The organism is Paenibacillus gallinarum, assembly GCF_014836635.1.
Classification (GTDB): domain Bacteria; phylum Bacillota; class Bacilli; order Paenibacillales; family Paenibacillaceae; genus Paenibacillus; species Paenibacillus gallinarum.
This window is the reverse complement of sequence record NZ_JACSQL010000013.1, coordinates 57,672-115,342: the sequence shown is the minus strand read 5'-3', so window position 1 is coordinate 115,342 and position 57,671 is coordinate 57,672. Positions and strand designations below refer to the sequence as shown.

Genomic DNA, 57,671 nt, shown 5'->3' with positions numbered 1-57,671 from the left:
TATACGGTAAAGTAGATTAGAGTCTTGTTCAGCTTTTTTCGGGAGACAAGGCTTCATGGCCAGGTCTTGGATTCATTTTTATTTTACGATGAATGAACTTCGTTAGATCTGGTGTCAATTCTTCTTTCAAATGATCAATAAGCTGCTTCTCACTGATCCCTTTGGCCTTGGCAATCTCCGCTAACGACTTCCCTTGCTTCAGCTCCTGATCAAGTTGACTTGTTGTGATTCCAAGAAACTTGGCTATGGATTCTCGGTTGATCTTACTTTGTCCTTTGCCGTGGCTAGTATGTTTCTGTTTCAGCTCACTAATCGGTGTATGAATCACTTTATTTAATCTTTCGCTTATCGATTCTTTTATCGAGACCGCTTGTTCTTTGGACAAGCAGCCTGCTTTTACTGCTTCATCGACGCGTTGCTCCACAGCTGGCTTCAATTGCTCTTCAAGCTGCTGACTTGTCATGTTTTTCGATTTCGCAATCTCAGCAATTGTTTTTCCTTGCTGCATCTCTGCCGCAAGCATCTTTATATCTATCTTTAAAATCTTAGCCGTCTCTTCCATAAAATACAGGTAATGACCTGTATGTCCACAGTCCGCCGTATTCTGCTTCTCAGTCTCCGTAAGTACAACGTCAGGCTGCGCCATTACATAACTGCCTTGCCCCATAAGTAAGGATCCAAGCAATGCTGCAGATGCAATTCTAACGAGATATTTCTTCATCTGTATTGTCCACCTTCCTGGTGCTTATAATTACTTACACCTTGTTATTGTGGACGAACATACCCCTTTTTTATCCATTGCAAGAAAAATAAGTAGATGTCGCTTGCTACACTCCTGAAGGAAAGCGAATTACGGCTTCTGTTCCTACTTCTTTTTCACTGCTATATTCAATCGTGCCCTCCATCGCTTCAATAATCCGGAACGTCACCATCATACCGAGTCCTGTTCCTTTTGTTTTATTAGAAAAGTAAGGCTCACCAAGTCTCACAAGTTCCTCTTGGTTCATACCTATTCCATTATCTTGAACATGAATCACGACTTCCGTTCCTTTAAGATAAGCTTTAACCTTCACTTCTCCGCAGCCTTGCAGTGCCTCAATGCTATTCTTCATAATATTGATAAAAGCCTGTTTGAACTTGGAAGAATTGCCGCGGATCCACAAATTACTTGGGATGTCCATTATGATTATGCCTCCCTCGAGGTTCGCCATCGGGATGAGGACTCCTTCAATATGATTGAATTCTTCAGATAGATTAATAAGTGCAATATGATCAAATTCAGGCTTCGCAAAAGTTAAGAAATCATTGATGATGTCCGATGCCCTGTCCAGTTCTTCTAGTGCAATGCCTACATATTTTTTATTCTTGTCATCATCCTGCTTGCTCATTAGCTGCAAGAATCCCCGTGTGACCTGCAGCGGGTTTCGCACTTCATGAGCAACTGAGGCAGCGAGTTCGCTGATGATTTTGATTTTCTCAGAGCGCTGCAGTTCATTACTGACAGCCTCCAGTTCCTCTGTATAACGTACCACTTCTTCATATTTTCCAAGCAACCTTTGGCCTTTCACCGTCAAAATCGAGCAGACAAAAATAAAAATGGTCCATTTCGATATTTCTAACTCATACCAAGGTACGGAGTAATATAAAATCCATTCTGTTATGGTTGTGAGTGCAAATAAACCAAATCCAACGGAAAGTAAGGTTGCCCCCTGTTCACCTCTAATCGCCTCTTTGATCGTCACATATAACAAGATTAATAGTTCCAGTACATAAATCACCCCAAAAACAGGACCTGTTATAAACTTCATAAAGGGATAAGTCTCTGGAGATAGCAGACTTGCTACCGTACATAATATATAAAACAGGGTATAGGCCATAAGATATTTTCTCAGCTTGCGAATGATTCCATTTGCCGCATCAGAAGTAAATATTTGTTCAAAGCAGTAGGCAAGCACGGGCAGTTCTATAGCAAAGCAAATTAAAAAGAAATAGTAAAACAGCTGCGTCATATCCGGATAAAATGTATAAATCGTACTGGAATTCATCGAGATCGTAAATCCTAAACACCCAATCAGAACGGATATTCCAACCCATAACTTATACTTTAACTTATACATAAACGTCGAGAATGCAGTGATTACAATGGTCAACACGAGCAGCATACTCCCAAGGACCAATTCATCTATTCCGTCCCCCACATATTTCTTATTCAGATTGGCAGAAGAGCCGATCCAGATCGACGGATCGACACCCACTTTAAAATAATCACTATGGGTCCAAATATAAATCGTTCCCCCGGCATCCTGATCACTTAAGGGTATCAATAACGGGTTTCTATTAAATTGATGCTGAGTCCCTTGCTCATACAAAATCTGTCCATCTTTATAGACTCTAATCTGCTGACCATAGATACGTTCAAAAAAAATGGCCATATTGTCTTCTACATCCTCTGGCAGCTTTATTCTGATCCAGGCTGTATGCGGCGAGCTCGTTAGCTGTTGTTCTATGGAGGAATCTGCATGGATGGTTGTCCACTCATCCCTTCCAGAAACCAGCTTATCCACCGTATTATCTGCCGGGTTCTGAGGCCAAGCCATCTCCCATGTTGTCAATTTCCGGGGCTGACCTTCCTCAGCTGCATGACTGACGGTCGGTGGTAATAAGAAGAGTACCGATAGTAAACACAAGATGATAACAGCCGATACTCTAGGAACAATCTTCATTATTCGCACCTCAATAATTCAATTAGTATGATGGATTCCTATTCTTAAAAGGATTAGAATACATCCTTATTTTTCCATAGTGTCTGAGCAGGTTTTGCTCTTCTTTCTTCTCTTCTTTCTTCTCTTCTTTCTTCTTGTCTCTTTGCTCGTTCTTCCTCATATTGGTTCGTAATCATTTCTATGATTTTACGCTCCATAGGTTCTCTGTACTCTTCCCATACGAGACTCTCTTCATCTTCATATATCGTCCAAATGTCTGAGAATAAATAATCCCTGATCTCCACGACTTTGCCATTCCATATGCCACCGGTCCAATATAAACCACTTGGTGTACGGACGACCGTTCTTGAAAAACCAGGTGTCGATGCTTTTTGTCCAATTTGAATCGTTTCTAACATATTTCCAAAAGTAAACCACTCCATTGACGACTTCTTCCTTTCTCTGAACATATTCCTCTTTACTTCATTACCTGTGTTCTCCCCTGATTCAAGCTACCTCAAAGAGGTTTAAGAATGGGCAAGAACAAACTGTGGGCATAGGTTATGAGAATATAAGGAGGAGACGAAAATGAATGATTCACATCAGAATGTAGAGGTTGAACGAAGAGAAGTTCAGAAAAAATCCGATTCTAGTTTAGTAGCATCAACATTCATTAAGTATGCGGCTTACATCATTATTTTCTTTGGACTACTGTATTTCCTCGTAAAATATGTATTCCCTATGTTCTAAACGGACAGTATATAACATCAAATCAAAAGGAGAGTTCGTGATGGATAATAAACCAAGAACAAGTGAAGCGGATTTTGCTTATGATCGATATAAAACATTAAATCAAGAGTCAGAAAACATCGATATGATACCAGAAGATGATCTGGATTATGTGAATACGTATACCAAACAGACGATTAGTCTTGACGAAGATACGGAACCAGTTGATGCTGAGACAGCTCAAGAAGGGGTTATGCAGGATCTCCGCCCTGTTTCTTTGGCAGATGATACGGAAGAAGAAGATTTCAATATTCCTAACGAGGAACTTCTTCGCTCTTCCGAACCTGATCTTGCTGCTGTACCCGATGCAGATGAGATTGCAAAAGACAGCCCCATTGATCCGGTATCCCCTGATCCCGATGCCATGCATGGAACCGATCTGATTAATGGAGTAGGTAATCCTGATCAAAAATAAAACCAGAGCTCGTTTCTGAAACTTTTTTTGTAAACTATTTAAATAGTATAAACTAATACCCACATTTTGGTTACTGTTTTGTTCCTAAAATAGTAAAATGAGAGAAAAAGACCCTTTCCATATGGATAGGGTTCTTTCCTGTTTGTCCTATTTTGGGGTATGATAATCATATTCGACATGAATCAAGGAGGAGCTTGTATGTTCGTCAGATCTAAAGGTTTCAAACTTCTATTTATTGTTTCCGCCCTTCTGCTTGTACTTGCGGGTTGTGGACAAGATGAAGCGCAAAATGATGAGCTTGAATTCGGAGGCGTTGGCATTCCGAACGAAGATGCTTCTCATCCGGTGGCAACCATTGAACTGGATAATGACAAAAAGATCGTCTTAGAGTTGTATCCTGAAGTTGCACCTAATACAGTGAACAATTTTATCTCGCTGGCTAACAGCGGATTTTATGACGGTACGATCTTTCATCGTGTGATTCCGAACTTTATGATTCAAGGCGGAGATCCGGAGGGTACAGGATCTGGTGGCCCCGGCTATAGTATCAAAGGTGAATTCACAAGTAATGGAGTGAAGAACCACTTGCTGCATACCCGAGGTGTCATTTCTATGGCTCGTTCGAATGATCTGGATTCCGCAGGCTCACAGTTCTTTATTGTACAAGCCGATTCCGAGCATTTAGATAATATTTATGCTAGCTTTGGTAAAGTGACGGAAGGTATGGATGTGGTTGATGAAATCACCAATCTTAAAACAGGAGAAAAAGCTCGGCCCGTAAATCCGCCTGTTATGACAAAAGTAACAGTAGATACGCTCGGTGTAGATTATCCGGAACCGGAAAAGATTCAATAATGAAAAGACCGACAAGCATGAATGGGTTTTAGTCCCCTATTGTATGCTTGCCGGTCTTTTTTTAACCATGCCATGTATGTGTTACACGAGAAACAAATATTTTAAAACAAGATTCGAACCCAACCCATAATAGAAATCCAGAGCGGTATACTGAGAATGGTGCCCCACATTAACCCTTTCAGCAGCTGTGTATTATTCACTTCCAATATCAACGACCCCTTCACTGTTTAATTAGTCGTAGTATCGGTATTCAAAATAAGCTGTATACTCTGTCTTCTTTCTTGTTTCTATATTTTACACTATTTTAAAGAAAGCGCTATCATTATTTCTTATAACTATTCCTTTGTTCTCTTTTTTAGACTATGCTTCCGTGAAGAAAAGGTGTATATTTCATCCAAATATCAGTTTCAACACTTCATAATTCCTGTTATACTTTTTACACAACGAAATGGAGGGATCGTCATGGTGAAGAAAAAGAATGGATCAAGACCTTCACAGTCTGCACAGCGGTCTTCTGCTCATGAAGGAAGTGCAGCCACACTAAAAGATTTACTTAGTGAAGAAGTTCTCGGGAAGCTTAAGGCCCAAGCCTCCGAGATCAAAGCAGCCGAAGCTGCTCGTCAGGAAGAGGCCAAACGAATTGCAGAAGAAAAGAAAAAAGCAGAACAAAAGCGACTAGATAACGATTTTGAACACCTGCTCGAGAATAGTTCTATGGAATGGAAAAAATTTAAATAAGGCATGCCTGTATGGAAGTTCATTTACAGGTAAAGAAATACAGCCCTAATCCCTGCATGCTCTTTCTTGTAAAGAGAATGCAGGGATTTTGTATTTATTTGATTCTGATTCAAAACTCCTCTGGCCGGGGTATTTACCGTACATAAGAAAACACATTAGATCAGTACTCACATAGATTCTAAAATTAAGGGAGGAAAAAAGAATGACACTACGTCTAGAAAACAAGCTCGCAGTTGTAACTGGTGGAGGTTCCGGTATCGGTCAAGCATCAGCCATTCGATTCGCTAAAGAAGGGGCTCGTGTATTTTTACTGGACCGGACGGTAGAAAAGGCAGAGGAAACAAAACAAATAATCGAGAAAAACGGCGGCCGTGCTGACGTAGTCGAATGTGACATTTCTGAGCCCAACATGGTGGAAAGCGCAATGAAAGAAGTAGCTGAACTTGCAGGCGGCCAGATCGATATCGTTTTTGCAAATGCTGGAGTAAACGGCAAGCTTGCTCCAATTGAAACCATGGAAGTGGAAGATTGGGATCAAACGATGTGTATCAATATGCGCGGAACATTCGCAACGGTTAAATATGCAATCCCTTATATGAAAGATAACGGAGGCAGCATTATCATTAACAGTTCCATTAATGGGAACCGGGTCTTCTCGAACATCGGTTTCTCCGCATACGCTTCAACAAAAGCGGGGCAAGCTGCATTTATGAAAATGGCTGCACTGGAGCTGGCGAGATACAAAATCCGTGTAAATTCTGTTCACCCAGGTGCAATTGACACGGAGATTGACGGTAAGACGACTCGCTCTGATGACTTGGAAGAAGTTCAAATTCCTGTCGAGTATCCTGAGGGCGGGCATCCTCTCGCTGGTGAAGCCGGTAAGCCGGAACAAGTCGCAAATCTAGTATTGTTCCTTGCTTCTGATGAAGCTTCACACGTATCGGGTACGGAAGTTTATGTAGATGGAGCAGAATCACTGCTTCGAGGTTAAACTCCGGTTACCTATATTTTATATGAATCCTCCGGATCTACTGCGAATCTGCAGAGATCGGAGGTTTTTTTGTACCTACTGTTCTTCTATTGAGCCCATAATAACGATGCAGTTCCAGTATGAAATGAAACATAACAAAAGCAAGCATAGAGTAAACACACATGAGGACGATCGTAACCGCTTCTTCCGTTACAAACATGAGCGAAAGATTCGCAGCCAGATAACCAAGCCCCGTTAATGCGGCTACGGGTACCCTTGGTATTCTTCTCTCCTGCTTCTTCATTTTACGCGGTGATTTTAGCTTCCTGAGATGAGACTTGATGTAGTGGTATAATGCAAAACCGTAGGCAGCAAAAGAACCTATAGCATACATTGGTGTTTTAAAATCGAGCCCTGTGTAAGCAAACTTCTGTGTCGCAATTATGAAACCGAGCGAACTGACAATACCGAATACACCTCTGAATAAGACGTAGTTCAGCTGAAGCTTACGCGGAGCAACAATCAAAGCCAAAGCCCATATATTCATAATAGCAAGCGGCGGTAATAGGATATAGGCATATATCGGTTGATACGGTACGCCAAATACAGGGATGACCAAAAATAGATTAAGGAAAAATAGAACAAGAATCCCTGCATTCAGTCTAATCCCGCTCACGGGATACATGGTGAGGTAGTCATTATTTGTTTTTCCCCATTCCATATTTCCATCTTTCTTGTTAGAACCCAATCTCATGAACATCGTCCTCCCTGCTCTCCTCTACCCGATTCACTGCACCCCAAGGAAGATAGAAGAAAAGTAAATACAGCATAAGAAAAAGAAGAAGCGCTACTATTTCTTCCATAAAGATATAAAGCGGATATGGACCCAGTAAATCCAGGATGGATGGTGTATCCGGTTTGCGTGAGAGGAACATATAATTCGCTCCTGTCATCTGATTGATCAGCCACACGAAACCGGCCGCCACATTGAGCATGACAAAACCGATCGGTACAGATGAAAAGGATAACTTATTATTTTCGATCCACCTCATATAAAAAGCAGACAAAATAATCGCTCCATGGGCGATAAAAAATTGAATAAACCGAAAATGCGGAAAAGCATAAGCTAAGTTAGGGGTAAGCAAGGCAGCCAGCGCTCCACATATTCCCGCATAAAACACAAAAATATACAGGACTCTACTTTTTGTGATCAGCATCAAAATCGATAAAATAAGCGTAAGACTGCATAGTTCCAGCGGCAACGTATTTTTTATATCCCATAGTCCAAAAGCTTGATACCATATTTCGAGCGTGAGTTGCGATAATATTAAAATGACAGCAAGACTCCACCTTAACAGCTCTTTCAGCAGAGGTGATTGGCGTAACCGAAACCTAAATAAGAACAATAAGAATAGCAACGCTAAAGTAATTAGAAGCACAGTAACATGAGAACCTGACATATACTCAAACGTCCCGGCATGAAAGGGATCAAATATAGACGAATCACGTGAGATGAAATACACTTTGCTCCCCCGATCTTTTATTTACATTGGAATAAGTCTCTGAGAGCCAACCGAAATAACGGAACGGATCATTCGTTTGTTCACTAGAGGGAATATTACACAAATAATTAGTAAATTGGAAGAAGTTCAACCCCTTTTTCTGTATTTACGAAGTGTATAAAACTATGAATTAGGTAATTTGTTATCCTCGTCACTTTGGTAGATTCATTGCATATAATATTTATAGAGATAAAAAGACTGCGCTTTCATTTTATTTCCAACTTTAGGTCTGATTGATGTATACTATTATTGCTTGGTGGAAAGATGATATTTTACAATAAACTTATCGCGAGCTATATTTTACATCATAATAGCTTCCTACTGGAGGGAACGTTTGTGTCTGAAACCGTAAGAATTGAAAGAGATTTTATTGGTGAACTAAGTATTCCTGCGTCTGCCTACTATGGCATTCAAACGATGCGGGCGGTTGATAATTTCCCTATTACCGGAGTACCTATTGAAAAAGAACTCATATTTGCTCTCGCCGCTGTGAAGAAAGCCGCAGCGATGGCTAACATGGATATGAAAATGTTGCCGCCGAAAATCGGAGAAGTTATTATCAAGGCAGCAGAAGAAGTAATGCAAGGTCAATTTCTCGATCAGTTTATCGTTGATTCCATTCAGGGCGGTGCAGGCACCTCCATTAATATGAATATGAATGAAGTCCTTGCCAATCGAGGACTTGAGCTTCTGTCTAAAGCCAAAGGCGATTATTTTCACTGTAACCCGAACAACCATGTGAATATGTCCCAATCTACCAATGATGCAATTCCGACAGCGCTGCGGATTGCAGCCTATCGTCATGCAACGACGCTTTTACAGACGATGGAGCAGCTTCACGGCGGATTTGTCCAAAAGCAAGTAGAATTCGATGATGTAGTCAAAGTGGGAAGAACGCATCTGCAGGATGCTGTTCCGATTAAACTAGGACAAGAATTTGGTGCCTATGCGAAAGTGCTCTCTAGAGATATGGAACGGCTTCAAGAAGCGTCCAAACGCCTTCTTTCTATTAATATGGGAGCGACGGCTGTCGGTACGGGACTGAATGCAAAAGTAGAATATATCCAAAAAGTAACCGAACATCTCGGTGAGATAACAGGCTTACCTTTATATACCGCTGAAGATCTGGTAGATGCTACACAGAATACAGATGCGTATCTGGAGATGTCTGCCGCACTCAAAGTATGTGCCGTCAATATGTCCAAGATCTGTAACGACATTCGACTCATGGCATCCGGTCCAAGAGCAGGTTTCTCGGAACTTCTGCTTCCGGCAAGACAACCAGGCTCCTCCATCATGCCGGGTAAAGTAAACCCTGTAATGGTTGAAGTCATGAACCAGATTTCATTCCAGGTCATCGGCAACGATCATACGATCGCGCTGGCCTGCGGTGCAGGACAGTTTGAACTAAACGTAATGGGCCCTGTTATTGCCTTTAACCTGTTACAATCACTCAAGATTATGAATAACGGAATGGATGTATTCCACCGGTTTGCCATTAAGGAACTGGATGCGAACCGTGACCATATTAAACGAGTGCTAGATCAAAGTTTTACCATGATTACCGCTCTGAATCCGCATCTTGGGTATGATGTAGCGGCTGGAATCGTGAAAGAAGCGCTTCGTACCAAGCAGACAATTACCTCCATTATTTTAGAGCGAGGACTGCTGACAATCGAAGAACTTCAAGAAATTATGCATCCGGAACAAATGACGACACCAGGTATTGCAGGTGAACGTTTCCTTCATATGGGATAGCTCACGCTAGAATGAACATTAAGAAGCCATGTTTCCTCTTTAGAGGGCATGGCTTCTTTTTTACACTGATTAGATTAGGAATTTAGTATTTTTCAGAGACAAGTTTGGCTTGTGTGAACAAAAGTAAGTAATCCCGTCCGCCTGCTTTGGAATCTGTTCCCGACATATTAAATCCACCAAAAGGATGCACGCCTACTAATGCGCCCGTACATTTTCGGTTGAAATACAAGTTACCTGCAAAAAAGAGGGATCTGGCCTGTTCCAGATGAGTCCGGTTTCTAGAGAATACGGCACCGGTCAGTCCAAATTCCGTATTGTTCGCATAACGCAGTGCTTCTTGGAAGGATGAAGCCTTCGTAAATGCCACGATAGGACCAAAAATCTCTTCTTGCGATACACGCGAAGTAGGACTTACACCCGCAATAATCGTCGGTTCGATGAAATACCCATCATTAATCTCTGCCTTTCCTCCAAGAACAATCTCCCCTTCTGTTCTTCCGATCTTAATATAGTCTTGAATTTTTCGAAAAGCATGCGGGTCAATCACCGGTCCGACGTTTGTCTCCGGCTGCAGCGGGCTGCCTACTTTGAGTTTCCGAGTGAGCTCAATGACTTTGGAAAGCACTTCATCATATACGCTCTCATGAATGATCGCTCGTGAGCAGGCAGAACACTTCTGTCCTGCAAAACCAAATGCGGAGGCAGTAATGGCTTCTGCCGCGGCTGTGAGATCACTCCCTTCATCTACGATAATTGCATCTTTGCCGCCCATTTCCGCAATGACTCGCTTCATCCATCTCTGCCCGGGGGCTGTTTTTGCAGCCCGTTCATTGATCCGCAGCCCAACTTCTCTTGAGCCTGTGAAACTAATAAATCGGGTCAGTGGATGATCGACAAGGTAGTCACCGATTTCACTACCCGCCCCGGGTATGAAATTAACAACCCCGCTAGGTACCCCTGCTTCGATCAGGAGCTGTATGAACTTTGCGGCAATAACGGAAGTCGTACTGGCTGGTTTCAACACCACCGTATTGCCCGATACAATAGCAGCCGTGGTCATGCCTGCCATAATCGCAAGCGGGAAGTTCCAAGGGGGAATGATCACTCCTACACCCAGCGGTACGTAGTATAGCTCATTATCTTCCCCTTCAATATGAACCAGCGGCTGCGGCTGCGCTAGACGCTGTGCTTCCCTGGCGTAGAATTCCATAAAGTCGATGGCTTCTGCCGTATCTGCATCTGCCTCCCCCCACGTTTTCCCCGCCTCATACACCATCCAGGCAGAGAATTCATGCTTTCTCCGGCGAAGCAGTGTTGCTGCTTTGAATAAGTATCTCGCCCTCTCCGTGAAAGTCGTATAGCGCCAATGTTCAAATACCGCTTGGGCAGTGACAATCGCTTGCTCTGCCTGCTCCTCACCCGCCTGAGATAAACTTCCAATCACCTGATCTTTCTGGGAAGGATTTATGGAGATGGCTTTTGTTTTGGTCTCAATTTCCTTACCGCCAATAATAAGCGGATAATGCTTGCCAAGTTCGGATTCAACCATCCTCAGTGCATTTTTAAATAATGTCTGATTTCCCTCAGCACCAAAGTCAGTAAAGGGTTCATTTTGGAATGGAACGGGCATATTTGTGCCTCCTTCTAATTACTGGTCAGGCTTGTTCTCAATTTGCTAGCGTGTGAGCTCCCTGCTTTGTTGTAAGCGAAATGAGAAGAGTTCTGTATTTCATATGTATTCATCTTGACTTTCCCCCATACATATGAAACGTAGAAGGGAGAGATCATGCCCATGAAAATAGGAACTGAACTATACCGAAAAACCTTGCTCACCGTCTCCGGTAATCCCCTGGTGGAGAAGTTGACCTTACGATACGGCAAGTCCTTGGCGAGAAAATTCATTGCTGCAAGTGATTTGGAAGGAGCCATTGAAGAAGTAAAAAAACTAAACAGCAAGGGAATCATGGCCACATTAGACCATTTAGGGGAAGGAATAACAAAGCTTGATCAAGCGTTAAGCTATCGTAATGAATACATTCGGCTTATCAAAGCGATTGCGGAGTCTCGTGTAGAGGCGAATGTATCTTTGAAACCAACGCAAATGGGTCTCGCTCTAGATAAAGAGATTGGTTATGAACATATCCGTGCCGTGGTTCGGGAAGCGAAATACCACCGGAATTTTGTCCGGATTGATATGGAGGATTCGCCATACACGGATGCTACTTTAGAAATCGTATGGAAGCTCCATAAGGAACAGTTAACGAATGTAGGCACCGTGATTCAAGCTTACTTGTACCGTTCGGAACAAGATGTAGAGGATTGTATAGATCAAGGCATTCCCCTCCGGCTTGTAAAAGGAGCCTATAAGGAATCCTCTTCCATCGCCTACCAGAATACGAAGGATGTACTCTGGCAGTACAAACGAATCATCCAGATGCATCTGGATCACCATGTCTACACGGCTATCGCTTCTCATGATGACAAGATCATAAGATGGACGAAACAATATGCTCTGGAACATGATATTCCGAAGGACCGTTTTGAATTTCAAATGCTGTATGGACTTCGTATGCAGGATCAAGTGAAACTAGCAGAGGAAGGATATCGGGTGCGATGTTATGTACCTTACGGAACGATGTGGTATCCCTATTACACGAGGAGACTTGCAGAAAAGCCAGCCAATTTAATGATGGTACTAAAAAATATGGGAAGGTAAATCAATTTCACAATACCTTTCGTTGCTCTGCCCGTAAAGAAAGAACGGAATTTCCTTAGTCTCTTACGGGCTGAGCCTTTATATCCAATTTCTTTATCATAGGACTCATCTCTGTTACCTATTTTCAGAGTTTGAATAAAACTCTTTATTCAATTCAGCATTCAACTTTTCATTCATCCCTTTTATCTTGATAAGATGAGGCTTTAACTGCCCTACTACATGGGGTTTAGCAAGTTCTACAACATATATAGAATTTATAGAAGAAGTATGGCTTTCTTTAAGACTATCAAGTGTTTTCTCCAAAGAACGCAGTTCATCCGCAAGTAAACGTACATATTCACGTGAACTGTCATTTATTAATTTCGGACTGGACTTCCAGTAATCATAACTAATAGATCGTATATTCACCCATATGCCGCTATGAGCTAAAATATAAGCATCATATTGTTCCTCAGAACTCATGACCGCTTGATTCACTACCATATGTGGACTCTCATTTTCCGTAAAGTCGTCACTGAATTCAATAAGTTTCCGTAACTGCTCATCCACTTTCGTCGCCTCTGTTTTAGCGTTTTCAATAAGCTGCACCACTTTAGCAGGACTCTCATCTTTTGCTGTGCTGCCGATCGCTTCTAATGTTTCAGCCAGTGGGATGACAGAATCTACATTCTCCAATATGTACAAAAATCCAGAGTCATTTTTCATTTGGTATCTCGACTGTAGAATATCGTACTTCTCTTCAGACTCTTTATATACCATTGTAAAAACTATTGTACTCACACCCAAAAGTATAATTAAACCGATAATCGTGAATTTCGAAACCTTAGTCATCGTATGATTTCCTTTCTGCGATAAGACGATCTTGTAAAGTTATTAGATTAATCAACGATAGTGAAAGATTATTGATTATGATAATGCGTTAGTAAAGATTCATTCAATTGCTTTATTTTTATAAGATGCGGCTTTAACTTATCCAGAAGCTTAATTTTTGCACCTATCAACTGGTCTGAAAAGATTAACGATTGAGTATTGGAGCTATCTTTCAGTTCCGTGAATGTTTTGTCCAGCGATCGCAGCTCTTCCGTGAGTGAAAGTAAATATTCACGTGTATATTCATCTAGTACCTTTGGAGTTGATTTCCAATAACGATAACTTATACTGTACATTGGGTTCCAGGTCGGACCACTTACTAAGAGAAATAAGTCAATATCCTCATAATAAACATGGTTTATGATTTCTCCTTCTTCTTTTTCAGAAAAAGTATCACTAAAATTCACAAACATCATCAGCTGCTCATCAACTTCTGTGGCTTGAGCTTTGGCAGTTTCTATTAATTCTTGAACTTTAGCAGGTCTCTCGTCTTCCTCAGTTTTACTTAATGTTTCTAAGGTGTTAGCAAGTGGAAGTGGAGATACAGGATGCTTCAATAAGTATAGGAAACCGGAGTCGTTTTTCGTTTGGTACATTTGCTCCAATTTGTTGTACTCTTGGTTGTGCTTTATTTCCGCATCTTTGTATACACATGTGAAAATCATTGTGACTGCACCCAAAAGTATAGCAAATACGATAACGTATGATTCCTTTGACACCTTATCTTCCTCCCGAGGTAAATTTACCCTGTTAAGGCTAACTTATTATCAGCCAAAAACAAAGCCAATATTTTCTATATCATTACCTATTCATTCTAAGAACGAAGCACTTTTGTTTACTTAAATGCAAACAAACCGAGATAAGATAAGCTCTCGATCCCGGTTTGTGTAACGTGGATTATTTAATTTGTATTGGTTTTACAGGCACACATATTTCGCAATAATCATCTAGGATCATATGACCCTTGTATCTTTCAATCATCGGTTTGTTATCCATGTGATATCCTCCGCTCCGTATCGCAGGGAAGATTTGATTCCAAGCTTTCTGAATATCTTCCGCTGTATGTTTTAGCTTAAAAATAGCATAAACACCACCAGACAGCTCACTTTCACTAATGATATTGTTCATTTGATAATCTTGGGGAATGACAATGCAAGCATCATATCGACATTGTTCAGGAGGCGTTGTTTCGGGATTATCCTGCGAAATTCCGAACAGGACAGCAGATTCAGTGAGCAGGTTTTCTTCCTTTGCCCACTCCTTTAATCTTTGCATAATCTGGTTGTTACCAGAACCATATGGACCTATTTGTCGTACATAGGCAATGCGAACACTTGGCAGAGTCTCAATATCAAACTTCATCTCTTCTTTCCTCCTCTTTCAACTGTTATTAGGTACATTTCGAATGCTATCATGATATAAAAATTTATTCATATGTTTTTTTGAATGAATTGAATTCTCCTAAAGCCTGGGGGCTTATTATATCCACTTAAGTACATAGGTTAAATAAAAGAAGACTGTAGGCAACTAGTTTAAACTAGTTTGTCTACAGTCTTTAGCACCTCATGTAAGAGGTGCCCTGTTATTTTAATACCAGTCGGTTAATCGGGTTTGATCAAAATCAACGCCATACACAACATCATTTTCTATGATCTTCCAAGATTCCGCATGAACAACACAATGAATAAATGTAGATTTAAACGCTTCAATCGTTGCAGGTACGGCCTTGATGACTCTTTCAATTGGTGAACCTTTGCCTGAATGAAAAGCTTCTGCCGCCACTTCATTCGCTGCATTAGAAGCGAGGTCAAAGCAACCTTGTAATTCATTTATTATAAATTGATCCAAATGATTTGGAAACTTCATATATGCATAGATCGTTAGTTCAGAATCACGTCTTTTTAAACAAGGGTAAGTAAATTTCACTTTGCCAAATGGAGTTTTAAATGCATTTTTACATGCAGCAATTTTAAATTCTGGAACTTTGATGGCAAATAACCTCTTATTGATCTGTTCTATCCCCGTCAATGGCTGAAGGGCAGGAAGGACGAACTCACTCTCATTCGATACCAGATCATACTCGATTTGTTCGGGGTCTGGCGTCGTGATAAAAAATTGCGGCATCGCAGCCTGAAGTTCTTTTTGAATATCAGAAGGCAGGTCAATCAGATCAACTGCATCTCCGTGGTCTTCCACTTCCTCATAAGGAATAGGTTTATCTGATCGATAAAAATTGTAGGCCCACTGTGCTTTTATACGGTTCATGTATATCCTCCTCGTGCTTATTTCTAGGCTAATGTATGCATCCTTCCCTAGGATTGTGAATGCGTACAACTAGAAAGTCCGCTATGTTACACTTAAGGCAAAAAGGTAAAGATAGGAAGTGTATTTTTTGAACGGTGTTGTTGGATGTTTATTTATCATTGTGGGACTGGTTGCAGCTATTTCACCCTATTCTGCATGGTATTTATCCGTAGGGTGGAAATTTAAAGATGCAGAACCAAGTGATTTAGCTTTAGGTGTAGAGCGGATTGTCGGGATTGTCCTCGTGATTGCAGGATTTATTATGGTGATATCCAGCTGTTCTGCGGGAAGCGCGGATCGAAATTGGCCAGATAAATTCAAAGAGAAACTTGCTGCAGGCGAGGTTCAAGAAATATCCATTGGTTTCGTATCCCCGGTAACCCTGACAACAGAAGAAACAACCGAAGTGGTCCGTATGATGGAGGAAGCAGAACTCACACCTATGGATTCAAGTAATGTGTATGGAGCAAACAATTCAGGTTCAATGATGTTTACAGATCAGACCAGTGTAGAAATCGTATTTTTCGGTAATTCTGGCAGTATTGAGTTACACCCGAGTCGTACGGAGAAAATATATATCATCAATAGCGAAGATTTAGAAAAATGGTATAGGGTGAATTATTCAAACAAGTAACCGTGAGAAACGGCTGCAAATTTTGATTCATTGGAAAATAGAGGTACACTAGTAAAGAAATTTATTAAAGCGGATCGCAAAAAAGGAGATGGCCCGATATGGATTTTCAAACCAAGCTAAATAATTATGCAGAACTACTTGTGAAAGTCGGGGTAAATGTACAAAAAGGGCAAACTGTCGTCCTGAACATATCCATTGAATTACCTGAACTGGCTCGTGCAATCGTCAAAAAAGCATATGAAGCGGGTGCTTATCAAGTAAAAGTAAACTGGACGGACGATGTGGTATCACGCATTCAGTATGATATGGCATCTGAGGAATCCTTCCTGGAAGTACCCAAACATAGAGCAGCAGAACGCATCGAACAAGCAGAGAATGGTGCTGCTTTTATTACAATCAAGTCCGATGATCCCGATCTGCTCGCAGGCGTATCTTCTCAGAAAATTATTAATGTGAATAGAACACTCAGCACAGCACTGACACGTTTTCGTCAGCTGACTCAATCCTTTAAGGTAAGCTGGTCCCTTGGAGCTGCTCCTTCAAAAGGATGGGCTGCTAAAGTATTCCCAGACTTGCCGGAAGATCAGCAAATTGCGAAGCTGTGGGACGTTATTTTCCAAATGGTGCGTGCCGATCAGCCTGATCCTGTAGGTGCTTGGGAGAAGCATATCGCAACACTCAAAGAAAAAAGTAATTACCTGAACCAAAAACAATATAAAAAACTTCGTTACGTTGCCCCAGGTACAGATCTTACAATGGAACTTCCAGAGAATCATATCTGGCTTGGCGGTAATAAGGAAAATGAAAAAGGCGTCTGGTTCGTACCGAACCTGCCGACAGAAGAAGTCTATTCTGCTCCGCTTCGTACAGGTGTGAACGGAAAAGTATCCAGCACGAAGCCGCTCAGCTACAGCGGTAACATCATCGACAACTTTACGTTTACGTTTGAGAATGGACGCGTCGTTGATGTGACGGCAGAAAAAGGGGAAGAAACACTGAAGGGTCTCGTTAACATGGACGAAGGCGCTCATTATCTTGGCGAAGTTGCCCTTGTACCGCACCATTCTCCGATTTCAGACAGCGGTGTCCTCTTCTACAAAACGCTGTTTGATGAGAACGCAAGCTGCCATCTCGCGATCGGAAGTGCATATTCTGCATGTATCGAGGGTGGAACCGAAATGACTCCTGAGCAGCTGAATCAGCATGGTCTGAACACGAGTACAGTCCACACCGACTTCATGATTGGCTCTGCCGAACTTGATATCTATGGTGTTACTGCGGACGGAACAGAAGAACCTGTATTTAAAAAAGGAAACTGGGCGTTTTAATACACGCACATAACGAAGAAGAGGTTGTCCCTATTCACCGTATGGTGACTTCGGGCAACCTCTTTTTTATTGATACAACACCCTATACTTCAATCTTAGGGGGAATACTTTATTCAGAAAGGAATCGTTCTCAGACTCTTCCGCAATCAACGGTAAAGTGTATGATCTACACTCTGGATAGCCCCGCCTTCGTTAGAGAGATCGATGTATTTTTAAAAGATGCTCCCCCAGCCGTGTCAGCCTTGAAGTCCTCTACTCCCTCTAACATAATCAGAGGCTGAGATCGTTCTGCCATTGTACGGAGCACATACCAAAATTCCAAATCGCCCATGCCCAATTGATGAAGCGTATTGCCTACTTTACGAAATAAACCATCAGGAGAATGCTCTCCAGCAGCAATCTCTTTCATTACCTCCCGCTCCACACTCCCTATTCCATCAGGCTCTGACGACAGGCGAGAAAGGTAAGCAAGATACGCTTCTATACAGAGCTTTTGATTGCTCACCGCATGGGCCATCCCGCTGAAATGTCGCATGAGCTCCTGAAATGCTTCCGGGTCATCCTGTTGCGCCTTTATTATCCATGATTGCAAAATGTATCTCCTCTCCTGACGTCATTCTCCTGCTAGATTCTAAGCCTCTTATTAACAAAAGAAAAAAGCCGCCTTCACGGCGACTATATCTTATGCTCTGATCGCAAGTTCTTCTTTTAGGATGAGCCTAACTCCTTGTTTGAATTTTAATTCATCTAACAAATTTTCTTGTCTCGAGTGTAAATCCTGGAGCTGAGTTTCTATTGGATAGACAAAATTATTAAGCACATAGATTCTTCCCGCATCCTCTTCACAAAATAACTGAAGTGATTCCTTATATAGATCTAACATTTCCTGCTGTTTTTCAATATGCTTAGTGTTTTGAAGGATAATTTCTTCTAACTGAACTAATTGTCTTTTTAATTCATCTAATGGAGCAGCTGTTTTTATATCCATTCTTTAAACCTCCCCAAAAGATATTCCGTTAATCCACTGATCAAGATCAGCAATTACAATCATTCGATATTCTTTAATTTCGATGTATAATCCATAATCTTTAACGAATTGCTTTATCTCATTAAATGTAATGTTGGTCTTTATAATGCTGCCAACTTCGCCTAAAAAATCAATAATAAAAGAGAATCCTTCCATACTTTCTTTCACATAATAACCTATCGGAGAACCTAAATGATGCTCTACCGTTTGAATAGACATAACCACACCGCCAAAGGCATAAGCGTGATTGATTTTATCTTCTGTTCCGCCCGACAATCTCCATACCCGTATCTTTGGGGATATTAAACATTAGGATGGTTTGATTAGCCGAATTTACTATAAGAACAACGATGGTATCGGAGCGACCTCATCATTTTCTCTCTCATCAACACCTAAGGGCTTCTGTTCAGTGATTTTCTCAGTTATAAGACCGGAATCGACTGGTTGAACCCGTTCAAAATAAAAATAACCCATAGACGGATTCGTGTGGAATAGAGTCATTACAACAACATTCACAAAGAAGAATCAATCCATGAGTTACACACATCTTAGCATAATTGAACACAGTATACTAGAAGCATCATAATCAGCTGGGTCAGTCTTTCCGAGCGATTACTTGCAAATTGAACCGCCATCACTCCACACATTTATCGAGAAAACAAGAAAAATCAAAGCATGGATAGTTATCGATCAGCAGCATAAGCAAGGACATCACGAATAAAGCCAATATCAGATTACACCAGTAAACTCTTCCTGAAATATAATTACCAAAATTTTCTTGATGAATTTTATTTATGGTGTAAAATTATGGTTAAGTTTGTAATTTTAGGAGGATGGACTTGGGCATATACACTATTTCAGTTTCACTTTTAATTATCTTAGGTGTACCATTATTTGAACTAACAAGAAAAAAGGAGAGGAGGATTGACTTTTTAACATTATTTAACATTCTTTTTATAATAATTTATGGTATTGCACCAATGTATCTTTATTTTTTTGAGGAGTATACCACATGGTCAACAATAAAACATACGGATATCCACTTGACCAGTTTCTTTTTAGGTGAATTAATAGCACTTTTGTTCTATATCATTGTTGTTATCTCCTATTATTTTGCTTCACGCTTAAGAATTATAAGGCGTGCCAAAGAGTTTTCAGAAAAAGTATATGGTACAGTCAGTGATAAGCAATTTTTCAGAGTTGCCATGATTTTATACTTAGTGGGAGGAATTTCTCTCATTTTATACATTAAATCGTTAGGCGGATTCGATGAATTTATAAGATTAGGTCCTATACTTAGAGATAAAGGAAACGCTGTTGAAACAAAATGGGCATTTCTTGCTAGGCTTCACCCATTATTAACAGTTGCATCCTTTATCTTTTACGCCTTTTTTAGAACAAGTAAAGAATTTGATAGGTTTAAATATTTCTTCTTTTTTGCAACAGCATTGATTGGAGCTGGTTTAAGCGTTTTCCACAGTAGTGGGAGACTCAACGTTTTCAGTTTTATAATTACCTTCCCATTAATTGGTATTATTTTTCACAACAGAATCAAAACCAAAACAATTGTAACAACGCTTATTTTATTTTTAACAATAATCCTTTTTGGAGATAATTTACTGAATGTTAATAAAGAAAATGATTTTAGAGTACAGAAAAATTCAATAGAAGTTGCGGGAGAAGTTATACAGGAGTTTTCTTTTCCGTTTACTAATATAGGAAATACAATTATGTTGTTCCCCTCACAGTATGATTTTAGAGGTGGTATAATTGATATTGCAGTGGCTCCATTAAATTATATACCTAGTAGAATCATTAGTTTTGAATTTATGGAAAGGCAATCCGTATCACAATTCAATACAACGATCTATAATACGGTGGGACAGATACCTGTTGACATGGTAACTTTCGGTTATATGAGTTATGGTATAGCAGGTGCAATGATTATAGCCATTCTATACGGATTTATCTTACGATTTGTTGAATCTATATTTTCTTATACCAAGAGTATGATTGCTTCTGCCTTTTTTTCTAGTATTATGATATTTTTATCATTTAGATTAATGTACGGCGACCCACGACAATTTGTTTATGCAGGATTTCGCTATGTTGTTACTTTTGTTTTATTGGGTCTTTTGTTGACTTTTTTCGTCAGGAACTATCAGAAAGAGAAAATTAAGACTGTTGACAGACCCGCTTAATCTAGTACGAAGCACATCCTAAGGATAAGACATAGAAAATCGGACTGGATCCTGTTTTGGGACAGGGATCAATTCACATTTTATGATTATGTAACCAGTCGTTCATAATATATCGACGACTGGTTATTTAGTTTCGTCTGAGTGCGATTGATTTTAGTAAATAACACATAATCTCGAATTTTCTGCTTAACGATTGCCGTCATTTTACGGGTTAAACCTTCGAGATAGAACTTTTCAGACCTTAGTGGAATGGAACGATTCGAGGGGAGCGAAGGGCGTTTCTTTTGCACAGGATAATGCCTTTGCCTATTATGAATGAGACATATAGTCGCTTCCTTGTTAACAATGGAGCAGAACTGATTTAGCGTTTCTAACACAAATGAAGTTTTTGCTTCTTGACTTTGACATAATACTGTAGCCTTTCACACTGCATAATATTATTGCACTCGGTTGTGATGATTAAATCTATGCTCATTCGTAATCTTCCGATAACCATAACAAAATTCATGCTAAGTACAAATATAAATCTATTCAACTAAATCATTATTTTTTCATTCCTGCATGCGGATTTCCAACGATCATTTGTAACTCTTGAAATTCTTATCCATACACATACATGTGTTATATTGATGCCCTCTCAGTAGACTTGATCCACACTCGACTCATATCCTTGTACTTTTTTTAAAATCTAATAATTGGTTTTAAAGACTTATTCTCTCCTTTGAGGTTGTTCTAATCGAATAATTCCCCACTACTATACCATTTTAATCGTATGCCCAGTTGTTCCATAACTTCATACTAATCAATTCAATAACTTTCACCTTTACTTCGATAGGGTAACCTACTCTAGTTAAAAAAAACACCTTCAAGGTTCACTCCATATCCTATGACATGAATGTACTCTTTTGAAGGTGTTTTAATTTATCTCACGTTATGGGGTTAGCTCTTTAGGATCCGATTTGGTTTTGTGGATCGCTACACTTAATAGTAAAAAAATAAATTTAGGGCTAGTAGAATATATAAACAAACCCAAATAATTCAAGAAACGAATTGTAGAATTCTATGAGAATGGTGATCTATAGGATCAATTTGTAAAGATAAAGATTTTCTATTCGCCTTCTCAGTTTGTTATATCATACATTATCAAATATCGTGGTCATTCTTGGAAGAAGACAATTTCTATTCTGAACATAATTCGCCATATTTCTTTTTATTGTCAACCTATTATTTTACTTTAGCTACTTTTCTTAACATCTCCGATTTTTTAGCGGCTATTGCCTCTTTATACTCAGCCTCTGCTTGTAGAGCTAAATCATTATCTAGTCCATTTGCCTTGAGTTCGGCTTTCATTTGTTTTAACTGAACGTTAAATACTTCATCAATTTTTTTTTGGAGTTTATTAGCAGCACTCATATAAGTGGAAGAAAGATTAGATAAAGATCTTCCAGATTTATAATCCTTTAATGCATTTTCTGCTAGTGTGTCTAATTTAGATAGAGCAGCTGACTCCAAACTTTGAAAAGTAGTCGAGTACTTGCTTTCGATCTCCTTCTCTATATCCTTTGATTCACCATTCTGATTCTGTATTGCAACGTCAGATCCTGACTCCGGACGATTATCTTTCCCCTTATCTTTTATAGGTTTAGGATTAGTGGCGGTTTCTCCACTAGTATTTTCAGCAGATGTATTGGTCTCATCTTCAGGTGAATTTTCATCCTCTTCTTCTCCATTACTGGAAACTGGTAAGTCACTAGATCCAATTCCAAATTCGGTAAAGTCAAAGAAATCTTCATCTACCCCGATATCCTCAGCTTGCACATCTTTATGAGTAAAGAAGTGATATCCACCCCAACCACCTCCAACCAGAATTACCAATGTGATTAGAGTAATCCATAATCCTTTACGACTCTTTTTCTTTTTCTTTCTCTTTCTTCTTATTCTAACCTCAGTCATTATTATCTCCTTATGTTTTGGATTTAATAGTAGTAAGATCTATAATTACTGGTAGTTAAAGAGAGTTGCTCTACTAAAAATATTAATCTTAAATAATTTAAGACAAGAATGAGTCAGACTAATGCAGAAATTTTCTTGTTTACTTCATAGTATTCAACATACCAATCTGCAAATCGTTGTAACCCTTCTTCTATTGAGGTTGTAGGTTTAAACCCAACCGTTTCTTGTAGTAAATCGGTTGAAGCATAAGTGGCCGGGACGTCACCAGGTTTGATCGGTTCAAACTCTTTAATAAATTCTACATTTCTTCCAGTAGCGTTGCTTAATGCTTTTTCTAAGGTTTCTATAAACATCATTAACTTCTCAGGATTATTATTTCCGATATTGTAAATTTTGTGTGGTACCATCTCGACAGACGGTTTACTAATAAGACCTTCAATTCCAGTAATAATGTCATCTATATATGTAAAGTCTCGATAAAGGTCATTATCAAAATCGCCATTGTTAAATATCTTAATAGGTTCATTAGAAAAATATTTATCAGTAAAACCGAAGTAAGCCATATCTGGTCGCCCCATAGGTCCATAAACAGTAAAGAATCTTAATCCGGTTGCCGGAATTTTATACAAATGACTATAAGTATAGGCCATCAATTCGTTTGATTTCTTAGTAGATGCGTAAAGTGATACGGGATGATCTACGAAGTCTGTTTCTTCAAAAGGAACCTTTTTATTAGCTCCATAGACAGAACTTGAAGATGCGTATATAAGGTGTTCTACTGGATGATGTCTGCAAGCTTCAAGAATATTATAAAAACCAATAATATTGCTCTGTATATATACGTCAGGATTCTCAATAGAATAACGAACCCCCGCTTGCGCAGCCAAATTTATAACCACATTTGGCCGATACTCTTCAAAGGACCCAAAAACTGTCTCCTTATCAGAGATGTCTCCCTTAATAAAAGTGAAGTTATCATAAGCTTGTAACTTATCGAGACGAGCAAGTTTTAGATTAACATCGTAGTAATCATTGAGATTATCTATACCAATTACACGACATCCCTGATCCAATAATTTTTTGGATAAAAAATGACCAATGAAACCAGCTGCTCCTGTGATAAGGTATATTTTACTAGGATCTAGCGATTTGTAATTCAAGATTTTTCAGCTCCTTATCTTGGTCTCTATTTGTAGGTTTTCTTCCAATGGAGTAATATTCAACATCTTGATCCTGCATCTCTTCAACATGATAAATATTTCTTCCATCATAAACTAAAGGAGTTCTCATTAAATTTTTATAAATTTCAGGCGTTATTGCTTTTACTTGTCCCCATTCTGTAAAGATAAAACAAACATTTGCGTCTTCTAGTGCCGTTTCTATATTAGATACATACGTAATATGACCATTTCCATTCTTACCCTGAGGGTATAATCTAGCAAAGTTTTCAGCTCCAACAGGATCATATGCATAAATATCAGCACCTTGCTCCAACAACAAAGGTACATTCTCAAGAGAAGCGGCTTCTCTTAAATCGTCCGTATTGGGTTTGAAAGTCAACCCTAGCACAGCAACCTTCAGACCATTAAAGGTAATTAGTCTTTTACTAGCTTTTTTATATAACATCGTTTTTTGGTCTTTGTTTACATCTATAGCAGCTTTCACTGTTTTTAGTTCATAACCATTTTGCCTTGCCAAGTATTCTAGTGCCTTTGTATCTTTAGGAAAACAAGATCCTCCATAACCAATTCCGGCATTCAGGAATTTTCCTCCGATACGTTTATCATATCCCATCCCCTTTGCAACATCCTGAATATCTGCACCAACTAATTCGCAAAGGTTTGCAATATCATTCATATAGGAAATTTTAAGGGCAAGAAAATCATTTGATGCATACTTAATCATTTCTGCAGATCTTCTATTTACTGACACTATTGGTAATTGAAACGGTTCATAAATTTTCGTTAACAAATTTTTGGCCCATTCACTTTCAGTACCGATAATGATTCTTTCTGCGTTCAGTGTATCATGTACGGCTGACCCTTGAGCCAGAAACTCTGGGTTAGAAGCTACTTCAACTCTTACATCATTAACTAGAAAATCGTGAATGAACTGTTCGACTTTATCATTTGTCCCTACCGGAACTGTTGATTTTACAACGACTAAACAGTCCTTAGTGATTGACTCTGCAATTTGCCTTGCAACTGTTGCAATATAACTGAGATTTGCAGAACCATCAGGTTGTTCTGGAGTACCAACACCGATAAATATGGCATCTGCATCCCTATAAGCCGTTTTAAAATCTGTTGTATAATCAATTTTTCCTGCTTTGTAATTCTTCTGCATCAGCTCTTCTAACTCTGATTCGTAGATTGGAGAAACACCTTTTTTCATCTTCTCAACTTTCATTTCATCAATATCCACACAAGTTACTTTATGACCGACTTCAGCAAAACAAACACCTGCGACTAAACCAACGTATCCAGTACCTGCAACGGCTATTTTATACATAATTACTCCTCATATATATTTATTAGTTTATCGATTCACACCTTGATTTCATCATTCAAGCACTTCTTCCAAGTTTGACTCTTACTTGTGATTTCAATCCAGACAACTCTTTACGAAACTGTGGGAACAATAACAACACAAAGATATAAAATGATGCACAAATACTCATAGAGAGTAAAGTCCACCATATATTATTGTTAAGTCCTTTTAGAAGAGCGCCTAACATTCCCATAGCTAATACAGCAATAATTGGTGGTAAAACATTGTTTAACATTTTACTAATCGGTATTTTAATTGCAATTTTCATTATCAATATATGAACTATAATAAATTGAAGCCTTATTAAGGATCTAGCATATACTAGAATCCAAAACCCCATTTGAGCGGAAATTATACAAGTCGGAATTAAAACAATCAGATGTAGTATTTGAGCCATAAAAGATAGCTTAGGTCTCCCTTTTGCCCGATATACCTCGCTACTAGGATGACCAAATACTATCATAAATGCACTCGTAAGAGCCCAGATGCCTATTACTTTGCTCGCTTCACTCCATTGGTTGCCTAATAAAATTTGCGTGAAGAAATCACTGTATAGAAAAACACCAACACCCATGGGGAACACAAATACGGAAATAGTCTTTTGGAACTTAAAAAAAACTTTTCTAAACTCACTATCATTATTCTGTAAGCGCGATAATGTCGAGAATAGTACTGGTATTATAGCTGCTGTTATAATTGCGAGTAATGAATTAACCATTGTAGTAGATGTTTTATAAATACCTAAATAGTACTCATTTAAATAAAAACCAATTATTAATGCATCAATCCATGCTGTAAGCCATATTGCAATCGCTTCTATTAGGGACCAAACGCTAAAAGAGAGCATTTCCTTTAGTATCTTTATGTCATAAAAGAACTTAGGCTTCCAATTAGATTTTATTGTAAGGACTAAAGCATTAGAAAATTGAGCACAGATTGAACCTATAATTAGTGACCAATAACTCAAGCCTAAAAAAGCTAGTGGAATTGTAACAAGAAACGGTAGCAATATTGAGATAATTCGAACAGTAAAAAGGGTCTTAAAGTCAAAGTCCCTTCTAAATAATGCCATTTGTATACTTGAAAAGGAGGTTAGTGGTAATTGTATGCAAGCTATAATAATAACTATTCCCATACCAGGATTTCCAACCATAATAGCAATTTTTTCATTAAATATGGATATTATTGCCCACAAAAATAACGATATTAAAAAATTTGTCCAAAAAGCCACATTAGCATTTTGAAATTTATGATGTTTACTTTTAAATTCATGTTGCACTAAATATTTTTGAAATCCTGCATCAGTGAACATGTCTGTAAAACTAATAATCATTGTTATTGTAGCTATAACGCCAAATGCTTCTGGTGCCAATATTCTAGCTAATATCATATTAGTGATAGGGATAATTAATTTTTCAATTAACTGCGTAATTGATGACCACTTGATGGCATTTGATACTCTTTTATTAAGTTGGTTATCTTCCACTAAGATTATCCCCTCTAAATCCTTTTAGACCCTTCAGCAGCAGTTCTCTGTGAGCTTCGCATTCTATAAAATTTTGAATCGCTAATAATCTGCTTTTACTGTATTTTCTCTTCATGAGACGCCCGTTCATTATTTTTCGATCAATCCTTGAAGTCCATTTACCAACACCAGAAAGGGCTCTCAGATAACTTTCAATTTTTTCATTTGCGAATTGTTCGTATTTAGATTCAATGACTCCTTCCTGTAGCAACTCCTTAGATCTATTGTTAAATGCAGCTAATATGTCATGAGACTCACGAGCATTAGCTAAACGTATTGAATTATTGTCTGTAATAATTGGTACGTAACTCACATTTACACTTTCACCAATATTTAAATATACCAAGATACTGGTTCTCCAGTATTCATTATCATATTTGTTAAAAATAAAGTTCCCTTGCCCATAAATTATTGTGGAATTATTATATTCCTCAAAAGAACCAACGCAATGGCTATGCTGACAAATCACAACATCAGCGCCCTTCTCTACTATCTTTCTACAAACTTTCTGAAGGTAAGGCGATGGATATCGATAATGTTCTTTCCCGCCATGGTATAGAACAACAACATAATCACATTCAGACTTCAACTTATTAATATGATCTAAGCTCTCAAGCGGATCAAATGGATTAGCTCCAGGATTTCTTTCTGTGGCAATAGTAAACTCGTTTTCTGCACAAGTATAAAACCCCACAGAAATTCCATTTTTTCTAAAAATATAAGGTTTGGATGCATCAGATATATTTTTCCCAGCTCCAATAAATGGAATTTTCTCGCTTTCTAAAAGAGCAGTTGTCGAATTTAATCCATTAATACCTTGATCAAGAATATGGTTATTTGCAAGAGTAATTAGAGATGGGTTTAACTTTTTGATTCCCTTTATTGTCCTAGTCGGAGTTTTTAGATTTGGCCCACATTTCTGAATAGGAGTATTTTGATCTGTTAGAGGGACCTCTAAATTGAATATTCGCATTTCAACTGAATTCCATAGAGAATATAATTCTTCTCCCAGTAACTTCTTACTGTCTTCATCTTCAAATAAATCATAATTAGTAGAGGTTGGTACTAAATCGCCACCAATAATTACCTTCATAGTTGCCCTCCATTCTTTTTTAAGGTAATTGGATCAATTGCCCCATAAGATAGTCGTCATCTTCGTTAATAAAATTTTTAAATCCTGAATTTGGATATAGAGTAATTTCTCCAAAATATATCTTTCCATCTTGTTCATATAAATCAATTCGAGAATGAGGGATTTTTTCCGAAAGTTTTTTTGCTATATCAATCATGACACCAAGATTTTTTGGTCTAGGTAATATCATATCCGAGTTCGGAACACCTTGGCGAATATTGGTTTTTTTCCAATTAATATCATAATAGTCCTTCGTATACATCGGACCAAATCGATCAGTATGCACCTGTATATATTCAGGTTGACCATTAAAACACATGAATTTATAGTCAGTTGGCGCTTTTCCATCTGGAGTCTCAATAAATTGTTCACATATAATACGAGGGGGGATATTTTTATATGGCCATTCTCTACCATAATAAAAATAATTCTTTTTGAGATGACTATTTATAGTCTTTTTGGCTTGAAATTGATTGAATTTATTTTTATCTTCGCAGATTATTACTCCCCCTGAATCATGAGTACATTTAAGAACAAACTTATCAGGCAACTTTTCAAAATTAATTTCGTCAAAATTATTGTATACACCTATTAAAGGAATTAAATAATCATCTCCAATAACTCGTTTAATATACTTACGCACTTCAAATTTATCCACATAATTCGTATATTCGGGTTTTCTATCATATAATTTAAGATATTGAAGTTTTTCATTGAACAATTTAGGATCTTCAAAATCGAGTTTTTTTCTACAACAAGCATAAAACATTATTTTTAAATACAACTTATCTGGAATCATATTAAGCCACCCCTTGGCAGCAGCAAACTGTATAATTTTAAACGGATTGTAAAAATTCCTTCTAAATGTATACTTCAACTATATTCACCCACCCAGTATAAATAAAATATGAAATCCTGCTCTATATTCGAGTAGACACAGGATTCGCAACTCTAATATAAGAAAAAAATATTGCAAAGTGTATAAAGGTTACCTTTGAGTAATAAGTAATAGCAGCAACATCTAGTATTAAACTAATTATTATTATTACGAAAAATAGTATGGCAATTTCATTGAATCTGTAAGACAGTTTACCGAGCTTATAAAGAGAATAAGCATACATTAAATAGTATGAAATAAAGGCAATTAAGCCACCATTTACAAGCATTTCTATATAGTTGTTATGTGAATATGTTGCTCTGTCAATCCCCCCCCAATAAAATCTAAATGAGTCATAACCATATCCGATAGCAGGTTTGTCCAAGAATAACTCCCATCCAAAGCTAATCATATTCGATCTAGTCAATGAGGAGTTATCCACCGTTCCATTTCCGATTAAAAGATTATAAAATGACTCCATTCTTCCCAACACCGCATCAAACATAGGGAGATTTAAGATGAAATATAAAATCATTCCAAACGATATAATAATACTCACAGTTTTTAATATTTTTTTGGATCTATTTTTTAGAAAGATTAATAAGAATATCCCAAGCATAACTGCTACTAGTGATTTTCTTGATCCTGTAAAGGAAGATAATATCAACAAGAATAATGCGTATACATAATATAATTTCTTTTTTTTATAATAGGACATAAAAAAGCAAAACAATGTACCTATGGATAATGACACTCCTAATACGTTCTCCTGGCTAATTTGGGAACCAATTCTGTATGAAATATTCCCAGAAAATAAATTAGAAACTCCATAAATACTAGTTGTGTATATACCCAGGACTATATAGGAATAAGTGATTATCTTTATTGCACGTTCAATTTTCTCTATACTATCGAAATAGTTAAATATAACATAGGAAATTAAACAAAGTTGACCAAGTGTCAATATTTTACTATAGGTCAGTTGATAATCTGTTGCCCAAAAAAAGGTTAACGCTGCCCACAGAAAAAAAAAGGTAAGCATCCAAAAATAAGTCCCGATATATATCTTAGTTCTATTCAATATACTCAACAGGATCAAGCTCAGCATAATTAATAATAATATCTCTGAGATAAACACTAATTCTGTTCTATATGAAAATATATGGTAAGAAACCATATAGAACAGAAAAAATAACATAATTGAATTATCTAAATTAAGTGGAAATCTTTTTCTATGCTTTATTACCGTAGTAGATAAATATCTCATTATGTCTTCCTTTCAAGTCACAATCCAATGATTTCATCTAATATTTTTTTGCAATTTTGGTAGCTGAAGTCATGAGCTCTATTATATGCTTTTCTGCTGTATTTAGTCTGGATTTGATCATCTGTTAAAACATTCATGATCGCCTTCGCTAAAACCTTATCGCTGTAATCAATATTAGTACTCCAATCTTCATACTCGAGAAGAGGCGGTACTATAACACCATAATCTGCATACTCTATTTCAGTTGCACATATATTAAGTTCACTATTATCGAAAAGTATTTCTCTTGGTCCAGACCTACAATCCGTACTAATGACTGGTTTTTTACATGCCATTGCTTCTACTAGCGCATTAGGAAAACCTTCAAAGAGGGATGTCATTACATATAAATCACTATTCTTAATATATTTAAATGGATTACTCTGATATCCCAATAATAATACCGAATCGCACAACTCGTACTCATCAATTAAACTTTTGATTTTCTCTTCTTGTGGTCCTTGTCCAATAATTACTAATTTAGAACTAGGGAGATCCTCATTCACTAATTTAAATGCCTTTATTAAATGCCAATACCCCTTTTGATGACTTAACCTTCCAATGGATATAACTGTATTTTCACCTGTAAAGAAGTCCTTATATCTCGGTTCTAATTCATACTGAGATAAGCTTGAGATTTCATCTACATTGTATGGATTATAGACTACCTTTATTTTATCCCTATTAATCTTGTAGTCCTCTTGTAAACTTTGACCTAATAACTTTGAAACAGGCACTATGTAATCTGCTCTGTTGAATAGAATTTTTATCAGAAATACATAAATTTTATCAATGAGTCCATTACCTCGTTCTTTTTTTATGTAATTCCTCACTGATATCACTGTCTTTTCGTTATGTTTGGAAAGTATATTAATAATATTTGCAGTTTCCAAGAAACTAATGGAAGTATCAATCTTATATTGTTTTTTCACTTTTTTTAGTCTATATATTCTTTGTACTATTCTTAATAATTTATTTACCATATTTTTCTTTGCAGGGAGATTTAAATTAATAACTTCACCTTTACATTCATACATTTGTACTGAACCATCAAATAAAGCTATGAAAACATTATAATCTTCATTGAGTATTTCACTTATTCTTGATACAACTCTTTCAGCCCCACCTGAATCTAAATTAGGAACGGTGAGCAAAATATTCTTTTTTCTCACTATTACAATGCCCCTTCATAAATTATATTCAAAAATGATTGAACAACGTGGGTAGGATCATATTTCTTATATTCTCTCAAACAGTTTCGTTTCATTGATATTACAGAATGAGGATTATCAATTATATTTTCTAATATAGTTATCATTTCCTGAGGTTTATTCACACTATACACAAAGCCCGTAACACCATCCTTAACAATTTCACTGTTATAACGCCAATCAGACGCTATAATTGGTACCCCAGAAGCTAATGAGTCTAATAATGTCCCTGCAAATCCTTCACCGGAATAATACGTGGGAAACAATAATAAGTAATAATCTTTCAAAATTGAAACTGTGTTGTCGTAGGAAATCACACCTTTATAATTTATAGAATCGTCTACATTCTCCATAACTTTTGCGAATTCTTGCTTGTAGGATTCATCGATAGGACCATATATATCTAAAGTGTAAATTTTTTTTTTGAATTTATTATTAACAGATGTTACAGCATCAATTGCATTTTCAATTCCCTTCTCTTTAATAACTCTTGAGAAAGTACAGAGCTTGTATGGTATTTGGTGCTCATATACAAGTTGTTCTTCCGATAAATAATTTAATCTTTTGATATTAGGCATATAAAAAACATTATCAATTCCGGCTTCATTCAGTTTTCTAATCATCGAATGACTTTCTACATGGATACTTTTTATTTTTTTGATATATTTTAAAAATTTGTTGTTTTTTTGCAGGAAATCAGGCAGCCATCCACCTATTACTATATAATGCACTTCTTTTTTGAAGACTCTACTTAAAAATAAAAAGAAAGGTAAAATAACCTTCAATCCATTCTGACCTGGCAAAATCGCCACTTTCTCACACGAAAAAAATAGACTTATAGAATTAACAAGCAATAATAAGGGATTTTTCTTCCACTTATGAGTATCAAGAGTTTTAATTTGTTCATTACCTAATATTCTTCCAACTTCATTTTTAAATATATTTGTCTTTATAGATTGTCCATCAACTAAATTTTGACCAGTTCCAAAATGTCCACAAATGCCTAATTTGTACAATTCTCTTCCTCCGATACACAGATAGAATTAGATTTCATCTTGTACTCTCTGCCTTTTCCCAAAAAGGCTTTGCTTTCCCAGTTAATATATTGAAGACGCCACACCATTGTGCAAGAATGGTCACACAGTAATAATAAACTAGGTTTAAATATTTATTATTTGTCTTACTAAATAACACTAGTAAGGCTATGAGATAGAACAACACCTGAAATACAAAAACTAAGGTGTACAGTGGTGATTCAGGTATTAAAAGAAGGTTCGTTATGAAAACCAGTAAGTGAGCGATCCATAGTAAATACCTGCAGGTTCTATGTCCGAAATAAAAATAAGAGAACCATTTATACTTAAAAAGATTTAGGATCCTGATATCTGGCAAGATATGTTTTAGGATGATTCGATTCATTCTGACTTTTCTACCGAACTCATCTTCAATATTCTCTCCAGCTTTCTCGTAGGCAACTGCATCATGATTAGCAATCGCTCGTTTTCCTTGTAAAGCATACAGAGGTGGCATTGCGCTATCATGACATTGTATTGGGTCAAAGTCATAATAATCAGCTGTTCTTATTGCATATAATGCACCATTACCAGCTGTAATAGTTTGAATTCTGCCCTCAGTTTCACGGCTAGCTAAATCACTGTCCCAATAGCTGGCTTCAGCTTTACTTGTATCACTAGATTGTTGATTTATTATGGATAACTTGCCCGAAACATAAGCAATGTCATCAGATGTAAAAGCAGCCATTAGCTCTATAACCGAGTCTTTAGACATAATTGAGTTAGCATCAGTCATGATAAGATAGTCGGTTGTTACCGTCTTATGCGCCTCATTTTGTGCATTTGTCTTGCCTTTACGAGCCTTAACTTCATAAAGTCTTATTTTCAAATCTCTATGATCATTAATGAAAGATTTAACGATTTCATTAGTTTTATCTGTACTATTATCGGAGGCAATAAGAAACTCAATTTTCTCTTGTGGATAGTTCAGACTAACTATATTGTTCAACTTCTCAAGAATGACTTTCTCCTCATTATGAGCGACTACCATAATCGTTACCGTAGGTTGATGAGAGTAATCTTTTTTAAGCCTTCTATCCTTGTACTTTTTTCCAATCATTTTCAATGATATTGGATAGCCGATCATTGCCCAAAAGATAATAAAACCACTCACAAAAAAAAGAACTTTATATAACAACTCCACTTTTTTCTCCCCAGTCCATAGTTCATTTCAACCTTTTGGCCGGTATTCCAGCAAATACGCCTGCTTCAGTTATATCCTTAACAACTACTGAGCCCGCGCCAAGTATACAGTTATTATTGATTTTAATGTTATTACTAACAACGCTTCCTATCCCCAACCATGATCCATATCCAACATTAACTGAACCTGCTAAATGTACTCCTGGTGAAATATGAACGAAATCTTCGATAGAGTTGTCATGGTCTATTGTTGAACCCGTATTAATAATGCAGCCTTTACCTATTACCGAACAGCAGTTTACTACTACACCTGCCATAACTACAGTACCCATTCCTAATACAACTTGGGATCCAATTACCGCATTAGGGTGAATTAAGACAGGAATTTCTGCTCCAAATGATTCAATAAGATCATTCACTTCTTTTCGTTTCGAATTATCACCAATACCTACAATAATTTCGTATTCGTCGATATATTCGGATAAATTCTGAGTTGTTCCTAATACATGTAGTCCCATATAGGGTTTAGTATTACTGTCATCTAAAAAGCCAATACTCTTCCACTTTTCCATTTGTAAAGCTATATCAGCAATGACTCTTCCGTGACCGCCCGCTCCAATAATTAGAAGTTTATTCCTCATAACTTCATCTTTCTTTGTGTTCCGTTGAAAGGTTCTACCGTAACTGAAACGGATGAACTGATTCCTTCTCTCTGGAACACTTTTTTAATAGTTAAAAAGATGATCTTCCAATCATTAATGAAGCTTACATTGTCAACATATTCTACATCCAGTTCGAATTTTTCTTCCCAACTGATTGCATTTCTTCCATTTACCTGTGCAAGGCCAGACAATCCTGGTCTTACATCATGGCGTCTTTTTTGGCTTTCCGTATATAAGGGTAAATATTGCACCAACAGCGGTCTCGGGCCTACAATCGACATGTCACCCTTTAAAATATTAAAAAGCTCAGGTAATTCATCAAGCGATGTAGATCTTAACAACTTACCGAATTTAGTTAACCTTATGTGATCTGAAAGCAGCTCTCCGTTTTCATCTCTCTCATCTGTCATCGTTCTGAACTTATACATCATAAACACTTTCTCATTAAGACCCGGTCTGCTCTGTTTAAACAATACAGGGCTACCTAGTTTTACTCTAACTAGTAGAAAGAGTAAAGCTAATACGGGACTCAATATGATTAAAGCTATCAATGAGAGCACAATATCCATAGATCTTTTTATAAACCTTCTATATATATTGAACTTTCGCTCCTCCATTATTCCATCCACAACCCCTTTATTACCTTAGTAACCCTCTGTAAATCAGAATCAGTCATTTTCGTGTCAGAAGGAAGGCAGATACCATTCTCAAATAAACTATCTGATACTCCCTGCCCTAAATAATCAAAACGTTCAAAAAAAGGTTGCAAATGCATTGGCTTCCAGACCGGCCTAGACTCAATGTTTTCTCTTTCAAGAGCTTCGATAACATCTAGAGGTCTAACATTTCCCTTCAACAACATTGAACTTAGCCAATAGTTTGGCTGATCCCACTCATTGCTTGGCATAAACTCAACACCATCAAGTTCTTCTAATTCTCTCTTATAGAAATCGAATATATATTTTTTCTTTTCCACTCGGTAATCCAGTACTTTAAGCTGTCCTCTGCCTATACCTGCCACAACATTACTCATGCGATAATTGAAACCTAATTCGCTATGTTGGTAATGCCTTGCTTGATCTCTTGATTGCGTAGCCCAGAATCTTACTTTGTTAATTCGTTCCTCATTATTTGAGACAAGCATCCCACCGCCGGAAGTCGTAATTATTTTGTTTCCATTGAAAGAGAAAATGCCATAATCACCAAAAACCCCAGTGTGTTGCCCTTTGTAATAAGTTCCTAGTGATTCTGCAGCGTCTTCAATCACTGCCACTTTATGTCTCCTACAAATCTCCATAATTTTATCCATATCTGCCGACAAGCCATATAAGTGAACAACGATTACTGCTTTCACATGTGGATACTTAATAAAAGCTTCCTCTAATGCGGAAGGACTCATATTCCAGGTTTCATAGTCACTATCGATAAAAACAGGAATTGCATTTTGATAAATAATGGGATTGGCTGTGGCTGAGAAAGTCAGCGTCGGACAGAAAACAATATCCCCTTCTTCCACTCCTGCAGCTTTCAAAGCCAGGTGGATTGCTGCAGTACCTGAAGTCAAAGCTGCTGCAGCCTTTGAACCAACTTTGTTCGCCAATTCTCTTTCAAAGCCATTTACATTCTCTCCAAGAGGTGCAATCCAGTTCGTATCAAATGCTTCCTTAATATATTCCATCTCATATCCTTCATCACTCATATGCGGTGAAGAAAGAAAGATCTTCTCGTTAACTTTCGTTAGCTCCATTAACTGCTCTTCCTTTCGATTTCGTGAACGAATACTAAGTTTCGAATCAAGATATCACTTTAGAGTACTTACTACTTAACTCATTAATGTATTCCAGCAGCTGATCCTTTAATTCTTCATGTTGTAATGCAAAATCCAGGGTAGTCTTAATAAACCCTAATTTCTCACCAACATCATAACGAGTCCCTTCGAAATCATATGCATACATAGATTCTTGTACATTTAATACAGATAATGCATCGGTCAATTGAATCTCTCCACCAGCACCTGGCTTCTGACTACTGAGAATATTGAAGATCTGTGGAGTCAGAATATAGCGTCCCATAATTGCTAGATTAGAAGTGGCTTCTCCTTGCTTTGGCTTCTCAACGAGAGAGTGTACTTTATGCAGCCGTTCATTGTTATCATATCCATTCACAATTCCATACCTTGACGTTTCTTTCCAAGGAACACGTTGTACTCCAATAATAGAAGCTTCATGTCTGTCATATTGCTCTATCATCTGCTTTAAACAAGGCTTGTCAGCCTGTACAATATCATCACCAAGCAAGACGGCGAAGGGTTCATCACCAATAAATTTACGTGCGCACCATACCGCATGACCAAGACCGTTTGGTTCTTTCTGACGTATATAATGGATGTCTACTAATCTCGAAGTTTTCTTAACTTCCTCTAGTAATGCAAACTTCTCTTTCTCCAACAAATTCTGTTCCAGTTCAAAAGAATGATCGAAGTGATCTTCGATCGCTCTCTTCCCTTTACCTGTGACAATAATGATGTCTTCAATGCCTGACTCTATCGCTTCTTCAACAATATACTGAATCGTTGGCTTATCCACGATCGGCAGCATTTCTTTCGGCATTGCTTTTGTAGCTGGAAGGAATCTTGTACCTAGGCCAGCAGCCGGTATAATCGCTTTCCGTACCTTCATCATTACCCCATCCTTTTAGGTAGTAGCTCGCTTAACCAGCAAGCCCACTCGCTAATTGTTTTCCTGCTTCTATTTCATCGTTAAATGCCTTACGGTACTGAGTAATTATATCTGTGCTATAACCATTCGCTTTAAGCTCATCTTCAGCCTTGCCTACAATACTCTCAAATCTCTCGGTTAAGCTGTCTAATTGCTTCTGTCCCTCAGCTAACAACTTCTTCTTCGAAGCTCCATCTGTAGCTGACAAATATTCTGCTGCAAGATTCAGCAAAGTAGATTTGCTCTCCGCTTGTAGAGATTGGAGCTTTGTCTCCGTGCTGCTTGTAATCGTTTCGTAAGAAACTTTATTCGTTCCTGTCCCGCCAGAAGATGGGGGTGCAGCTGTATTTCCTGAAGGGCTCGATGATCCTGCTGTGTTGTTATCTGTTGTATTATTGCTTTGGTTATCTTGACCTTGCTGCGGTTTAGTAGCCTGCTCTTCTTTATAGGATGATGAAATACCCCTTACTGTTTTTGTTTTCCCATCCCAGATGATCTCTGAGCCCGAGGCTACTGCCATAAAACGGATAGGGACATACAACGTCCCTTTATAGATGAAGCTTTGCTGGCCAGATGGCAGCATTTTTTGCTCACCGTTAAAGACATACTTTACTTTCACCGGTGTCATCGCAAAAACTTTACCTATACCACTAACGTTTGAAGAAGTTGTCATATTCATCAGCTTTTCCTTAATAGATATCAGTTGACCAGGTGTCGGTTCACTTACGGTTACCTTTGAGCCTTTACCATCCCACTGGACATTCTTCTGTAAAGCATAGGACACGAAGCGTAGTGGAACATAAGTTGTGCCTTTATGTATAAAGGCAAACTGACCAGCAGGAGGCTGCAAGACCTTTCCATCAAAATTAAACTCAACCGCCGAAGATTTCACTTTTACGTTGTTAGCCGCACTCGTTATATTCATTGGTGAAATGCTGAGTAACAAGGCAACAATTATAACAATTACAGAATACCTCTTAATCATAAATAGAACCCTCACATTCAATTCATTTAGGTTAATCTTAAATTGTTATCTCATGAAACAACTACTTCATACATTGGAACAATCTGATCTATTACCGTTTTTATTGAACTAGAATCATCAGCAATCACTCTTTGTAATCGTTTAATTTCAAGCTCCAGCTGATGTCGATTCAGATCACTTGGTTTTCCAATGAAAATACGATTATGATGAGTAGCTGTAATATTCTCTTCATCAGTTAACAGCTCTTCGTACAGTTTCTCGCCTTCTCTGATACCCGAAAATTTAATATCGATTTCATCATATGGTTCATATCCAGACAATCGAATTAAATCTTCAGCCAAATTCAGAATTTTGACGGGTTGTCCCATATCAAGCACAAAAATTTCACCACCAGAAGCAAGGGAACCGGCTTGTAACACTAACTGTACAGCCTCTGGAATCGTCATGAAATATCGAACCATTTCTGGGTGAGTCACCGTTACAGGTCCTCCCTCAATAATCTGCTGTTTGAAATAGGGAATGACACTTCCTCGGCTGCCTAATACATTGCCAAATCGCACGGCCACAAATTTTGTTTGACTCAATGCGTTCATACTTTGAATGTACATTTCGGCAATTCGCTTTGTTGCACCCATAACACTCGTCGGATTCACTGCCTTATCAGAAGAGATAAGCACAAAACGCTCCGCGCCATATTCATCCGCACAATCAGCTACGTTTTGTGTTCCAAACACATTATTTTTCACGGCTTCTGACGGATTTCTCTCCATTAAAGGGACATGTTTATGCGCTGCTGCATGAAATACAACTTGCGGCAAAGTTTCTTCAAATACACTTCTCATTCTCTCTCTGTCCTGTATATCTGCAATGATCGTTTCTAGACTTACATCAGGGAATTTCCTTCTGAGCTCCATCTCAATGTTATAGATACTATTCTCTCCGTGACCAAGCAATAACAATTTACTAGGTTTAAAGTTGGATATTTGACGGCATAGCTCAGATCCGATAGACCCGCCTGCCCCGGTCACCATTACAGTCTTACTTTGTACATAGTTCATAATTCCATTGAGATCGGTAACAATTGGGTCTCGGCCGAGTAAATCTTCCACACTGACCTCTCTGATTCTATTTAAGGAAATTTTACCAGATATTAAATCATTTAATCTCGGCATCATTCTTAGTTTCACACCGGTATTCTTACAGATGGTTACGATTTCTGAAATCTGTTGTCTGCTTGCAGATGGCATGGCGATAATGATCTCTTTTATATCTTTCTCTTTAACGATCATTGGAATATGATCACGTGTTCCTAGCACAGGAATTCCTAATACATGCAGCTTATAATTCTTCAAATCATCATCAATAAATCCAACAATCTTCATGCCTGATGCAGAATTACGAATCTCTCTGGCAATCAGTGTTCCACAGTTACCTGCGCCTACAATTAATACATTGTTAAGAATAGGATCGGCTGCATTCCGGTTTGACCGGAGCCCCAAGATGCGAGTAAGAAAACGGTAGCCTCCTACCAGAAGCAAAACGGTTTCGAGTGAAAGAACTACAACCGAGAATGGTACGCGTTCTGGAAGGACTAACATTGCTACTACAGTAGACAACACTCCACCTATAACGACAGCTTTTAAAATTGACAATAGTTCTTCTACACTTGCATATTCCCAAGCTCTGCGATACAGCTGGAAGTAATATAAACTAATCCCGAATCCAATGGTTGAAATTCCAGCATACTGTAACATCTGCAGTTTATACTCTGCAGGAAAATCGCCATAAAACCGGAACCAGTAAGAACTCCCAATACTGAACCATACGAATAAAATATCAATAATAAATAACGCCACAATCCCTTTATTTAATCTCATTGCTTTGGCGCCTCCATAATAATAAATTTATGTAATGCATCATTACCAATTTAGAATTAAGTAAGCATTAGCTTCCATAGTAGTAATAATAGTATTCTTCACTGGCCTTACGTTTTACGTTGTTCAGGATGACACCTAGCATACGAGCATTAACACGCAGTAAATTCTCTTTCGCCTTAATTGCAATGTCTTTCTTTACCTTACCTGAATGAATAACCAGTAAGACACCATCACTGTTTGAAGCGATTAGTTGAGCATCGGTGACAGCAAGCACGGGAGGAGTATCAATTAGAATTATGTCAAATTGTTCTCGCAAAAGCTGCATCATAGACCCCATTCTTTTAGAATTCAGCATCTCTGAAGGATTAGGCGGAATGGGCCCAGCGGTTAATACATACAGATTAGACACTTCTGTTTCTTGAATGACTTCCTCCAAATCGCTCTGATGCGACAGCACCGAAGATAGACCTGCTCTATTGCTCAATTGAAACGTACGATGCCCTGTTGGCTTTCTCATATCCGCATCAATTAACAATACCTTTCGCTCATCTTGCGCGTAGGTTACTGCTAAGTTGGATATAACTGTTGACTTTCCTTCTTCTGGCCCAGCTGACGTTACCATGATTACTTGCGTTTTTTCATCTACGGAAGAAAAGTCTATGTTAGTACGCAGTGATCGGTACGCTTCTGCTATCGGAGAATGCGAATTGGTTAACACATTAAGATGGCGTTTTTTATTTTGCAATCGTGACATGATCCTTCCCTCCACTCATGGATGTTGTATAAGACTGAGATGATTCCTGTTCGTTATGATTTACTTTTGTAATCATCGCAAGCGTCGGCATCTCCAAAAACTCTTTAACATCCTCCTCTGTCTTGATGGTATCGTCAAGATATTCGAGTACAAAGCTTAATCCCACACCAGCCATTAAAGAAACTATGAATCCTATCATTAAATTAAGAGTTATATTGGGCTCTACAGGCTGTGGTCTTACTGAAGGTTCTGTCTTCGCTTCGTTTAATATCGATACGTTTTGTACATTAAATATCGTTGGTATTTCATCTTTGAACACTTTTGAAATTGCGTTTGCAATCTCTGCCGCCTTTACATAGGTTAAGTCCCGAACAACTACAGTCATTACCTGAGTGTTGTTTACAGAGTTTACGTTTACCATCCTGGATAGATCCTCAGCAGTTAACTGAAACTCGGGATAATCTTTCACAACTCGATCAAGGATTGCAGGAGTTTTGATGACCTCTTTGTATGTATTGATAAGTTGAATATTGGTATTAATTTGATTGAGGTCTAATTGATTAACTGTGGAGCTTGACGGGGTCTGGTTTACAACAATTTTTGTGGAAGCTTCAAACACCGGTTTCTTAATAAAAACACTGTAAACTCCGACAAGTGAACATATCAGCACCATAATAAGTACGATCAGCCATATTCTTTTCTGAATTATCCGGAAAATATCTCTCAAATCTAATTCACGTGACACGTAAGCTTCCCTCCAGCTATAGGTTTCATTATATTTTTTTCTTCAAATCGCCAGTATTACTAAAAGAAATATAGATTTGTCACGTTGTAAAGAACACCTTCCTCCCGTCCTCATGAGGGGAAGGTGTCCTTAAGTTCATCATTTTTTATAATTCATTGTACGGTAAATCATTACAGCTGCTTCGGCGCGTGTCGCATTTTTCTTCGGATTAAACTTACCATTACTTCCTACTACGAGTCCTTTGTCAGTCGCAAAGGCTACCGCTTGTTTGTAAGATTCTCCGATTTGATTTGCGTCCACAAACTGCTTTATGATGCTGTCCGAGTTATTCTCATCGGTTAAGTTCTGAGTAAGTTTAAGCGCACGAGCTATCATCGTAGCCATTTCAACGCGAGTGATTTTCTCGTGTGGTGCAAATTTAGTTGATGTACGGCCATTGATAATACCAAGTTCTACAGCAGCAGCCACGTACGGTGCAAACCAATCACTGTCATTCACATCAACAAAGGATTCTGTTGCATAACTATTCTCCAAGTTAAGAGCACGAATTAGCATTTTAGCAAACTCAGCACGAGTCACAGAATCTTTTGGTGCAAACACACCGGATGCTTTACCTTCAATAGCTCCTTTAGCTGCAACAACCTCAATTTGGCGTCCGGCCCATGATTGTACGCTGCGGAGATCTTTAAAGATCACTTTATTCTCAACAACGGCATAAGTGGAGAGTGTATCGCGTTTTTCTACAATAAACTTACCGTCTAATACTCCACCGTGGAACTGCAGAACACCTAAGACATCCTTAACCACACTTAAAAGTTCTTGATCCACATTCACATCGCGAAGTGGAATACGAATTGTAATAGGCTTACGGAACGAAGTTACTTGTTTACCGCCCGCTTCAAACAGAAATTCGTATACATCGGAGGCCAATTTCAGTTTGCTAGTTCCCGAGATAACAGCATCATCTTTCTTGTTAATGGACAATTTAATCGAATCATTGAATTGATTGATTGGCAGAGTAAATATCAAACCGTTAACAGCTATAGCCATATTATCAATACCAGCGGATTTCGCTGCTTCTATAATTGCTTTCGATATAGGTACATCTATTGAAGAAGCTTGCACAGTACCCAAATCAATGGAAAGTGTAATCTCACCCTTCTCATTAGCCGCTGCCACCTTGATTGCTTCAAATAATCTGAGCATGTCAGCATCATTCAGCTTAAGTGTTGCCTTGCCATTGACGATCTCAACCAATTTAGAAGCATTGAACTTCAACAACTCTTGTAGTGAACCAGAAGGTGCCGGAGTAATTACTGATCCGCCCCCCCCGCCTGTCGAGCCATCTCCTCCGCCATTGCTTGGAGGTGGTGTAGTTCCTGGACCTCCAGGCAACTGAATATTCTCAGCTCTAATATAAGCTAACCCAAGTACAAGAATCGCACTCTTCACGATTGCAGGATCCAGCTTTTTCTGTACATTAATAACCGTGGTTGCAATCATATCCTCCGTAATTCCAAGCTTATTAAGAACATTTGCTACAGATTGATTGCCAACAGATGTACTTAAAACACTGCGGTAAGCATCACGGATTAGTTTATTACGAGCTTCACTATTGTTCAGAAGATCAGTCAACTCAACCAGCGTCTTATTCTTCACAATATTTACAATTTGAGATTCGATTCCTTGGCTGCCAAACAAGAAGTTAGCTAGATCGTCTACTGTCAGATCATCTACTCCACCCGCTTCTCCGATCTTCTTAGCCGCATTGATATATTCCGGAGTAGTACGAATCTCTACTAGATTCTGATAGGTTGGGTCATAAGTTAGTGATGTTACAGCCTTAAACAAACTATAAATGGTTTCATTAGAGACACCTGCTTTACTAGTTTGTTCAAGTAATGATGCCGCACTGCTCTCAAAGGTTACCAAATCGATCTTGCTGTTGATTTCTGAACGAAGAGCTTGGAGCTTCGTCTTATCTGCTGAACTTAACTGAGCATATAAACGCTCTAGTTTGTTCTTGATGGTATCCAAATTCGAACTGGCAGCTGAAACTTCATTCGTTCCCAACTGTTTAGCCAGTCCTTGATTGCTGAGAGGCACTCCTGCTAATGTTGCTGCAGCCATGCTAACTGCGAGAGTGGATAAGGTTACCTTTTTTCTGAATGACACTTATATTCACCTCTGTTATCTATTTTTTATATTTGCCACAACTTAGTTAGTGCTGCTTACTCACTATCCAAGTCATGGTAAATAACGGATTCATTTGATCGCTCGAAACATTCCTGATAGAACCTTTGCGAGATTGTTTCCGCGGACTCTCTCTTTAGCAGCTTCATTTGTTGTAATTTCTAAATTCCCCACCAGTCTTTTTGCATTATCCTTAAAGTAATTCACCATCTCAGAACCCAACTTCTTCTCGATTACTTGATAACTGCGAGATAGCTGGAAAGGGCGGCTTACTAGATCATGAGCATCTGTTGCTATGAAATGAATGAGGCTTCTCTTGCACAAATCTAATGAAAGCCTCTGGAGCTTTCCGCCTTTCTCTCCCGTAACAGACTGAGCTGTTAATTGAGCTAATGCGCCAAATTCTATCAATCGCTCTAACCGATCAGGATTAGTAGCAATTTCTGCATTACGTTCGGGATGGGCAATAATCACTTGAATGTTCATTAACGACAATTCATAAATAACATCTTCTACAGTTGAAGGGATATTAGAAGAAGGTAATTCTAGGAGCATATATCTGGATCCATGAAGCAGTTGTATTTCTCCATCTTCCAAATGATGTAAAAGATCATCATGAATTCTAATCTCCTGTCCTGGAAAAACCGTAATATCCAGATCTAATTCTCGCAATTTAGAATTCAATAGCTCTACTATTTCGAGTACTTTGAAAGATTCATTCATATAACGTCCATTTCTGTGATGCGGCGTAGCTACTATATTTCGAATTCCATCAGCATACGCCTGCTTTGCCATGGAAATAGCCATGTTCCAATCCTTTGCACCATCATCCATGTAGGGGAGTATATGGCTATGTATATCAATCATATCGATTACTCCCTTTAGTGAATTATAAATTATGTATAATTTTGACTTATGTGACTTATTTTAACTTATAAAACAGACTTACCAATTCGTATCATCAAGAACAAAAAAAATAGTTACAACTCATAAAAACATACATTTTATATCATAAAAGGATAATTAAGTCAAAAATTCGAGTGAAATAACCACGGATTTCTCCTGTATTTCCTCGATTTATCTTAGCACGCTATAACATCATACCAATATGTAGCAAATATTGAAAGGCTTTGAATGAATTTTCACATTATTTTTTATGATAAATGCAAGTGGATCATAATAAAAATTAATTTTATAAAGAACTAGCTGTGAAAAATTAATCTGTACTCTACAAAATAGATAGTTTGGAAAAAGTCTAGTTTGTGGCAATTTTTAAACGCGAGGTCGATCTGAAGACTTGTGAGACCGCACACGATGTGAAACGCGAAGTGGAAAGGTATATGGTCTATTACAATCATTATCGTGGATAGTGGAATCTAAAAAAGATGCCGCCTGCAAAATACAGACGGGCAGCTCCTTCAAGCAGGCTTCGCTTTTTTAAATGTTCTTTACGAAGGATACAGTTTAAATTGCATGAAAACTACTATTCTATATTATTCTTCATAGTTAGACATACATAGTAAGCCAATAGTGCTCCCGCTGCGTCAATAATCATATCTAATACTCGGGCATCGCGAAAAAAGAATGGCTGTATGAGTTCGGTAAAAACCCCATATAATATTGCATAGTACAATCCCTTTTTATATTTTCCTCCACTTGTCATCAGTATAGATAATATAAAGAAACCAAAGAAATGACCTAACTTCTGAATGATATACATTTTTGAGTGAGATTTAGAGATCTTCCATAAATCATCCCACATAGGGTGGTGATTAAAGTCGAGATGAATATGAAAGTCTGTGAATACTAACGCTACATTTTCGGTACAAGTTCCAATAAACAGCACAAAACACCATAAAATAACGTTAAATATCTTCATACCTATGTACCTTTCTTACTAGAGATTCAGTTGCGTGTTTATGTATTATCCTTAAAAATTTGTCGTTTAATTTCTCCGAATTTCAGACAAGTAACGACACAATTAACTTATCGACTTGTATATAATATATTCACTTACCATAAATTTCAAGGAGTGAATAGTAATGCCTAATTATTATTTCAAAGAGATCTGGACCCCTTTAAGACTGATCAAAATACGAATTTTTAGAGATGATGAACATCAAATGTGGATTAAAGTTGGACGAAAAGCCAGAAGAAGGATTAAGAATAACAGTTAAGTTTAGTCAACCAAGATAGACCATAGCAAATGAAACAATACAGTTAATCGTGCTGTTGTGACATTTATAGAAAGAGTTAGAAACATCGTGTAGCACTAACGAATTGGAGGGGAAATACTACATACCCGCAATTATTTTATTAAGGGAGGTTAATGACTACCTATTTATTTCACCCGGAATTATATAGCATATCTTTGAAACGCATGTACCGAGCTACCGTCTACTGCTTATCCTCTCGAATAGTATTTCGAGGAATGTTCAGGTGTAACTCACCATACTCCGTATGAAGCGTGTGCTTATTATATCCCTCATTTCCGTAAATCCCATAAATCCTCCCTCAATACATTTCATAATTCTTAGTATAAGAAGAATGCCGAGCGAAATGAATTGTTACAGGTGTACTAATAGAATCAATACAAGATCATTTCGTAATTAAAACCCTACAAAAGCAGCTGAATAATGACAAAATCCGACACTTTTTTTTCGAAAGAAAAAGTATCACTAACAGATTCCTGTTTGTCTACAGTGTCGCACGGTGATTGATCACATAACGCCCTTACTAAACCCAACGTATGTAAAAGACGGCATCGTTTATTATGCTGGTGCCAAATATGCCTGATGCGGTTCCTCATACTTCTACCGTTTACAAAAAAAGAGATTGCTCTCGTAGCATTCTACGCAAACAATCTCTTATTTGTTTCTGCTATCGAATCGTTATATCCCTATTTTCACGATGACATGTGTGTCCCGGAAGCAGAAAGTTCTTCTTCTCTCATTATTGTATTGGAGTTCATCTGCATTCCCTGTTTACGATCTAGACGATGAGACACCACAGTAATCACAAGGGCAATGAACGTAAACCCGGCCGCTACCCAAGGCAATGCCCTAAGCCCGCTAATATCAATCATTAAGCCACCTACAAAAGAACCGATCGCTATCCCCAGGTTGTTTGCTACCGGCATGAGCGAGGTCGCGAAATCCTTTGCTTTTGGAACATACATGTAGGCAAGATCAATTAAATACAGCTGCGTGGAAGCATTCAGAATATAAGAAGTCAGTGCAATGAGAATCAGACTAATTAATCCGATGACCGGCAGTGCAGCCGTCAGCCCGAATAGAATAAAAATAATGGCTTGCAGGATAAATACAATCCTCAGCTTACCTACATAATCCCCGGAAGCAATTCTTCCGCCAATCAGATTACTTACAATCGTAACTAGACCATAGGCGAATAACACAGTACTAAACAAGCTGCTTGGCAGCTGCATGACCTTACCCATGATCGGTGTGATATACGTGAATACCGTAAAGATCGCTGCGGTGCCCATGGCCGGAATAAAGAACGCAAGCAGGATTCGATAGTTAGTAAGGAGAACGAACTGTTCTTTCGCCGATACATTCACGATGGGTATATCTCTCGGTATGTAGATCCAGTTCAGTAAGAGGGCACCTGCCCCAAGAATGGAAACCAGAATAAATGTGGCTGGCCAGTCAAAATGTTGACCTACAAGGGTACCAATCGGCACACCAAATACATTCGCAATCGTAAATCCGCCAAGGATATAGGAAATTGCTCGTCCGCGCCTTACTTTTTCCACGTAATCACTTGCCACCGAAATCGCGAGCGATAGAGAAAGTCCGCACAAAATGGCAGTCACTACTCTCGTCCCCATCAAGAACGCAAATGAGGTAGAGACCGCACTCAGCATATTTAGCACAATAATGAGCGTAATTCCTGTTAATAGAAGCAACCGTTTAGGCAAATGGCCTAAGACACTCAGTATAAGCGGTGTCCCAATCGCATAGGCAAGCGCAAAACCAGAGATCAAAATACCTGCTGCTGCAAGCGTTACACCAAAATCACCTGCAATTTCACTTAAAAGCCCCACAATGACATATTCTGTGGTTCCCAGAATAAATGCCATGAAAGTGAACGAAAATATCAATCCTTTTTCCTTTGGGTATGGCATGGTTTTCTCCTTTATTTATCTATATCTGTTCTTCATACAGCTTACGGCGGTAGTCTTCGATTCACAATGAAACATATTGCTCGTTTTTGTTACAATGTTATATATCTTGCTATTTTAGAGAGGAACGGATTACTAATGCCTGACATGAATGCGGGGGTAACTGGAACCTATAAAGTAAACTCGGATGATCGCCTGCTGTATACAGGACACGTGAGCAATAACCCCGACTGGCAGTTTCCAAGCCATAAGCATGATGATCTGTTTGAGATTCTGGTCATTAAAGAAGGAGAAGGCCAGTTTACCATTGGAGATATAGAGTATGATGCAGCCGAAGGTGACGTCCTTATCTATAATAAAGGGATTCTCCATGCCGAGAAGTCTTCCAAAGACAAACCCATATATATTTGCTATTGCGGCTTTCACTCCACAAAGGAATGGATCATTCCGCCGGATCGTGACCCTGTTATTCGTGCTAACAGCTATTCTGCTGAAATGATCACCCTCATGGAACTCCTGTTTGAAGAATCTACGATTCGGGATGAAGGGCATGAACAGATCTGCCAGCACTTGCTGCAATCGATCCTACTTCTTGTTTCTCGTATGCTAAGCAAGCAGACCCGCTCGCCAGACACCGGCAGACAACAAATAATCCTTGATATTAAAGAATATATAGATATGAACTATACCCAACCTCTGACTCTCAAAAAAATGGCTGACCATTTTAATATAAGTCCGTATTATTTCGCTCATCTATTTAAAAACCGTTACTCCACCTCCCCCATTCATTACATGATTCAGCGCCGGATGGGAGAAGCAACACGGCTCCTTGTACAAACAGAGATGAAAGTATGGGAGATTGCCAAATTAACAGGATACGAAAATGCAAATTATTTTTCCATACTTTTCACGAAAGTGGTAGGCATGTCCCCTCGTCAGTATCGCGATAACCATAAGAAAACTTTATCTTATCCCTCCAGAGAGTAGCCCTCTTGCTTCGCTGTAGGCAGAACAAACATCGACATAGACAAAACATACCAAAAAGACACTGGACATCATCCAGTGTCTAGTCACTACACCGCCCGCGAGCTGCAAATTTCACGAAAATTACATTCTCCGCATACTCTTCTTGACGGCATCGGTGTAAAGAAAGAGATGTCTTTGGGACGATTATAGTAATCATCTGCAAGACAGGATTTCATTTCTTCAATATATCGTAAGGTCGATGCAGATACTTTATCAATATCTTGCTGCGTAGCCTGATAGGTTTCACACTCGCCTGTAAGTAGATATTCGACTCGCATCTCGATGTGTTCGTACGGAACATTATAGTGCTCATGAACATAAAGCGCATAGAGATATAGCTGATCTGTAAAATCATTCTCTTTGCCAGTCTTCCAGTCTACAATGACAATATGCCCCTGCTCATTCCGGTACAGTACGTCCATCTTCACGTACACCCTCGTATCATGCAAAATCATATGATCCCATTTCTCGATCTCCATAATATGAGCTGCGCCGCTCTCTACTTCTTTCCATGTTCTCGTATGATACAGCTTGTCAACGACCGTTTCCATACGGGACTTAATAGAAGAAATTCGATCTTTCAGCTTGTCATCTTCATCATAATAGATTTCGGATAACATGGTTTGATATTTAGGACGAAGATGCCAGCCGGTCACATCTTGCGACTCTTTGTACGCCTGGTTAAGCAGTTCTCTCATCTTTTGGTGTAAAAAAGAAGCCTCTGGAACCTTGCGTTCCTTATCCCAGCTGCGAATCACGGACTCGCACATCTGATGAGCCAGATTCCCAAATACGAGATAGAGATTGCTGAGCTGTTTTAAACGGTAGGTCTGAACTTGGTCCGGTTCTGCCGTCTCTAATTTCCACCCATTATGAGAACCGTAATAATGGTAATAATATTTACGAAGACAATCATCAAATATGGCGGCTCTAGAACCAGAGTATGACCAAGGAGGATACGTTGTTATCATAAGCATCTTCTGCCTTTCTTTGCAATCTGTCATCGCTTTGTTGTATTGTATTTTATCATAGAATAGAAATAGAAACCTACGGCGGCCTACTCCTGTTTACACCGTTACTAAACAGAACAGGGCTCGAAATATGAAGGGGTTGTCACGTACATGGACCGTTACCCAAATCACCATTTGGAATTACCCGATTTAGAGAAAATTGATTCTCTCTTGAGTCAGGTTGATATCATCGGCAGCGATGATAATGAACTTGTGAGCATCATAAATCAAGCTGCTCGTGTACATTGTATCGGTGTTGGAACCGACGCAGCTGTATTTACGACCGAAGCGTATCCGCGATTTGCATTTAAAATATATTCTCCTGAAGCGATGGAGAAGAAGACGATTGAAAAATCAGTTTATGACCGGCTTGCCGGCTCTCCTTTTTTCGCTGCCTGTTATGGAGAAGGGGATCGTTATCTTGTGCTCAGTATGGAAGAAGGACCCACACTGGAAGATTGTCTTCTAGAGGGAATTCCCGTTCCTGAACAGATCATTCTTGATGTAAAGGAAGCCCGCGAGTATGCGGTAAGTGTAGGGCTTAACCCGAGGGACATCCACCTGAAAAATGTAGTCAATCAGAATGGTCGTGCCAAAGTACTCGATGTATCTGAATATGTAAAAGAAGGCGATGACCAGCGGTGGGATCATCTGGTCTGGGCTTATTACCACGTGTATCCACGGTTTAATCAAGTTAAGGTCCCGCAGTGGGTAATTGATACGGTTAAAAAATGGTACCATCGCCGCAATAAAGCTTCCATGAATCTAGAAGATTTCTCCGGACGGGTAACTCGCTTATACGATAAACTGTCACGCAAATAATAATGTTAAATCCCTGCACCAAAAAGACTCCCTTGGTTTGAGATCAAAGGAGTCTTTTTGGTACATGACGCGTCATGTCCTATTGGATTAAAAGCCGAAATGTAATGTCTTTCCTGTCTCTGCGAGGGTTTTAATGTCACTAAGAATCATCCACCAGTGACTCTTTGTACTTTCGTAAGAGGGATGGTTTTCACTCCACTGATCATTAATTAAAGTCAGCTTCGTGCAGTCCCCCACCGGCTCAAACAGATACGTCATTCGTGAGGCAAGCTCCTCGTGATTTTCCTTGTAAGACGGACCCGGATGTTCTAAGCAGCTAAACTTAACTCCAGGTTCATATGACAATACCTCTCCATATAGATGAACGGTCCTCTCCCCGTCCTTTCCCGGACCTACATATTGAAAAGAAGACCCGATCTCAAAAGAGGATTCAAGTGTACATCCATAGAATATTTTCTTAGTGTTTTCAGGCTGAAACAGCGTATCCCATACTTGGTCTGGACTTGCTCCAATATAAAACTCGTAATGCAAAACTTCCACTTTAAATCACTCCCTATCACATTTTTCACACAGCAGTGTCGTCCGCTTTTTGTCGTTAATTCTTTGAAGTTGTACTCCCATCTTACTCGCTTGATCTACTAAAAGTATTGTAAAAACGCGACTTCTTCGCTGGAGGAGAACCTTATGTCTCAATCAATAGATCAGCGCTCTCTCGGCCTGCTTCATCATGAATACGGCAAGCAGAACTTCACTCTGAAACGTTACCATCCTCACGAAGAACTCAGCCGGTTTATTAAACATTACTGGATTGTAGAATGGAACCTCCCTCCTGGAGAGATGTTTACTCAAGATGTCATACCTAATCCTTGTGTGAACCTGGTCATTGAGCAAGGACGCACCTTCTTTTTTGGTCCTTCATCTATGAAGTATGGTCATCAGCTAAGAGAGAAAGGCTCCGTATTTGGCATCAAATTTAAGCCGGGCGGCTTCTATCCGTGGATTCAAAAACCGATCATGGGTTTAACTCCTGCCCCTCTTCCTGCTGAGTCTCTGCTTCCACACTCTAATCAGGAGCTGGAGGCCATGTTTCTAAACAAACAGATTCCCCATAATGAACTTGTCCAGCAAATGGATCAGCTGCTCCTTCCCTTACTCCCGTCTGTCGACGAGATGGGTCTCGAAGTAGAACGTATTACGACCTATATACAAGATCATCAAGAAATCACGAAGGTAGATGATGTGTGCACTTATTTTCAAATCAATAAGCGGAAGCTGCAGCGTCTTTTTCAGCAATATGTCGGTCTGAGTCCCAAAACAGTCATACGACTCTACCGACTACAAAATGCAGCAGAAATATTAGGCCAGGGAAACGCTCTCCAACTTCTGAAGCTAAGTATGGATCTTGGCTATCACGACCAGTCTCATTTTATTAAAGACTTTAAAGCCGCTGTTGGAACGACACCCGAAGCTTATGTACGCAGAGAACAAAAGAGGATCACCCGGCCCTAGCCGGTGTGACCCTCTTTGTTGTTTCTGTTACTGCATACTTTTTGTTATATCTATTACTGCATACCTATAGTTACATTACAGTACCTGTAATCGTAGTCCCACTCTTTTGGAGTTTGTAAGAAAGGATCTCTCCGCTCCAGAAATGGAATTTCAGAATCACTTCTCCGTCTTTTACTTCATTAAAGAAATTAGGTTTCAGCGTAATTTTCCCATCCTCATAAGAAGGACTGAATGTGTATTCAAATTCTTTAAAAGAAGTCCAGTTTTGAGGACCTGCATTGCTTCCATCTGTATAAACAGCTTCCATCGTAGCAAGCAGATCGCCGTTGAATTGAACCGGAATTGCAAAATTATCCGTTGTTCCTTGTGCTTTCTGCAACTCAGGCTTACTGTTTGTGATTACACGGAACTTCCAGTCTGCGCCTTTATTGAATTCCGCAGTAATTACGGCATTCACTCCATACTCGCCTGAAGCTGTCAATTCTGCTAATTTCGATGCTTTAATGGTAAGTTTCTCGCCAGAAAGGACATACTCTTTCCCTTTTTTCAGGTTCTTTCCATTTACACTCAGTTTCGTTAAGCGATTGCCATTCAAGTTCATTTGGATCTGCTGATCTTGCCCAGCTGTGCCTTTTCTGACAAAAATCAGATCTGTTTCCGCTGTAGCCGAACGTGTCTTCCGTCCTGCTTTCATCATGTCAAAGAGGTCTTGATCTGACCATTTGAATTCCGTTCTGCTAAAGTGCTGTCCGTTATCCCACAGCATATGTGTAATGTTTTTTTCTTTTAGAACATTCGTAAGGTATTCAAAGAACTTCAGTTTTTCACCTTGTTCAATCGTATTTGTGCTTTGGTCAAAACCAAGTAGCCCGTACTCACCTAAAATTACCGGTATACCTTTGGCAACGAATGTATTGTATACGTTATCAAAAGTTTGATCGATATCATTCTGTGTATCTTTTTCAAAACGAGTATAACCGGCAATATTCACACTAAACGGCCAGAAGCCATAATAATGAACGGTTGCAATGATGTTCTCATCATTCAGTTTTGTGATTGTGCTAGACAGCGCGTCCATACGCTCTTGTGATGGAGATGCTTCAAGTGTAGACAATACGAGCGGACGAGTAGTGTTGATCCCGCCGGACTCACGAACTATTTTATGAAAAGATAAATTCAGCTCTTCGAGCATCTCTAACTGTTTCGCTTCATCCGTTGTTCCGCCGTCCGTAAAGCGAGGTTCATTCACACTTTCAAACATCACTTTGTTTGACTGATTCTTGAAGTGGTCGGCAATTTGCGTCCAGATCGCATTGTATCTAGCAAGCACTTCGTCATGTTTTTTCTCCATATGGCTGATCCAGACCCAAGAATCGTGGTGAACGTTAATCATGACGTACAGCCCTTCATCAAGAGCCCACTGGACCACTTCCTGAACACGGTTCAGATAAGCAGGTTCAATGGTATAGTCTGGTGCTGCTCCGATATGGGAATCCCAGGTGACTGGAATCCGAATACTTTTATATCCCTCATCTGCAATATTCTGAATTAATTCTTTCGTGATGCGCGGATTGCCCCAAGCCGTCTCGTCTGCACCTACGGCATCTAGGGAGTTTCCAAGGTTCCATCCTGGCTGCATATCGTTTACATAGGACTGGAGCTTAGATTTGTTGCCCTTTGCTGCTTCTGCCTCGGCAGGACGAAAGGTAGAAGAAAACAGGGAGAAAACGAGTGCAAAAGCCAGAGAAAGCGTAAGCGTAGATTTCCATTTTCGGTTCAACCTTATACATCTCCTTTGTTTGTACATACTTTTTTGAAAGCGCTTCCTGAAAAGGATAACATATCCATATTATCTCCACTACCCTGTTAATTGATGACAAATTCATATGTTAATTAGTGAAATCAATTTCATAATACCTTTAGTAATCTATTCAATTAAGCCTATGTAATTAAAAACAAAACCCTTAAATCATCGTAATTCTCATTACGTGATCTAAGGGTTTGAATAGCTATATTTTAGTAAGAAAATTCGTTAGTTCTAGTGTTCGAGGAACACGAGCTGGATGAAGAACAAAATAGCAAAAATATAGAAGATCGGATGTACATCTTTCCCTTTCCCGCGTAGCAGTTTCAGCAGAGGGTAGAAAATAAATCCTACGCCGATCCCTGTTGCAATACTGTGTGTAAGCGGAGTGAGAATAATGATGAGAAATGCTGGGAAAGCTTCCTCCACATCAGACCATTTAACCTGGCTGATTGCATTAATCATAAAGTAACCTACAATAATTAGCGCCGGAGCGGTAATTGCTGAAATGCCGGATAATACACCGATCAGCGGCGAGAAGAACAAGGTCAGCGCAAGCAGAATACTTACCACTACTGCAGTAAGACCAGTACGGCCGCCCGCTGCTACCCCTGTGCTGGATTCAATATAAGCTGATGTCGGGCTTGTACCCAGCAAAGCACCTGATGTTGTACCTACGGCATCCGCTAGAAGCGCTCCGCGTGAACGCGGGAATTTACCGTCTTTAATAAGGCCCGCCTTCTCTGCTACCCCAAGCATGGTGCCTGTTGTATCAAACAAGGTAATCAGTAAGAAAGTAAAGATAACGGTGTAAAGTCCACTGGAGAATACACCTGCGATATCAAGCTGGAAGGCGGTTGTTGACAGCCCTGTTGGCATCGATACAATGGTTTCTGGCATCTGAAGCAGTCCCATAAACCATGCAATAATGGCCGTAACCACCATCCCGATAAATAAGTACCCTTTTACGTTATATGACATAAGCACAACGGTGATGAGCAGTCCAATAATCGTAAGCATCGTCATTGGATCTGATAAATTACCTAGTGCAATTAGATTCGACTCGGAGGCAACAATAATTCCTGCATTTTGAAGTCCAACTGTAGTAATAAAAAGTCCAATCCCTGCCGTTATGGCATGTTTGAGGCTGCCCGGTATGGCATCCAGCAGCATATATCTGAAGGAAGTTAGCGACAAAATAACAAATAGCATTCCGGAAATGAATACTGCACCAAGCGCTACTTGCCAAGAAACTCCATATCCCGCTACAACACTATATGCGAAAAACGCGTTAAGCCCCATTCCTGGCGCAATGACAATCGGATAATTCGCACCAAGACCCATAATGAGTGTACCAATGATACTCGCAAGCACGGTTGCAATGAATACACCGTTAAAATCCATTCCCGTACTGCTGAGCATTCCAGGATTGACAATGACAATGTAAACCATTGTAAAGAAGGTCGTAAGCCCCGCAATGATCTCCGTCGGGACGGTCGTGCCTCGTTCTTTTAATTTAAACCATTTTTCCATCTGAAGCTGTGCCTCCATGACTTGTATTGTCATTCGAATCAAAGCAAAAAATCCTAATTCTTCATATAGGATGAGAAAATATAGGCTCCTATATTCGTAAGTAGGATATAAGTTACGAATGACTGAAGTGTAAATCATTAATGTACTGATTATTTATTCATTTATCCTGTCTACATTGTGTAAAAGGACAATAACAAGAATATTAAATATAACAAAAGAAGTCAACCATTTCACAAAAAAATCACGGTTAATTCCGAACTTTCTTAAGCCCAAATGCTTCCATTATTCGCTTTTGATGGAGGATCGGATGAAAGAAGGTGGTATTTGTTTATATTTTTTAAACGTCCGGCTAAAGTAAGAAATATCATTGTACCCTGAAGCAAGTGCCACCTCTGATATGGTCATTTCTGTATTACGAAGCAGATATTCCGATTTATTAATTCGGAACTGATTAATATATTCGGTCACTGTCTTGTTCGTCAGTTCACTAAATAAGCGGCTGAAATGAAAACGAGATAACCCTGCCTTTTGGGCCAGCAGCTCTACCGATAGTTCCTCCAGATAATGTTCCTCGATATATTTAAAGATAGGAGCAAATCTCGTTAAATTTTTGGTGCGGCTGTTATATTCAGCACTCGGCATGTACTCTGCTATATGTCTACGGAACAATAGCGTCAGCATCCGGTACATACTCGATTTAATGGCCATTTCATATCCAAGCTCTTTCCCCTGGAACTCTTGAAGAATTTGTTCAAATGCGGTGCGCAGCTCAGGATCATCAGGAATGTGATTTTTGAACATAACATTATTTTGGGTCATCGGTGTAATGAATTTTGTCCCTACCGCATCAGGCGATGGACTCTGTAATAAAGACAGGTCCGTAATCAGCGCATTATACAGTACATGGCCCGATACATTGATTCCGTGATGCAGGTCATTACTATTAAGGACGATAAGGTCCCCTTCTTTGACCCATGTTTGCTCCGAATTGCATTCGATAATGGCTTCGCCTTGTGCAAAATATAAAATTTCCATATGTTCATGAAAATGAGGATGAAATAAGATTTGCCCTTTTTCGGTCGACTCACAATAATGAAGCTTCAGTGGAAACTGCGGATCAGGCATATCCATCGGTTCCCGTAAAGCAGCGTCTCTAAGCATGGGCCATCCCTCCACTCACCGCACATTTGTTCAAATAATCAGCAACGCTCTACATGGCTTTCCCCGCGAGGTCTCTCTACAATATAAGGTAATTCTAGATGATAGAAAAAACGAGGTAATCCTTACAATTCTTTTGTCTAGTATATCCTATTCTAGAAATTGAAGGGAGCACAAATTTACATATGACGACACTTAAAATTGGAGTAATCGGTGCCGGAAGCATCTCTCAATATCATCTAACACCTTATAAAAACAATCCCCATACGGTCCTTCATGCAGTATGCGATATGAATGCCGAAAGGGCCAAACAAACCGCTGACAAATACGAAGCACCGCATGCCTATAGTGATTACAATGAACTTCTTGCTAATAAAGAAATCGATGCCGTCAGCATCTGTACGTGGAATGATACCCATGCGGAGATCGCCATTGCCGCTCTGAAAGCAGGTAAGCACGTTCTAGTAGAGAAACCGCTTTGCCGTACAGTGGAAGAAGCGTATAAGATTCAACAAGCAGTACAAGAATCGGGTAAGATTCTGCAAGTCGGCTTTGTTCGCCGTTATGATCCCAATGCACAGATGCTTCGCTCTTTTATCGATAATGGCGAATTTGGTGAAATCTATTATGCCAAAGCATCTTACATCCGTAGACTCGGCAACCCAGGCGGCTGGTTCTCTGATTCAAGACGTTCCGGCGGCGGACCGCTGATTGATATCGGTGTCCACGTGATTGACCTCTGCTGGTACATGATGGGCAGACCAAAAGTGAAATCGGTTACAGGTAATACCTACCGCAAGCTAGGAGACCGCTCCAATATCAAAAATCTTTCTTCCTATAAAGCTGCCGACTATAATCCGGAAAACCAAGATAACGACGTAGAAGATTTAGCAAACGCACTCATACGCTTTGAGAACGGAGCTACCCTAATGGTCGATGTGAGCTTCACTCTTCACGCAAAGGAAAATGAAGGTTCTGTGAAACTATACGGAGAAAAAGGCGGATTCGAGATTGATCCCGAAGTTGTTATTGTTACCGAGAAGCATGACACAATCATCAACATCAGCCCGCAAACGGACAGTAAAGGATT

At 38.9% G+C, this 57,671-nt stretch carries 54 protein-coding genes and 1 pseudogene (1 of these 55 only partly in view); 14 read left to right on the top strand and 41 right to left on the bottom strand.

Annotated features, from left to right (window positions below; all coding sequences use genetic code 11):
• Positions 1 to 28: 28 nt before the first annotated feature.
• The 3 genes from H9647_RS21345 to H9647_RS21335 all read right to left on the bottom strand — a co-directional run bounded on the left by H9647_RS21345 (position 29) and on the right by H9647_RS21335 (position 3,145).
• Positions 29 to 721: a hypothetical protein gene (locus tag H9647_RS21345; protein ID WP_191803836.1), complete on the bottom strand. Its 693-nt coding sequence runs from the start codon at positions 719 to 721 to the stop codon at positions 29 to 31.
• Positions 722 to 827: 106 nt separating this feature from the next.
• Positions 828 to 2,723, bottom strand: a complete 1,896-nt coding sequence (locus H9647_RS21340) for a sensor histidine kinase (protein ID WP_191803834.1) — start codon at positions 2,721 to 2,723, stop codon at positions 828 to 830.
• 53 nt (positions 2,724 to 2,776) lie between these two features.
• Complete coding sequence (locus tag H9647_RS21335) at positions 2,777 to 3,145, bottom strand: hypothetical protein (RefSeq protein ID WP_225229467.1); 369 nt, start codon at positions 3,143 to 3,145, stop codon at positions 2,777 to 2,779.
• Positions 3,146 to 3,290: 145 nt separating this feature from the next.
• Here H9647_RS21335 and H9647_RS21330 point away from each other — a divergent pair, with 145 nt between their 5' ends.
• From H9647_RS21330 to H9647_RS21310, 5 genes are all read left to right on the top strand, one after another.
• Positions 3,291 to 3,452 carry a hypothetical protein gene (locus tag H9647_RS21330; RefSeq protein ID WP_191803833.1) on the top strand — a complete coding sequence of 54 codons (162 nt, stop codon included), beginning with the start codon at positions 3,291 to 3,293 and terminating at the stop codon, positions 3,450 to 3,452.
• A 40-nt stretch (positions 3,453 to 3,492) separates the two neighbouring features.
• The gene (locus tag H9647_RS21325) at positions 3,493 to 3,906 is read left to right on the top strand and encodes a hypothetical protein (RefSeq protein WP_191803831.1); all 414 of its coding nucleotides are present in this window, start codon (positions 3,493 to 3,495) and stop codon (positions 3,904 to 3,906) included.
• Positions 3,907 to 4,104: 198 nt separating this feature from the next.
• Complete coding sequence (locus H9647_RS21320) at positions 4,105 to 4,761, top strand: peptidylprolyl isomerase (protein ID WP_191803829.1); 657 nt, start codon at positions 4,105 to 4,107, stop codon at positions 4,759 to 4,761.
• Between the two features lie 462 nt (positions 4,762 to 5,223).
• Positions 5,224 to 5,499 (top strand): YqkE family protein, encoded by a 276-nt coding sequence (locus H9647_RS21315; protein WP_191803827.1) that lies wholly within the window; start codon positions 5,224 to 5,226, stop codon positions 5,497 to 5,499.
• Between the two features lie 202 nt (positions 5,500 to 5,701).
• Complete coding sequence (locus tag H9647_RS21310) at positions 5,702 to 6,493, top strand: SDR family oxidoreductase (protein WP_191803825.1); 792 nt, start codon at positions 5,702 to 5,704, stop codon at positions 6,491 to 6,493.
• Between the two features lie 37 nt (positions 6,494 to 6,530).
• Here H9647_RS21310 and H9647_RS21305 read toward each other — a convergent pair whose 3' ends face one another.
• The gene (locus H9647_RS21305; protein ID WP_191803881.1) at positions 6,531 to 7,193 is read right to left on the bottom strand and encodes a hypothetical protein; all 663 of its coding nucleotides are present in this window, start codon (positions 7,191 to 7,193) and stop codon (positions 6,531 to 6,533) included.
• Between the two features lie 16 nt (positions 7,194 to 7,209).
• Complete coding sequence (locus tag H9647_RS21300; protein ID WP_318245350.1) at positions 7,210 to 7,995, bottom strand: YwaF family protein; 786 nt, start codon at positions 7,993 to 7,995, stop codon at positions 7,210 to 7,212.
• Between the two features lie 375 nt (positions 7,996 to 8,370).
• Here H9647_RS21300 and H9647_RS21295 point away from each other — a divergent pair, with 375 nt between their 5' ends.
• A complete protein-coding gene (locus H9647_RS21295) occupies positions 8,371 to 9,792 on the top strand; it encodes an aspartate ammonia-lyase (protein WP_318245349.1) in 1,422 nt (473 codons plus the stop codon).
• A gap of 82 nt (positions 9,793 to 9,874) precedes the next feature.
• On the opposite strand, the gene pruA is transcribed toward H9647_RS21295, so the two are convergent.
• The gene (gene pruA, locus H9647_RS21290; protein WP_191803821.1) at positions 9,875 to 11,422 is read right to left on the bottom strand and encodes an L-glutamate gamma-semialdehyde dehydrogenase; all 1,548 of its coding nucleotides are present in this window, start codon (positions 11,420 to 11,422) and stop codon (positions 9,875 to 9,877) included.
• A 162-nt stretch (positions 11,423 to 11,584) separates the two neighbouring features.
• Between pruA and H9647_RS21285 the strand changes: the two genes are divergently transcribed.
• Positions 11,585 to 12,508: a proline dehydrogenase family protein gene (locus H9647_RS21285; RefSeq protein WP_191803879.1), complete on the top strand. Its 924-nt coding sequence runs from the start codon at positions 11,585 to 11,587 to the stop codon at positions 12,506 to 12,508.
• 114 nt (positions 12,509 to 12,622) lie between these two features.
• Here the strand turns inward: H9647_RS21285 and H9647_RS21280 are convergent, their stop codons facing one another.
• From H9647_RS21280 to H9647_RS21265, 4 genes are all read right to left on the bottom strand, one after another.
• Positions 12,623 to 13,288, bottom strand: a complete 666-nt coding sequence (locus tag H9647_RS21280; protein WP_191803819.1) for a hypothetical protein — start codon at positions 13,286 to 13,288, stop codon at positions 12,623 to 12,625.
• Between the two features lie 119 nt (positions 13,289 to 13,407).
• The gene (locus H9647_RS21275; protein WP_191803817.1) at positions 13,408 to 14,097 is read right to left on the bottom strand and encodes a hypothetical protein; all 690 of its coding nucleotides are present in this window, start codon (positions 14,095 to 14,097) and stop codon (positions 13,408 to 13,410) included.
• A gap of 178 nt (positions 14,098 to 14,275) precedes the next feature.
• Positions 14,276 to 14,740, bottom strand: a complete 465-nt coding sequence (locus H9647_RS21270; protein WP_191803815.1) for an AraC family transcriptional regulator — start codon at positions 14,738 to 14,740, stop codon at positions 14,276 to 14,278.
• Between the two features lie 225 nt (positions 14,741 to 14,965).
• Positions 14,966 to 15,643, bottom strand: a complete 678-nt coding sequence (locus tag H9647_RS21265; protein ID WP_191803813.1) for a hypothetical protein — start codon at positions 15,641 to 15,643, stop codon at positions 14,966 to 14,968.
• Positions 15,644 to 15,770: 127 nt separating this feature from the next.
• Between H9647_RS21265 and H9647_RS21260 the strand changes: the two genes are divergently transcribed.
• Both H9647_RS21260 and H9647_RS21255 read left to right on the top strand, forming a co-directional pair.
• Entirely contained in the window at positions 15,771 to 16,316 is a 546-nt protein-coding gene (locus H9647_RS21260) for a DUF6199 family natural product biosynthesis protein (RefSeq protein ID WP_191803811.1), read from the top strand.
• A gap of 98 nt (positions 16,317 to 16,414) precedes the next feature.
• Positions 16,415 to 17,644: an aminopeptidase gene (locus H9647_RS21255; RefSeq protein WP_191803809.1), complete on the top strand. Its 1,230-nt coding sequence runs from the start codon at positions 16,415 to 16,417 to the stop codon at positions 17,642 to 17,644.
• Between the two features lie 166 nt (positions 17,645 to 17,810).
• Here H9647_RS21255 and H9647_RS21250 read toward each other — a convergent pair whose 3' ends face one another.
• The 3 genes and pseudogenes from H9647_RS21250 to H9647_RS25880 form a co-directional block, all read right to left on the bottom strand.
• Positions 17,811 to 18,236: a hypothetical protein gene (locus H9647_RS21250; protein ID WP_191803807.1), complete on the bottom strand. Its 426-nt coding sequence runs from the start codon at positions 18,234 to 18,236 to the stop codon at positions 17,811 to 17,813.
• Positions 18,237 to 18,326: 90 nt separating this feature from the next.
• Positions 18,327 to 18,632, bottom strand: a complete 306-nt coding sequence (locus tag H9647_RS21245; RefSeq protein ID WP_191803805.1) for a hypothetical protein — start codon at positions 18,630 to 18,632, stop codon at positions 18,327 to 18,329.
• A 21-nt stretch (positions 18,633 to 18,653) separates the two neighbouring features.
• Positions 18,654 to 19,067, bottom strand: a pseudogene (locus H9647_RS25880) (LCP family glycopolymer transferase); the annotation flags it as partial.
• 443 nt (positions 19,068 to 19,510) lie between these two features.
• On the opposite strand from H9647_RS25880, the gene H9647_RS21235 reads away from it, so the two are divergent.
• Positions 19,511 to 20,872: an O-antigen polymerase gene (locus H9647_RS21235; RefSeq protein ID WP_191803803.1), complete on the top strand. Its 1,362-nt coding sequence runs from the start codon at positions 19,511 to 19,513 to the stop codon at positions 20,870 to 20,872.
• An 86-nt stretch (positions 20,873 to 20,958) separates the two neighbouring features.
• Here H9647_RS21235 and H9647_RS21230 read toward each other — a convergent pair whose 3' ends face one another.
• The 23 genes from H9647_RS21230 to H9647_RS21120 all read right to left on the bottom strand — a co-directional run bounded on the left by H9647_RS21230 (position 20,959) and on the right by H9647_RS21120 (position 47,677).
• Positions 20,959 to 21,162 (bottom strand): hypothetical protein, encoded by a 204-nt coding sequence (locus H9647_RS21230; protein ID WP_191803801.1) that lies wholly within the window; start codon positions 21,160 to 21,162, stop codon positions 20,959 to 20,961.
• Between the two features lie 934 nt (positions 21,163 to 22,096).
• Entirely contained in the window at positions 22,097 to 22,825 is a 729-nt protein-coding gene (locus H9647_RS21225; RefSeq protein WP_191803799.1) for a hypothetical protein, read from the bottom strand.
• Positions 22,826 to 22,938: 113 nt separating this feature from the next.
• On the bottom strand, positions 22,939 to 23,985 hold the full coding sequence (locus H9647_RS21220; RefSeq protein ID WP_191803797.1) for a GDP-mannose 4,6-dehydratase: 1,047 nt from the start codon (positions 23,983 to 23,985) through the stop codon (positions 22,939 to 22,941).
• Positions 23,960 to 25,336 (bottom strand): UDP-glucose dehydrogenase family protein, encoded by a 1,377-nt coding sequence (locus H9647_RS21215; protein ID WP_191803795.1) that lies wholly within the window; start codon positions 25,334 to 25,336, stop codon positions 23,960 to 23,962. Before H9647_RS21215 ends, H9647_RS21220 begins: the two co-directional genes overlap by 26 nt.
• Positions 25,337 to 25,391: 55 nt before the next feature.
• Positions 25,392 to 26,861 (bottom strand): lipopolysaccharide biosynthesis protein, encoded by a 1,470-nt coding sequence (locus H9647_RS21210; protein WP_191803793.1) that lies wholly within the window; start codon positions 26,859 to 26,861, stop codon positions 25,392 to 25,394.
• The gene (locus H9647_RS21205; protein WP_191803790.1) at positions 26,851 to 27,993 is read right to left on the bottom strand and encodes a CapA family protein; all 1,143 of its coding nucleotides are present in this window, start codon (positions 27,991 to 27,993) and stop codon (positions 26,851 to 26,853) included. Before H9647_RS21205 ends, H9647_RS21210 begins: the two co-directional genes overlap by 11 nt.
• Positions 27,994 to 28,012: 19 nt before the next feature.
• Entirely contained in the window at positions 28,013 to 28,831 is an 819-nt protein-coding gene (locus H9647_RS21200; RefSeq protein ID WP_225229466.1) for an ATP-grasp fold amidoligase family protein, read from the bottom strand.
• Between the two features lie 121 nt (positions 28,832 to 28,952).
• A complete protein-coding gene (locus H9647_RS21195; RefSeq protein WP_191803788.1) occupies positions 28,953 to 29,990 on the bottom strand; it encodes an O-antigen ligase family protein in 1,038 nt (345 codons plus the stop codon).
• 203 nt (positions 29,991 to 30,193) lie between these two features.
• A complete protein-coding gene (locus tag H9647_RS21190) occupies positions 30,194 to 31,387 on the bottom strand; it encodes a glycosyltransferase (RefSeq protein ID WP_191803786.1) in 1,194 nt (397 codons plus the stop codon).
• Between the two features lie 2 nt (positions 31,388 to 31,389).
• Positions 31,390 to 32,442, bottom strand: coding sequence for a glycosyltransferase family 4 protein (locus H9647_RS21185; protein WP_191803784.1), 1,053 nt, complete (start codon positions 32,440 to 32,442; stop codon positions 31,390 to 31,392).
• A gap of 34 nt (positions 32,443 to 32,476) precedes the next feature.
• The gene (locus H9647_RS21180; protein ID WP_318245348.1) at positions 32,477 to 33,613 is read right to left on the bottom strand and encodes a glycosyltransferase family 2 protein; all 1,137 of its coding nucleotides are present in this window, start codon (positions 33,611 to 33,613) and stop codon (positions 32,477 to 32,479) included.
• Between the two features lie 52 nt (positions 33,614 to 33,665).
• Positions 33,666 to 34,283: an acetyltransferase gene (locus H9647_RS21175; protein ID WP_191803780.1), complete on the bottom strand. Its 618-nt coding sequence runs from the start codon at positions 34,281 to 34,283 to the stop codon at positions 33,666 to 33,668.
• A complete protein-coding gene (locus H9647_RS21170; RefSeq protein ID WP_225229474.1) occupies positions 34,280 to 34,921 on the bottom strand; it encodes a sugar transferase in 642 nt (213 codons plus the stop codon). The genes H9647_RS21175 and H9647_RS21170 overlap by 4 nt, the downstream gene beginning before the upstream one ends.
• The gene (locus tag H9647_RS21165; RefSeq protein WP_191803778.1) at positions 34,921 to 36,051 is read right to left on the bottom strand and encodes a DegT/DnrJ/EryC1/StrS family aminotransferase; all 1,131 of its coding nucleotides are present in this window, start codon (positions 36,049 to 36,051) and stop codon (positions 34,921 to 34,923) included. Before H9647_RS21165 ends, H9647_RS21170 begins: the two co-directional genes overlap by 1 nt.
• 46 nt (positions 36,052 to 36,097) lie before the next feature.
• On the bottom strand, positions 36,098 to 36,985 hold the full coding sequence (galU, locus tag H9647_RS21160) for a UTP--glucose-1-phosphate uridylyltransferase GalU (protein ID WP_191803775.1): 888 nt from the start codon (positions 36,983 to 36,985) through the stop codon (positions 36,098 to 36,100).
• Positions 36,986 to 37,013: 28 nt separating this feature from the next.
• Complete coding sequence (locus H9647_RS21155) at positions 37,014 to 38,006, bottom strand: stalk domain-containing protein (RefSeq protein WP_191803773.1); 993 nt, start codon at positions 38,004 to 38,006, stop codon at positions 37,014 to 37,016.
• Positions 38,007 to 38,056: 50 nt separating this feature from the next.
• The gene (locus H9647_RS21150) at positions 38,057 to 39,883 is read right to left on the bottom strand and encodes a polysaccharide biosynthesis protein (protein WP_191803771.1); all 1,827 of its coding nucleotides are present in this window, start codon (positions 39,881 to 39,883) and stop codon (positions 38,057 to 38,059) included.
• A gap of 67 nt (positions 39,884 to 39,950) precedes the next feature.
• Entirely contained in the window at positions 39,951 to 40,637 is a 687-nt protein-coding gene (locus H9647_RS21145) for a CpsD/CapB family tyrosine-protein kinase (RefSeq protein WP_191803769.1), read from the bottom strand.
• Positions 40,618 to 41,382: a YveK family protein gene (locus H9647_RS21140; RefSeq protein ID WP_191803767.1), complete on the bottom strand. Its 765-nt coding sequence runs from the start codon at positions 41,380 to 41,382 to the stop codon at positions 40,618 to 40,620. Before H9647_RS21140 ends, H9647_RS21145 begins: the two co-directional genes overlap by 20 nt.
• A gap of 138 nt (positions 41,383 to 41,520) precedes the next feature.
• Positions 41,521 to 43,557 (bottom strand): S-layer homology domain-containing protein, encoded by a 2,037-nt coding sequence (locus H9647_RS26230; RefSeq protein ID WP_191803765.1) that lies wholly within the window; start codon positions 43,555 to 43,557, stop codon positions 41,521 to 41,523.
• 90 nt (positions 43,558 to 43,647) lie between these two features.
• Complete coding sequence (locus H9647_RS21130) at positions 43,648 to 44,442, bottom strand: tyrosine-protein phosphatase (protein WP_191803763.1); 795 nt, start codon at positions 44,440 to 44,442, stop codon at positions 43,648 to 43,650.
• A 616-nt stretch (positions 44,443 to 45,058) separates the two neighbouring features.
• Positions 45,059 to 45,454 carry a VanZ family protein gene (locus H9647_RS26335; RefSeq protein WP_191803761.1) on the bottom strand — a complete coding sequence of 132 codons (396 nt, stop codon included), beginning with the start codon at positions 45,452 to 45,454 and terminating at the stop codon, positions 45,059 to 45,061.
• 1,026 nt (positions 45,455 to 46,480) lie between these two features.
• Positions 46,481 to 47,677 carry an MFS transporter gene (locus H9647_RS21120; protein ID WP_191803760.1) on the bottom strand — a complete coding sequence of 399 codons (1,197 nt, stop codon included), beginning with the start codon at positions 47,675 to 47,677 and terminating at the stop codon, positions 46,481 to 46,483.
• A gap of 180 nt (positions 47,678 to 47,857) precedes the next feature.
• Between H9647_RS21120 and H9647_RS21115 the strand changes: the two genes are divergently transcribed.
• Positions 47,858 to 48,706, top strand: a complete 849-nt coding sequence (locus H9647_RS21115; RefSeq protein WP_191803758.1) for a helix-turn-helix domain-containing protein — start codon at positions 47,858 to 47,860, stop codon at positions 48,704 to 48,706.
• An 86-nt stretch (positions 48,707 to 48,792) separates the two neighbouring features.
• Here H9647_RS21115 and H9647_RS21110 read toward each other — a convergent pair whose 3' ends face one another.
• Positions 48,793 to 49,713, bottom strand: coding sequence for a PD-(D/E)XK nuclease family protein (locus H9647_RS21110; protein WP_191803873.1), 921 nt, complete (start codon positions 49,711 to 49,713; stop codon positions 48,793 to 48,795).
• Positions 49,714 to 49,866: 153 nt separating this feature from the next.
• Here H9647_RS21110 and H9647_RS21105 point away from each other — a divergent pair, with 153 nt between their 5' ends.
• A complete protein-coding gene (locus H9647_RS21105) occupies positions 49,867 to 50,577 on the top strand; it encodes a serine/threonine protein kinase (protein ID WP_191803756.1) in 711 nt (236 codons plus the stop codon).
• An 87-nt stretch (positions 50,578 to 50,664) separates the two neighbouring features.
• Here the strand turns inward: H9647_RS21105 and H9647_RS21100 are convergent, their stop codons facing one another.
• Positions 50,665 to 51,117, bottom strand: coding sequence for an SRPBCC family protein (locus H9647_RS21100; RefSeq protein WP_191803753.1), 453 nt, complete (start codon positions 51,115 to 51,117; stop codon positions 50,665 to 50,667).
• Between the two features lie 144 nt (positions 51,118 to 51,261).
• Here H9647_RS21100 and H9647_RS21095 point away from each other — a divergent pair, with 144 nt between their 5' ends.
• Positions 51,262 to 52,086 (top strand): AraC family transcriptional regulator, encoded by an 825-nt coding sequence (locus tag H9647_RS21095; protein ID WP_191803751.1) that lies wholly within the window; start codon positions 51,262 to 51,264, stop codon positions 52,084 to 52,086.
• A gap of 70 nt (positions 52,087 to 52,156) precedes the next feature.
• Here the strand turns inward: H9647_RS21095 and H9647_RS21090 are convergent, their stop codons facing one another.
• The 3 genes from H9647_RS21090 to H9647_RS21080 form a co-directional block, all read right to left on the bottom strand.
• Positions 52,157 to 53,893 carry a cellulase family glycosylhydrolase gene (locus H9647_RS21090; protein ID WP_191803750.1) on the bottom strand — a complete coding sequence of 579 codons (1,737 nt, stop codon included), beginning with the start codon at positions 53,891 to 53,893 and terminating at the stop codon, positions 52,157 to 52,159.
• 231 nt (positions 53,894 to 54,124) lie between these two features.
• Positions 54,125 to 55,423: an NCS2 family permease gene (locus tag H9647_RS21085; protein ID WP_191803871.1), complete on the bottom strand. Its 1,299-nt coding sequence runs from the start codon at positions 55,421 to 55,423 to the stop codon at positions 54,125 to 54,127.
• 282 nt (positions 55,424 to 55,705) lie between these two features.
• The gene (locus H9647_RS21080; RefSeq protein WP_191803748.1) at positions 55,706 to 56,584 is read right to left on the bottom strand and encodes an AraC family transcriptional regulator; all 879 of its coding nucleotides are present in this window, start codon (positions 56,582 to 56,584) and stop codon (positions 55,706 to 55,708) included.
• A gap of 182 nt (positions 56,585 to 56,766) precedes the next feature.
• Between H9647_RS21080 and H9647_RS21075 the strand changes: the two genes are divergently transcribed.
• A protein-coding gene (locus H9647_RS21075) for a Gfo/Idh/MocA family protein (protein WP_191803746.1) crosses the window boundary here: on the top strand, positions 56,767 to 57,671 show its 5' portion. 160 nt of this gene lie beyond the right edge of the window; the window shows 905 of its 1,065 coding nt (coding positions 1-905); it begins with the start codon at positions 56,767 to 56,769; its stop codon lies off the right edge, out of view.

Coding starts and splice junctions, on each gene's coding strand:
- H9647_RS21345 (WP_191803836.1), bottom strand. CDS start 721: ATGAAGAAATATCTCGTTAGAATTGCATCTGCAGCATTGCTTGGATCC.
- H9647_RS21340 (WP_191803834.1), bottom strand. CDS start 2,723: ATGAAGATTGTTCCTAGAGTATCGGCTGTTATCATCTTGTGTTTACTA.
- H9647_RS21335 (WP_225229467.1), bottom strand. CDS start 3,145: ATGGAGTGGTTTACTTTTGGAAATATGTTAGAAACGATTCAAATTGGA.
- H9647_RS21330 (WP_191803833.1), top strand. CDS start 3,291: ATGAATGATTCACATCAGAATGTAGAGGTTGAACGAAGAGAAGTTCAG.
- H9647_RS21325 (WP_191803831.1), top strand. CDS start 3,493: ATGGATAATAAACCAAGAACAAGTGAAGCGGATTTTGCTTATGATCGA.
- H9647_RS21320 (WP_191803829.1), top strand. CDS start 4,105: ATGTTCGTCAGATCTAAAGGTTTCAAACTTCTATTTATTGTTTCCGCC.
- H9647_RS21315 (WP_191803827.1), top strand. CDS start 5,224: ATGGTGAAGAAAAAGAATGGATCAAGACCTTCACAGTCTGCACAGCGG.
- H9647_RS21310 (WP_191803825.1), top strand. CDS start 5,702: ATGACACTACGTCTAGAAAACAAGCTCGCAGTTGTAACTGGTGGAGGT.
- H9647_RS21305 (WP_191803881.1), bottom strand. CDS start 7,193: ATGGAATGGGGAAAAACAAATAATGACTACCTCACCATGTATCCCGTG.
- pruA (WP_191803821.1), bottom strand. CDS start 11,422: ATGCCCGTTCCATTCCAAAATGAACCCTTTACTGACTTTGGTGCTGAG.
- H9647_RS21285 (WP_191803879.1), top strand. CDS start 11,585: ATGAAAATAGGAACTGAACTATACCGAAAAACCTTGCTCACCGTCTCC.
- H9647_RS21270 (WP_191803815.1), bottom strand. CDS start 14,740: ATGAAGTTTGATATTGAGACTCTGCCAAGTGTTCGCATTGCCTATGTA.
- H9647_RS21265 (WP_191803813.1), bottom strand. CDS start 15,643: ATGAACCGTATAAAAGCACAGTGGGCCTACAATTTTTATCGATCAGAT.
- H9647_RS21255 (WP_191803809.1), top strand. CDS start 16,415: ATGGATTTTCAAACCAAGCTAAATAATTATGCAGAACTACTTGTGAAA.
- H9647_RS21245 (WP_191803805.1), bottom strand. CDS start 18,632: ATGGATATAAAAACAGCTGCTCCATTAGATGAATTAAAAAGACAATTA.
- H9647_RS21225 (WP_191803799.1), bottom strand. CDS start 22,825: ATGACTGAGGTTAGAATAAGAAGAAAGAGAAAGAAAAAGAAAAAGAGT.
- H9647_RS21215 (WP_191803795.1), bottom strand. CDS start 25,336: ATGTATAAAATAGCCGTTGCAGGTACTGGATACGTTGGTTTAGTCGCA.
- H9647_RS21205 (WP_191803790.1), bottom strand. CDS start 27,993: ATGAAGGTAATTATTGGTGGCGATTTAGTACCAACCTCTACTAATTAT.
- H9647_RS21200 (WP_225229466.1), bottom strand. CDS start 28,831: ATGATTCCAGATAAGTTGTATTTAAAAATAATGTTTTATGCTTGTTGT.
- H9647_RS21175 (WP_191803780.1), bottom strand. CDS start 34,283: ATGAGGAATAAACTTCTAATTATTGGAGCGGGCGGTCACGGAAGAGTC.
- H9647_RS21170 (WP_225229474.1), bottom strand. CDS start 34,921: ATGGAGGAGCGAAAGTTCAATATATATAGAAGGTTTATAAAAAGATCT.
- H9647_RS21165 (WP_191803778.1), bottom strand. CDS start 36,051: ATGGAGCTAACGAAAGTTAACGAGAAGATCTTTCTTTCTTCACCGCAT.
- galU (WP_191803775.1), bottom strand. CDS start 36,985: ATGATGAAGGTACGGAAAGCGATTATACCGGCTGCTGGCCTAGGTACA.
- H9647_RS21155 (WP_191803773.1), bottom strand. CDS start 38,006: ATGATTAAGAGGTATTCTGTAATTGTTATAATTGTTGCCTTGTTACTC.
- H9647_RS21150 (WP_191803771.1), bottom strand. CDS start 39,883: ATGAGATTAAATAAAGGGATTGTGGCGTTATTTATTATTGATATTTTA.
- H9647_RS21145 (WP_191803769.1), bottom strand. CDS start 40,637: ATGTCACGATTGCAAAATAAAAAACGCCATCTTAATGTGTTAACCAAT.
- H9647_RS21130 (WP_191803763.1), bottom strand. CDS start 44,442: ATGATTGATATACATAGCCATATACTCCCCTACATGGATGATGGTGCA.
- H9647_RS26335 (WP_191803761.1), bottom strand. CDS start 45,454: ATGAAGATATTTAACGTTATTTTATGGTGTTTTGTGCTGTTTATTGGA.
- H9647_RS21120 (WP_191803760.1), bottom strand. CDS start 47,677: ATGGCATTTATTCTGGGAACCACAGAATATGTCATTGTGGGGCTTTTA.
- H9647_RS21115 (WP_191803758.1), top strand. CDS start 47,858: ATGCCTGACATGAATGCGGGGGTAACTGGAACCTATAAAGTAAACTCG.
- H9647_RS21105 (WP_191803756.1), top strand. CDS start 49,867: ATGGACCGTTACCCAAATCACCATTTGGAATTACCCGATTTAGAGAAA.
- H9647_RS21095 (WP_191803751.1), top strand. CDS start 51,262: ATGTCTCAATCAATAGATCAGCGCTCTCTCGGCCTGCTTCATCATGAA.
- H9647_RS21090 (WP_191803750.1), bottom strand. CDS start 53,893: ATGTACAAACAAAGGAGATGTATAAGGTTGAACCGAAAATGGAAATCT.
- H9647_RS21085 (WP_191803871.1), bottom strand. CDS start 55,423: ATGGAAAAATGGTTTAAATTAAAAGAACGAGGCACGACCGTCCCGACG.
- H9647_RS21080 (WP_191803748.1), bottom strand. CDS start 56,584: ATGCTTAGAGACGCTGCTTTACGGGAACCGATGGATATGCCTGATCCG.